The sequence below is a fragment of the Terriglobus saanensis SP1PR4 genome (assembly GCF_000179915.2).
In the GTDB taxonomy this organism is placed as follows: Bacteria; Acidobacteriota; Terriglobia; order Terriglobales; family Acidobacteriaceae; genus Terriglobus; species Terriglobus saanensis.
Map to the genome: position 1 here is coordinate 5,048,355 of NC_014963.1, position 46,872 is coordinate 5,095,226.

Sequence of the window (46,872 nt, forward strand, 5' to 3'; positions counted from 1 at the left end):
TGTGGATGAAGTCTGGCTGAAAGCTGCTCGTTCATCCGGTGGTGGAGGTGGGTTGCGGAGGGTAAAAGCAGATCTCTCCACTTCGGTCGAGATGACGGGAATGTTGTGGGATGACAAAAAAGTGGCTGCGGGATGACAAAGTCTCTCTGAGACGGCAAACAGGATGGTTAGACTTTGCCGGGGCGGAAGCGGATCGCGTAGAAGGCGCCGAAGATCGTCATGCCGATGCCCCACCACAGGGTGACGTGGAGCTCCGGAAGGACGACGTTGGGTGGATGCGAGAGTTGGTAGATACCCACCGGGATGAGGACGAGGCCGTAGACGAGGCAGAGCGCGCCGACGAAGAACCAGATGCTGAGCTGCATCTTCCGGGGAGCGTCGGGTGGCGCTGCGGCGGAGGTCGCGGTGTGGCTGTGGAGGTGTTCTGTTGGTCCGGACATGGCTACGTTTCCTTTTTGGCCTACCAGAAGAGCAGGTTGAGGATGAAGAAGAGGGTGGCGACGATGATGGCCCAGAAGATGGGTTTCTGCCAGAGCTGCGTGGCTCCGTCATCCGGAATGACCGTTGAGCCGTAGACGAGGCCGGTGAGTTCGGCTTCGCTCTTTGCCTTGGTCATATAGCTGACAACGACCGTGACGAGAACGCAGACGAGCCAGCTCCAGAGAGCGCGGTAGAGGTTCTCCGCCATGGGCTTCGCGTCGGGCGAGAGGGCGATGTAGCGGAGGGCGCTGGCGTCCTGCTGCACCCAGATCCACATGGCAACGGAAGAGATGGTTCCGGCAAGCAGACCCCAGAAGCCGCCCTCCTTGGTCGCGCGCTTCCAGAGCATGCCGAGGATGACAGTGCCGAAGAGCGGAGCGATGAAGAAGGAGAAGAGCGCCTGCACGTAATCCATGATGGAGGCGGCGCGCATCACCAGGTAGGCGGTGGCGATGGAGAGCAGCATGCCCACGACGGTGGAGGCGCGGCCCATGAAGACGTAATGCTTATCGCTGGCGGCTTTCTTGATGTATGCGCCGTAGAGATCGTAGGTCCAGACAGTGGAGAAGGCGCTGATGTTGCCCGCCATGCCGCTCATGAAACCGGCGACGAGGGCGGTGATGCCGAGACCCAGAAGACCCGGACCGCAGTAGCGGACGAGCATCAGAGGAAGGACTTCGTTGTAGCTGTGCTGCCCGGTAGCGGCGGCGACGGACTCAGGAACGAGCTTCATCAGGGTGCCGTCGGTGTTACGCAGGACGGCGAGCGCCAGCAGGCCGGGGACGATGACGATGAAGGGAACCGCCATCTTGAAGGCCGCGCCGATGATGGGAGCCATGCGCGCCGCGCGAAGGTTATTGGCCGAAAGGACGCGCTGGACTACAAGGAAATCAGTAGTCCAGTAGCCGAAGCTGATGACGAAGCCGAGGCCGAAGACGATCCCGGTCCAGTGGACGCCCATCGGATTGGAGGTAAAGGAACCGAGGTTCGACCAGAGATGCGTGTACGTCGTCGTGCCGAGGTTGTGGGCGATCTGGGCCTTCAGGTTCGTCCATCCACCGGCTTCGATCAGGCCGACGATGGGGATGAGCGCCGCTCCCGCCCAGATGAGGACAAACTGCAGCACCTCATTAATGATGGCGGAGCGCAGACCGCCGAGCATGACATAGAGACCAACGGTGAAGGCTCCCACCCAGATGGAGAAGTTGATGTCCCAGCCGAGAACGACCTTCATCACCAGCGCCATGGAGTACATATTGACGCCGGACATGAGGACGGTCATGAAAGCAAAGGAGATGGCCGAGACGGCGCGCGCGCCTTCGCCGAAGCGCAGCTGCAGGTAGCCGGGGACGGAGTGCGTTTTGGAGATGTAATAGAAGGGCATCATGACGATGCCAAGGAAGAGCATCGCCGGGATGGCACCGATCCAATACCAGTGCGTGGCCAGGATGCCGTACTGGTACGCCGCTCCCGCCCAGCCCATGAGCTCGAGCGAGCCGAGGTTGGCGGAGACGAAGCTGAGGCCCGCGATCCAGGCCGTCATCTCGCGGCCCGCGAGGAAGAACTCTTCGCTGGTGTTGGCGGAGTCCTTCACGTAGAAGCCGATGAAGAGAACGATGGCGAAGTAGAGACAAAGAATGGTGATGTCGACGGCGGAGAGCGTCGTCAGTTGCCGACTTGAGAAGAGAAGGAGTGCGGGCATTTGACCTCGTGATCTTCGCTAGCGTGCCTGTTGCCGGAAGGATACTAGAGTCGATGTACTTCGCGCGATGTCTATGGGGGACAGGGACGGTCGTGTCTGGTGAAACTGTCTGTCAGGTTTGCTGAATTTAGGGCTCGCTCTTTGAGCGAGGGATGCGCTTCCGCTGGCCCGGCACGTCGCATAGAGCGCGATGTGTGGGGGCACGCGGATTTGTACCGCTTTGAAGGACAGCAGATCCCTTTGCTGCGCTACGGGATGACAAAAGGGTGTGGGCACAGGGCTTTTCGAGGTGAACCGAGCCTTTCCGTGAATCTTTGTTAAATCCAAAGGGTATGTCGTTGGGGATTGCTAAGACCGTTCGTTAACCAGATAGAAGTGCAATCGCAGAAAAGTTGTCGAGCTCCCTGGGTATTGTTTTCTTCATTTCCTAGGTCCACCGGCCTTGTTCGTGGCGGTTTCAGCGCGGCTGAGCAAACGCTTTTTCGCTTTAGGCTCCTCGCGGAGGGGCTTCTTCCTACCTTCTTCCTAACCGAGCAATCGAGGGAAACATCATGAAGAATCTTCTGAAAGCAAGTTTTGTCATTGGCCTAGCGCTGGTAGCGCTCATCGCCGCCGTAAACGTACAGGCACAGTCGGTACAGATCAACGGAATCGGGTCTTCCGCTCTCTTTTTTGATCTTGGACTTGCCGCGTCGACGCTCAACGGTATTGCGGGTGGCATGTGCGTGTGGAGCAGCACGGGCATCACAAGTGGGGCCATTGCGAATGCGATAGATACCAGCATGATCACTCCACTGAGTGATTCGGGTCCAGCGTGGGTCACCTGGACGCCCTCGTTTGGGCAATCAGCGAATGCCCAAACCTGCAACGGACCAAATGTAACCTCTACCACCAAGGTCTGGGCGTATCTACAGACGGATTCCGTCGTGGGCAATCGTTGTTTATTCCATGCTCACACTACATTTGGTTCTCAATGCACGGTTTTTTATCCAACCAACGATCCACTTCCCGAGAATTTCGTTTTGACCTCTCCGGGTGCTGAATTCCCGCTTCCACCGCAAATCGCCAACGCGCTCAACAATACTCTTGTGAACATGGCAGGAACAGACATACGGCCTGAAGATGCTGTTTTTGCCACAGCCAGAGCGCTTACGCCTTGCGCGACGTCCGTGACGACGGGCTCTCAATATCTGGGGCTCGGCTACAACAATGGCGATAACATTCTGAGCTTCTTTAATAACTTCGGCGCACACCTTCTAAACTTCACCCTGCCCGTCTCTTATTTCGTGACGCCAATCGGAGCTACGCCGATAGTGGTTGTTGTGAACGGAGATAGTACCGGGTTCAACAATCCCTCCAGTCTTGTTACCAATCTCAGCAGCGCGACCCTGGCCATGTTTCTGGACGGAATATTCTCTTTCACCGGTCAGGCGCTTGCGACGCCCACGGCGTCGGGAGCACCGGTGACGGTCGTCATCCCTGAGCCGCTCTCCGGCACCTCGAACACCATGGAATTCAATGTACCGAATACCACGGCGAATCAGACCTCTCAGGATGTCGGTCTGAACCAGCCGATGGGCCAGCGCGACTGCAACCCGGTGGGTCCTGGATTGAACCCGATGAACCTCATGACGGCCAGCGGCGGCCATCGACGACGGGCGATCGGTACCGAGCAAGAGCTCAGTGAGGTGGTCGATACCGCGAACAATGGGAATAATTCGCTGAGCTATGGCTTCTGGAGCGTAGCGAACTTCAGGTTTTTCAGTAATGCACTCGCAGCCAATGCCAGATACCTGACGATCGACGGGATCGATCCATTGATTACCCGCTCCGCTGCATATACCGGTGTTATTCCTACGACAGGCAGCGCGACCCTGGCCAATGTCAGCTTGAACAGCGTTGCTAATGGAACCTATCCCATTTGGTCGATCCTCAGGCTCGTCACTGTTGACTCCACCTCGACCGTTGCCGCTGCAACCTTGGCCAATGCGACGAAGGCGCTTGTCAGCTTCGGGACCACAACAGCCCGTCCTGACTTTGTCGTTGCGGAGAACATGCAGGTTGTTCGATCTCACTTCATTCCACCTGCAGGAGTCGGTCTCCCCGCCTCTGCTGCGGATGGTCACGTCGGCCTTCCCACCAGCCCCTGTACGAGCCCGGAAGCAGGTGGCGATGTAGGTGGACAGGTGCTCACGCTTCGCGCCGATGCAGCGTTTTGCCTCGTCACGGGAGTTACTACGGGGCAAACCGGCCGCCGCCGGTAGGTTGTCCGCAGTTCTGTAACCCCTCGTTCTGCGTAGTCAGGGAGACTCAGCCGCAGCGGTGGGTCTGCCTTTCGTTTGTCCGTCGGGTCGCTCTTCGAGCGATGAATACGTTTTGCGCATGTCCGCAGATCCCTTCGCTGCGCTACGGGATGACAAAAAGGGAGAGTGGCTTCCTGATGGATCTAGTTGTGCGCCCATCATCTACGGCAAAGCGAAGGTGACGAGCGTGCCGCCGAGGGGGTGGGTGGGGTCTTTGCCTCCGCCCGTGGCGATGACGACGTACTGTTTGCCGTTGATGGCGTAGGTGGCGGGAGTGGCCAAGCCGCCGAAGGGGAGTTCGGTATGCCAGAGGAGTTCGCCGGTGCGGGTGTCGTAGGCGTGCATCTGGCGGTCGAAGATGGTGGACGCGATGAAGAGCAGGCCGCTGGCGGTGAGGACGGGGCCGCCGTAGTTTTCCGTGCCGGTGGTCGGGATGCCTTTGGCGGAGAGTTCCGGGTAAGCGCCGAAGGGAATCCTCCAGAGGTATTTGCCGGTGTTCATGTCGATGGCGTTGAGGGTGCCCCACGGTGGAGCGGAAGCGGGGTAGCCGTCCTGATCCACAAAGCGTTTGTAGCCGAGGAAGCGGAAGGGCGTGGGCACGTTTCCGGTGGAGGCTAGTTCTCTTTCGGTGGTTTTTTCTGCCGCTGCGCCAGAGACGATGTCTTCCTTGCCCGCGCGGAGGAAATCGGTGAGGGACTGGAGGGCTTCACCCTGGACGTTGGGAAAGCCGGGCATGCGGCCTTTGCCGTTCTGGACGGTGTCTGTGATTTGCGCCGGGGTTAGGCGGTCCGTGATGCCGACGAGCGAAGGGAAGGCGGGTGGTGAGCCTTTGCGGTCTGCGGCGTGGCACATGGCGCACTGGCTGTTGTAGATGGCGGCTCCGGCGCTGCTCTGCGGCTTGTTGGCGGTCAGACCGGTGATGTAGGGAATGTCGTTGGCGTTGACGTAGAGGATGCCGGAGCGGGGATCGACGGCGGCTCCTCCCCACTCCGCGCCGCCGTCCATGCCGGGCGTGACGGCGGTGATGCGGTCGACGGAGAGCGGGACGAACTGGCCTTCGCTGCGCATGGCTTTGAACTGTTCCAGAGCGTTGGCGTGGGCTTCAGGGGAGCGGGTGGTGAGAGTGTCTGCGGTGAGGGTCTGGCGCGCCAGTGGTTCGGGCAGCAAAGAATGCGGCTGAGTGGGCGAGGACTTTTCTCCGGGAACGGTGGAGGGCAGAACTTTCATTTCCTCGATGGGGAAGAGCGGTGTGCCGGTGACGCGGTCGAAGAGATAGACGTATCCCTGCTTGGTGGTCTGGGCAACGGCGTCGACGGGTTTGCCATTGTGCTGGACGGTGAGGAGGACGGGCGGCGCGGGGAAGTCGCGGTCCCAGATGTCGTGGTGGATGCCCTGGAAGTGCCAGAGGCGTTTGCCGGTGGCGGCGTCGAGGGCGAGGAGAGTATTGGCGAAGAGGTTGTTTCCGATGCGGTCGCCGCCGTAGAAGTCGTCGACGGCGGAGCCGGTGGGGATGTAGACGATGCCTCGTGGCTGGTCGACGACCATGCCCGCCCAGGCGTTGGCGGCACCGGCGTGCTCCCAGGCACCGGCGGCCCATGTGTCGTAGCCGAACTCGCCGGGGTGCGGGATGGTGTGGAAGGTCCAGCGGAGTTTGCCGGTGTGGACATCGTAGGCGCGGATGTCTCCGCGCGGCGCGGGGTGGGTTTCGGGGGCGCGGAAGCCGAGGATGATGAGGTCTTTGTAGACGACGCCGGGGCTGGTGAGGGCGACGGTGGCTTTGGCGGGGTCCGTGTCGAGGTCTTCGCGGAGGTCGATGCGGCCCTGCTTGCCGAAGGTCTCGACGGGCTTTCCTGTTTTGGCATCGAGTTCGTAGAGGTAGCTCATGATGCCTGCGAGGATCTTGCCTTCTGGGAGATACGCGAGGCCGCGGATGGGTTGGCGGCTCTTGGTTTCAGGATCGAAGCGCCATTGTTGTTTGCCCGTGGCCCCGTCGAGCGCGACGATGCTGCCGGTGGGTGTGGCGATGAAGAGGGTGCGACCGACGATGAGGGGTGACGATTCCCAGATGCCCTGGTCGCCGGTGTCGAAGGTCCAGGCTTGCTTGAGGGTTTTTACGTTGGTGCGGTTGATTTGGGTGAGCGGGGAGTAGTGGTCTCCGGTGGTGCGGCCGTTGTAGATGGGCCAGTCCTGGTTTTGCTGGGCGAAGAGGGTGGTGGTGAAGAGAGTGAGAAGAGCCAAAACTCCGGGTGCCCCGTAAATCGCGCTTTTTGCGATGTGCGGGTGGGATGCTTGTTTTGTTTTGGAACTTTCTTGTGGTGAAGATTCAGAAACGGTTCGCGCTTTGCGCGAATACCCATACACGCGCGATGAAGCTGCGCGTGTATGGGGCACCCGGTTCTGTGGTTCTCCCGAGAGTGATTCTCTAGACATTGGTGATGGCGCGCTGGGCTTCTTCGCGGGCGGTGCGAAGGCTGGTGAGGGCGTCGCTGGTGGGGTAGAACTCCATGGCGATGAAGCCGTTGTATTTCAGCTCGGCGATTCTGCGGTAGGCGGCCTCGTAGCGGACTTCGCCTGTGCTGGGTTCGTGGCGGCCGGGCACGCTGGCGATGTGGAAGAGGGCGATCTGGTCTATGTTCTTTTCGATCTTTTCGATGAGGTTTCCGCCCTGCCGCTGCTCATGGTAGAGGTCGTAGAGGACGCGCAGGTGGGGGTTGTTGATCGCGCGGGAGATCTCCGCGGCCTCGGTCACCGAGGTGAGATAGCTGGTCGGGTTTTCGAGGAGATCGATAGGTTCGATGACGACCTGTTTGTCGGCCTTCGCGGCGAGGTCGGTGACGGGCTTGAGGATCTCGATGCAGGCTTCGTGGCTGGAGGCTGCTGTGCGCTTGCCTGAGGTGAGGATGATCTGCGGGCAGTTGAGGCGCTTGGCGGCTTCGAGCGCTACGGCGAGGTCGGCGAGTAGTTGGTCCTTGGTGGCGGGGTCGGCGAAGCCGCGTACGCCAGCCATGGAGTCGATGGTGAGACTGAGCGCCCTGGTGCGACTGGTGATGCGGGCGTAGTCGGCGGGGCTCCACTTCTGCCACTCGCCGACGAGCTCTACGCCCTGGTATCCAGCCTGTGCGACGAGTTCGATGGACTTCTCCGTGGGGGAGATTTTGTTGAGCGTCCAGAGCATGACGGAGAAGCGGATGGCGGCCTGTTGCGCCTGCGCCGTAGCGAATTTTGGCAGAGCGGCGGTGGCAGCGAGAGCGGCCAGAGTACGTGTGAAGTCTCTTCGGTGCATGGTTCCTGCTTTCGGTCGATGCGACAGTCGATGCGGACAACGGTAGCGTGTGACGCCGAGGAGGGTCAAGGAGGTTTTGGCTTGTCCGCGCGTTGACGTGGTGCGCTATGGTGGCGCGATGGTATCGTTCGAGCGAAGCGCTATTTTCAGTTTGCACGTAAACAACACGTAAACAAGGGGTGAGACCGGATGAAGTCTGCACAGGGTAAGGCGATGTACCTTCTGGTGAAGAGCGCGATCACCGGCTCCCTGGGCGGGTTGCTCTTCGGTTTTGATACGGCGGTCATCGCGGGTGTAATCTCCGCGCTGCAGATCCAGTTCCATCTGACGGACTGGCAGAAGGGCCTGACGGTTGCCATTGCGTTGTATGGCACGGTGATCGGCGCGATCTTCAGCGGCATGCTGGGGCAGAAGCTGGGCAGCCGCAGCGCGCTGCGCATTATGGGTGTGCTCTACGTGGTTTCCGCCGTCGGTTGCGCGTTTGCTGGTGGCTGGTGGATGTTCCTGGCCTTCCGGTTCCTGGGCGGGTTGGGTATTGGCGGGTCGTCGGTGCTGGGGCCTGTCTACATAGCAGAGCTTTCGCCTGCGAAGTGGCGCGGACGCATGGTGGGCATGTTTCAGTTCAACATCGTCCTGGGTATTCTGCTGGCGTATCTTTCGAATGCGATTGTGGCGCACTTTATGTTGGGTGCGATCGAGTGGCGTGTGCAGATCGGCGTTGGCATTGCACCGGCGGCGCTGTTCCTGATCATGCTGCTGAGCGTGCCGCAGAGCTCGCGTTGGCTGGTGACGCAAAACCGGCTGGATGAAGCGCATCTTGTGCTGCAGAGGATGGGGTCGCCGGATTCGCAGGCCGAGGTAGATGCGATTGTGGAGTCGCTTCGCGCTGAGGGCGGAGCGAGCCGGCAGTCTCTCTTTCAGAAGCGCTACCTGTTCCTGATCTTTCTTGCAGTCTCGATCGGGCTGTTCAATCAGCTCAGCGGTATCAACGCCATTCTGTATTACGTGAATGACATCTTCGCGAGCGCGGGCTTCAACCACATCTCGTCGAACTTCCAGGCGGTGGCGATCGGGTTTGGCAACCTGCTGGGAACATTCCTCGGCATCTCGATCATCGATAAGGTGGGGCGGAAGACTCTGCTGCTGGCGGGTGCTGTGGGTACGGCGCTTTGCCTGACGGGCGTGGGGTACGTCTTCCATACCAACTCGCACCAGAAGCTGCTGCTGCCGCTGCTGGTGGGCTACATCATCTTTTTTGCGGCGTCGCAGGGCGCGGTGATCTGGGTGTATCTGTCGGAGTTGTTTCCGACCAACGTGCGTTCGAAGGGGCAGAGCCTGGGTTCGAGCTCGCACTGGATTGCGAATGCGATTATCGCGAATGTGTTTCCCGTGATGGCGGCGTATTCGAAGTCGATCCCGTTCTTCTTCTTTGCGGGTATGGTGGTGCTGCAGTTTTTTGTGGTGTTGTTTGTGTATCCGGAGACGAAAGGAAGGTCGCTGGAGACGATGGGGCAGCATTTGGGGTTGCACGGGTAAACGGCAGATCCCTTCGCTTCGCTGCGGGATGACAAAGAATTGGGTGCCCCATACATGCGCAGTTTCATCGCGCGTGTGTGAGTATTCGCGCTAGGCGCGAACCGCTCTTTCATCATTGTTCAGCTGAAATGTCGACGCAATCGACATCCCTCCCGCACATCGCAAAAGCGCGATGTACGGGGCACCCAGAGTTTCGGTTTCCTCTTTGGGGTTTCCTGATAGATCTGGTTTGTGCGCTCCGCGCGACCCCATCCTTTCGCGATACAGCCGCGAAAGAATGGGGCACAGTACGGAACAGCAGATCCCTTTGCTTCGCTACGGGATGACAAACACGTAAATATGTCTACATGCGGAACTGGCGGGCCAGGCTCAGGAAGGACTGGTGGATCTTGCGTTCGTGCTTGGCGGACCAGGCGACCACGAGATCGACCGAGGCTGCGGCGTCCTGCACGGGAACGAAGACGAGTTCGCTGGATCCCAGAAGCTGTGAGCCTTTTGGGAGCAGGGCGATGCCTTCGCCTGACTCCACCAGCGCAATGACTCCAGAGGAGACGGAGGCCGTAGCGATGATGTTGGGGGAGAAGCCGGCTTCGTCACAGAGGGCGATGATTTTGTCGAAGACTGCCGGGGAGTTCTTGCGGTCGTTGATGACGAAGCGCTCTGCCCGCAACTCCTGGACGGAGATGCTCGCTCGTTCGGCGAGCGGATGCCCTTTGGGAAGGACGAGAGAAAGGCGTTCCGTGTAGAAGATCTCCGAGCGCAGCTCTGCCTTGAGAGTACCCGGCAAGGCGCGTGTGAAGGCAATATCGATGGAGCCAGCGACCAGAGCGTCGTGCTGTGCGACGGGGGTCATCTCGACGAGAGAGACGGCGATGTCTTTGTATTTCTGCCGGAAGGCGTGGATGAGCTTGGGGAAAGAGGACCCAATGCCTCCAACGAAAAATCCGATGCTCAGGGAGCCTTCTTCCCCCCGGAAGGATCGGCGCGCTGCTGTCACGGCGCCATCGGCGAGTTGAAGCACCTCTTTGACCCGGGTCAGGAAAACCTCTCCATGGGGTGTGAGCCGGATATTCCGATTGCTGCGATCGATAAGAGGAACAGCTATTTCCGCCTCCAGATCGCGCACCTGCTCGCTCACGGCGGACTGCGAAACGTTCAGCAGGCGCGCGGCTTTTCCGAACCCACCGCTTTCTGCGACCGCCTTGAAGTAATGCAAATGCCTTAATTCCATAGATCGAGTATACGAGCGGAGTCCATCGGAAAAACAGATGATATGGCTCGGAACAAACTGCGATCCTCACTTGCCGGAGCAGGCTCTAATGATGTGAGCGGTTTTTCCGATGTGTTTTTCTCGGTTGCCGTGAGTTTCTGGAGGGCAAGCAAGAAATGTGGATTGTTAAGATCGCGCTGAATCGTCCCTATACTTTTATCGTTCTGGCGGTCCTGATTCTGCTTATCAGTCCAGTGGTCATCCTTCGCACGCCGACGGACATCTTCCCTAATATCAATATTCCGGTGATCGCTGTTGCCTGGCAGTACACGGGGCTGAACCCGGAGGAGATGGAAGGCCGTCTCACGACGCCGTATGAAAAGGCGATCTCCACGCTGGTGGACAACGTAGCGCATAGCGAATCGACGAGCTATAACGGCGTTTCGGTCGTCAAGATCTTCCTGCAGCCCGGCGCCAGCCTGGAGACGGCCAATGCACAGGTGGTCGGAGCTTCGCAGTACCTGTTGCGTCAGTTGCCTCCGGGAGTGCAGCCGCCAGAGATCATCAACTTCAGCGCGTCCAGCGTACCGATTTTGCAGCTTGGTATTTCCGGTAAAGGCTTCAACGAGCAGCAGCTTGCCGACTTCAGCACCAATACGATTCGTCCCGCGCTGGTAACGGTTCCCGGCGCTGTGCTGCCGCTTCCTTATGGCGGACGCACGCCGCAGATCTCGGTCAGCATGGACCAGGCGAAGATGCAGTCCAAGGGCGTTGCGCCGGGCGACCTGTTGAACGCCATGGCCGCGCAGAGCGTTGTGACGCCGGGCGGTACAGCGAAGATCGGTTCAAATGAGTACGACATCCGCAGCAACGCAGCACCTCGCACGCTGGATGAGCTGAGCGCGATGCCGGTGAAGCAGGTCAACGGCGCGACGATTTACCTGAGTGACGTGGCGACGGTGAGCAACGGTTCGGCCTTCCAAACCAACGTGGTTCGGCAGGATGGACGGCGCGGCGTTTTGATCTCGGTGCTCAAGAGCGGTAACTCTTCCACGCTAGATGTTGTGGGCGGCATTCGCGGCGTGCTTCCGCGCGTTGCGCAGTTGGTGCCGCCTGAACTGAAGATCACACCGTTGAGCGATCAGAGTGTCTTTGTGCGGTCTGCCGTCTCAGGTGTTGTGCGCGAGGCGATCATCGCGGCGGGGCTTACCGGCTTGATGATTCTGCTCTTCCTGGGCAGCTGGCGCTCGACGCTGATTATTGCGGTCTCAATTCCGCTTTCGATCCTGACTTCGATTCTTGTTCTGAGTGCTTTCGGCGAGACGATCAATACGATGACGCTGGGCGGTCTGGCGCTGGCCGTCGGTATTCTTGTGGATGATGCGACGGTGACGCTGGAAAATATCGAGCGTTTCCTGGAAGAGGGTTACGAACTGCGCGAGGCCATCCTGGATGGCGCGGCGCAGATTGCCGTTCCCGCGCTGGTGTCGACGCTCTGCATCTGCATCGTGTTTCTTCCCATGTTCTTCCTGTCAGGTGTGGCGAAGTATCTCTTCGCACCGCTGGCAGAGGCCGTCATGTTCGCGATGATCGCCTCGTATATCTTTTCGCGCACATTGGTTCCGACGCTGGCGATGTATCTCCTGCGCCACAAGAACAATGAGCCTTCACGCAATCCGCTGGTGCGCTTTCAGCGCGGCTTCGAGCGTACCTTCGAGCGCGTCCGGTCGGCGTACCAGCTTCTGCTCACCCGTCTGGTTCTGCGTCGCAAGCTCTTCATTCCGGTGTTCCTTCTGGTCTGCCTGAGCGCAGGCCTGATCATTCCGTTTCTCGGTCAGGACTTCTTTCCGAACTCGGATTCGGGCGAGTTCATTCTGCATGTCCGCAGCAAGACGGGAACACGCATTGAAGAGACGGCGCGGCTTGCGGACCAGGTGGAGCAGTCTCTGCGCCGCAAGATTCCGGCCGGGGAGTTAGACAACATCCTCGATAACATCGGTCTGCCTAACAGCCCGTACAACACGATGCATATGACGAACGGAAGCATTGGGCCGGGCGATGGAGATATCCTCGTCTCGCTCAAGGAAGATCATCGTCCCACGGCGGAGTATGTGCGTCAGCTGCGCGCGGAGCTGCCACGCGAGTTCCCCGGAACGACCTTCTACTTCCTCCCTGCGGACATCACGACGCAGATCCTGAACTTCGGTCTGCCCGCGCCGATCGACGTACAGATCCAGAGCGCCGATAGCGATGCGAGCGAAGCCATTGCGGCGCAGTTGCTGACGAAGCTGAAGCAGGTGCCCGGCCTTGCGGATCTTCGCATCCAGCAGCAATCGGATTATCCGACGCTGGACGTCAACCTCGATCGCACCAAGGCGGCACAGGGTGGCTTCACCACGCGCGACGTCACGCAGAGCATGCTGAACACGCTGAGTGGTTCACAGCAGATTTCGCCCATGTTCTTCCTCAACTACAAGAATGGCGTGAACTATCCGCTGGTGGCGCAGACGCCGCAATACAGCATCACGTCCGTGCAGGATCTGCAAAATATTCCGATCAACTCCACGACGCCGGTGCAGCGGACGACGCCGGAACTTCTGGGCGATCTCGCTTCGATCAAGCGTGGACACGAGATGTCAGTCGTTTCGCATTACAACATTCGGCGCGTCGTCGACATCTACGGCAGCGTGCAGGATCGCGATCTGGGTGCGGTTGCCAAGGATGTTCAGAAGATCGTGGATGCGCAGAAGAATGTGCCGCGCGGTATGTTCCTCTCGATCCACGGACAGGCGGAGACGATGCGCAGTTCGTACACGGCTCTGTTGGTTGGGCTGGTCTTTGCGGTCCTTCTCGTTTACCTGCTGATCGTGGTGAACTTCCAGTCCTGGCTGGATCCGTTCATCATCATCACGGCGCTTCCGGCGGCTCTGGGAGGCATCATTCTCTTCCTCTTCCTGACGCACACGACGCTGAGCGTACCGGCGCTGATGGGAGCCATCATGTGCATGGGCGTTGCGACGGCGAACAGCATCCTTGTGGTCTCGTTTGCGAAGATCAAGTATGAGGAGCATGGCGATGCGATTCTGGCCGCGATTGAAGCCGGTGCGACACGCTTCCGCCCGGTGGTGATGACGGCGCTGGCGATGGTGATCGGCATGATTCCGATGGCGCTCGGTATGGGCGATGGCGGCGAGCAAAATGCACCGCTGGGCCGCGCAGTGATCGGCGGCCTGTTGTGCGCCACGCTGGCTACGCTGGCGTTTGTGCCTGCTGTCTTCGCGCTTCTTCATGGGCGCCGCAAGGGTGTTGCAGGACCGGCGCATCCGGCGAACGAGGTGGCGCATGCATAAGGATTCAGTAACAGGTGAAACAGTACAGGGAACCAAATCGGAGGACATGATGGACGAGCACCACGACCCGCACGATACGAACGAGACCTTCCATGACGAGGCCACTCGCGCACACGATGCGCCCGTACGCATCGACACCGAAGCACGGCTGGGCCGTGGACCTTTTCTCATCGTGGGCCTTGTGCTTGTGCTGGTGGTGGTCTTCGTCCTCGTGGGCATTCATAGCCGCGCTTCGGCGGAGAACAAGCTGCAGCACGATACCGTGGCGGCGTCGGTGGATCCTGTGTTCGTTACCTCACCGAGTGGAGGCGCCAAGGCGCAGGAGATCAAACTCCCTGCGAACACGCAGGCGTTCATCGATACGCCGATCTACTCGCGTACGAACGGTTACCTGCTGAAGTGGTACGCGGACATCGGCACGAGCGTTCGCAAGGGACAGCTTCTGGCGGTGATCCAGACGCCGGAGGTCGACCAGCAGGTTGCACAGGCGAAGGCGGACGTGGCAACGGCGGAATCGAATGTGCAGATCGCGGAGATCACGGCGAACCGCTGGAAGACGCTTCTGGCGAAGAACGCCGTTTCGAAGCAGGAGACAGACCAGGCGTTGAGCGATTTTACCGCCCGCCAGTCGGCGCTGAACAGTGCGAAGGCAAACCTCAGTCGTCTTGAGCAGCTGCAGGGCTTCGAGCGAATCTATGCACCGTTCGATGGTGTGGTGACGGCGCGCAACGTCGATATCGGATCGCTTGTGCAGGCGGGTGACAGCAACACGCCGCACAGCGAGCTCTTTCATATGTCCGCTGTGGGCACGCTGCGTCTCTTTGTTCCGGTGCCGGAAGTCTATGCAGGCGCTGTGCACAATGGAGCAAAGGTCGCTGTGACGTCGGACGCCTTCCCGAACGACAAGTTCGAGGGCACGATCGTGCGCAACTCCAATACGATCGACTCCTCTTCACGTACGTTGAACGTCGAAGTGGATCTTCCCAACTCCACGCACAAAATGCTTCCGGGACAATATGCCTTCGTGCACATTCCGATTCCGTCGGGCACAAGCTCGATGACACTTCCGTCCAACGCGCTGCTCTTCCGTGCAGAGGGGCTTCAGGTTGGTGTGGTGCAGGGAGACCGCGTACACCTTACTCCGGTCACGATCGGTCATGACTATGGAGCGACCGTCGAAATTACGGCGGGACTTCGGCCTACGGACAAGGTGGTTCTGAATCCTTCCGACTCTCTCGCCGAAGGCGCACACGTTCACGTTGAGCAAGGAAAAGACCAGTGAAAACTCCAAGCTATATTCTTGCCGCATCCGCAGTCTCGCTGCTGCTTCTGGCAGGCTGCAAGGTTGGACCGAATTACAAGACGCCGAACGCGATCCTTGCGCCTGCGTTCAAGGAAGCTCCACCGACGACCTTTGCTGAAGGTTGGAAGACCGGACAGCCTTCGGACACAGCGCTCAAGGGCGACTGGTGGACGCTCTTCAATGACGCGCAGTTGAATGCGCTGGAGCCGCAGGTCGATACCGCGAACCAGGACCTCAAATCCGCAGAGGCGAACTTCCGTGCAGCACGTGCGCAGATCGGCTACTCGCGTTCGTTTGAAGCGCCGACGATTTCGACTGCACCTTCTACAAGTGCGGTGCGCTACTCTGCGAATCAGCCTTACTTCAATCCCACGCTTGCGAACAACGGAACGGGGAACCTGTCTGTTCCGGTCGATCTGAACTACGAGATCGATCTGTGGGGACGCGTACGCCGCGGCGTAACGCAGGCACGCGCCAATGCGCAGCGCGCCGATGCGGACCTGGAGAATGCACGTCTGAGTCTGCATGCCGAGCTTGCGATGGATTACTTCAATCTTCGCGGCGCGGATGCGCAGAAGCAGCTACTCGACAACACGATCAAGGTCTACCAGGACGCTTTGAAGCTGACGCAGGACCGCTACGACGGCGGCGTTGCGCCGATGTCCGATGTGGCGCAGGCGCGTACGCAGCTGGACCAGGCGATGGTGCAGCGGACGGATGTCGATATCGAGCGTGCGCAGAATGAGCATGCCATTGCGGTGCTGATCGGACAGGCCCCTGCCGCGCTGACGATCCCTCCGACGGCTCTGGATATGGCTGGACAGACGCTGCCCGCAATTCCGGGCATTTTGCCGGCAACGCTTCTCGAGCGTCGCCCGGATATCGCTTCGCAGGAGCGCAACATGGCTGCGGCAAACGAGCAGATCGGCATCGCGCAGGCGGCGTACTATCCGACACTTTCGCTCAGTGCGGCTGCGGGATTCACGGGAACCTCCGCGTTGAACTGGTTTACGTGGCCCAGCCGCTTCTGGGCTGTGGGACCGCAGCTTTCGCAGACGATCTTCGATGCGGGACGTCGGCGTTCGGTGAAGGCGCTGAGCGTTGCGCAGTATGACGAGACCGTTGCGAACTATCGGCAGACGACGCTTACCGCGTTTCAACAGGTGGAAGATGACCTGGCTGTGTTGCGCGTGCTGGAGAACGAAGCGCGGCAGCAGCGCGCGACGACGGTTTCAGCGGAGCAGTCGCAGTCGCTCTTCGAGACACGGTATGAGGGCGGTGTGGATACGTATCTGCAGGTGGTGACGTGGCAGACGGCGGCGTTGAACAATCAGCGGAATGAGATCGATATTCTGCAACGCCGTTTGAATGCGAGTGTGCTTTTGATCAAGGCGCTTGGCGGTGGGTGGGACCGTAAGAGCTTGCCTACTTTGTAGTGGAGGGTGGGATTGATCGAGAGGCAGGCCTCTTTGGTCTGCCTCTTTTTTTGGGGAAAAGCGGATCCCTCCGCTTCGCTGCGGGATGACAAAGGTAGGTTTAGTTAAAGGGTCTGTGCCCCATTCTTCGCGCGCAGCGCATAAACGGATTTCGACGGAGAGGTTTAAGGATGCGCTTCGCGCATAATCCATGTCCCAGAAGTGGGACATGGCACCCCGCATTTGGTTTTCCTTATAGATTAGGTTTGTGCGCTCTGCGCGACCCCACCCTTTCGCAAAGAGCGCGAAAGAATGGGGCACGGAGTGTTTAACTTGTGGAACGGGTGTCGAGGCCGAGGTCCAGGGAGCGGACGCTGTGGGTGAGTGCGCCAACGGAGATGATGTCTACGCCGGTGTGGGCGATGGCGCCGATGGTTTCGAGGCGTACGGTTCCGCTGGCTTCGACCAGGGCGCGGCCCGCGATCTGCCTTACACCCTCGCGCATCTGTTCGAGCGTGAAGTTGTCGAGCATGATCGTGTCCACACCTGCGGCGAGGACGGCTTCAATCTGGTCGGGGCGGTCGACTTCCACTTCAAAGTGTGCGGTGTGCGGGAGGGAAGCCCGTGCTGCGCGCAGGGCTTCCGTGAGATCGCGCCGGCCGTCGTCGGTCAGTACGGCGAGATGATTGTCCTTCGCCATCACGGCATCGGAGAGCGAGAAACGATGGTTGTGGCCGCCGCCGCAGCGGACGGCGTAGCGTTCGAAGAGTCGCAGGCCGGGTGTTGTCTTGCGGGTATCGACAACGCGGGCGTGGGTACCGGCGATCTCCGCCACGTAACGGGAGGTCATGGTGGAGATGCCGGAGAGGCGCTGTACGAAGTTCAGGGCCACTCGTTCTGCCTGCAATACGCCGTGTGCCGGGCCGGTAGCCGTGGCGAGCACGTCTCCGATGGCGAAGGCTTCCCCGTCTTCGACCAGGAGGTCGGTCTTCGTGGTGGGGTCTGTAAGGGTCATGGCGGCGGCGAAGATCTCTCCACCGCAGAAGACGCCTGCTTCGCGCGCGACGAGGTCGGCAGTCATGCGGGCCGATGCGGGAATCAGCGTCTGCGAAGTGAGGTCGCCCCAGGGAGCGTCTTCCAGAAGGGCCATTTTGACGACGCGTTCGATGCTCTCGCGATCGAGGCCTACTAGCATGGGATCGTCACCGGAGAGTGCAGGACGAGTTGTCGCTTGAAGTCTGGCGAAGGAACGGGGAAGTCGTTGCGGTAGTGCGCGCCACGCGATTCCTGCCGGGCAAGAGCGGCCGTGGTGATGACGCGCGCGAGTGTTAGAAGATTGCCCGTTTCGCGATCTTCCACGCTGGTGCCTGTGCTCTTCCATCGCTTCAGTTGATTCAAAGCTTCGCGGAGGCCTTCGCTGTCGCGGTAGATTCCCACCTTGTCCCACATCAACTGCTGTAGGTCGCGGCGTTTTACAGGAGTTGCAGAGGCCGCATCGTCAATCGAGACATGCATTGGGTGAGAGGTGTCGCTCCATACCGGCCAGTTGTTGGCGAGCGTGGTGTTCACTCCGGAGAGGAGAAGACGCGCTGCGCGTGCAGCGAAGACGAGGCTTTCGAGCAGAGAGTTCGACGCGAGACGGTTCGCTCCGTGCACGCCGGTGCAGGCGACTTCGCCGATCGCAAAGAGACCACGCACAGAGGTGCGGCCCCAGACGTCGGTGCGCACGCCACCCATCCAGTAGTGCGCTGCGGGGGTGACGGGGACGGGCTGTTTCGACCAGTCGATGCCGAGGCGGCGGCAGGCGGCGTCGATGTTGGGAAAGCGCTCTGCGAGAAACTCCGCGCCCATGGCCGTTGCGTCCAGAAGCACGGGTTTGCCGTCCTGCTTCTTCATCTGCTCGGCGATGGCGCGGGCCACAACGTCGCGTGGAGCGAGGTCGGCATTGGGATGGACGTCCTGCATGAAGCGTTCGCCGGTGGCGGTGAGGAGGACTGCGCCATCGCCGCGCACGGCTTCGGAGAGAAGGAAGTTGCCGGGGACGGCCATCGCCGTTGGATGGAACTGGTAGAACTCGACGTCGGCGACCTCTGCTCCGGCGCGCAGAGCGATGGCGACACCGTCGCCCGTGGCTACAGCCGGGTTGGTCGTGTAAGGGTAGAGTTGTCCCGCGCCGCCGCTGGCCAGGATCACAGCTTCAGCATCGAGGCGAAGAGACTTGCCGTCCTTGTCCAGAACATCCAGACCGATGACGCGATCCCCGTGCAGGGCGAGGTCGCAGGCGAAGGTGTGTTCCATCACGGTGACGTTGGCTGCGTGGAGTGCGGTGGCCAGCGCTTTTTCGATGGCGAGGCCGGTGGCGTCGCCGCCCGCGTGCAGAATGCGTGCATGCGAGTGTGCCGCTTCGAGACCGCGTGCAAGTTCGCCGTCCTTCTGGTCGAAGGCGACGCCGAGAGCGATGAGATCGCGCACGCGCGGCGGGCCTTCGTTGCAGAGGGCTTCGACGGCGTTGCGCTGGCTGAGGCCTGCACCGGCCTGCATGGTGTCTTCGACATGGGCTGCGGCGCTGTCGTCGTCCCACATGGCCGCGGCGATGCCGCCCTGGGCGAAGCGTGTATTGCTGTCGGCGATGTGCGCCTTGGTGACGAGCGTAACTGCGTAGGCCTTGCTCAATTCGATGGCTGCGATCAGGCCTGCGATGCCGCTTCCGACGATGACGATTTTCTTCATGCAGCGCTCGTGGTCGAAGGCTTGGCGATCAACATTCTTTCCAGGGCGATGCGGGCGAAGTCGGCAGTCTCTTTCGGCACCTCGATGCGGTTTAGGACTTCGCCGCGTTCGAGACCTTCAAGAACCCAGGCGATGTAGCTGGGGTGAATGCGATACATCGTGGAGCAGGGGCAGATGACGGGGTCGAGGCAGAAGATGGTGTGCTCGGGATGATCGTTGGCGAGGCGCTGCACCAGGTTGATCTCCGTGCCAATGGCGAAGATGGAGCCAGCGGGCGCGGCTTCGATGGTCTTGCGAATGTAGTCGGTGGAACCGGACTCGTCCGCGGCGTCGACGACTTCCATCGTGCACTCGGGATGGACGATGACGCGGACCTCGGGATAACGCGCGCGGGCGAAGGCGATCTGCTCCACGCTGAAGCGCTTATGCACGGAGCAGTAACCGTGCCAGAGGAGGACGCGGGCTTGCTGCAGCGTCTCTGTGGTGTTGCCGCCGAAGGGAAGCTTGGGGTCCCACATCGGCATCTGCTCGAGCGGAATGCCCATGGCTTTGCCGGTGTTACGGCCGAGATGTTGGTCGGGGAAGAAGAGGACGCGCTGTCCGCGAGCGTAGGCCCAGCCCATGACGACGTTCGCGTTGGACGAGGTGCAGACGATGCCGCCGTGCTCGCCGCAGAAGGCCTTCAGAGCGGCGGAGGAGTTCATGTAGGTCACGGGGATCACGGGAACGCGGCCATCCGCATCGGGCTCGGTTCCGTAGATCTCTTCGAGCTGCTCCCAACAATCCAATACGGAGTCGAGATCAGCCATGTCGGCCATGGAACAACCGGCTGCGAGGTTGGGGAGAATGACTTTCTGGTTCGGGCCGGAGAGGATGTCGGCGGTCTCGGCCATGAAGTGCACACCGCAGAAGACGATGGCTTCCGCGTTGGGGCGTGTCTTCACGCCCTGCGCGAGCTGGAAGGAGTCTCCGACGAAATCGGCGTACTTGATGACCTCGTCGCGCTGGTAGAAGTGTCCGAGGACGACGACACGGTCGCCGAGGGAGGCCTTGGCGGCGCGGATGCGCAGGTCGAGTTCTTCCTTTGAGGCCTGGCGATACTCCTGCGGAATCAGGCCCTGCCGTGGGGAGATAGCGGGGAGCTTATCGCCGACCGAGGCTCCGGGGCCATAGCTGGGGGCCTGTGCGTCGATGACCCATGGATCGTCTGCCAGTGCCGGATCGCAGACACTGCCAACATTTGCGTGAGCACCATCACCTGACTGTTTGACGATGCGAATCAGTTGGATCGTCCCGTTTACCGATGCCACTTACGTCACCTCTGCCACTTCAGTGCGGCGCAAAGCTGCTACGCCAAGAACCTATAGGATAACGCCTGCCGAAGCAGGCGCTTGTGGCATTGGATGAGAGGAAGGCGGCTGCCGTCGCATAAGTAAATCGTTTGCACCAGGTATGAGGCGAACGCCTTACTTCGATACGTTGTTGAGTGCGAGGTTGAGTTCCAGCGTGTTCACGCGGGGTTCGCCCAGAAGACCGAACTGCCGGGGCGCGATGTGGCTCTGGACGAGGTCTCGTAGCGTGCTCTCAGACAGATGCCGTTCTTTGGCAACGCGCTGTACCTGAAAGAGAGCGGCGGCGGGGGAGATGTCGGGATCGAGGCCAGAGGCGGACGTGGTGACGAGGTCGACTGGAACCGAGGTGGTAACTCCCTCCGTTGCCACACTTGCCTGTACGCGGTCGACGAGGGATTTGTTGGTCGGTCCCAGATTGGAACCGGAGGAGGCCGAGGCGTCGTAGCCGGTTCCTGCGGCGGAGGGACGGCTATGGAAATAGCCGGGGCCGGTGAAGGGCTGGCCTATGAGGTGGGATCCGATAATCTCGCCGTTCTGCGTGATGAGCTGGCCTTCGGCCTTCTGGCGGAAGAAGACGTGCGCGATGCCGGTGATGAGCAGCGGATAGACCAAGCCGAGCAGGACAGCGGTGACGACGGTATAGAGGCTTGCGGTGAGCAGATGTTTTTTCATGGAGACTCCTTATGCCAGGTGAAGCGCGACGATGGCCATGTCGATGAGCTTGATGCCGAGGAAGGGAACGATGACGCCACCGAGACCGTAGACGAGCAGATTGCGGCGCAGCATGGCTTCGGCGGACATCGGCCGGTAGGCCACGCCGCGCAGGGCGAGCGGGATCAGGCCGACGATCACCAGGGCGTTGAAGATAACAGCCGAGAGGATGGCCGATTCGCCGTTGTGCAGGTGCATGATGTTGAGCGCGTTAAGCACGGGGAAGACACCTGCAAACATGGCCGGGATGATGGCGAAGTACTTGGCCACGTCGTTTGAGATGGAGAAGGTGGTGAGAGCGCCGCGCGTCATGAGGAGCTGTTTGCCGATGGCGACGATCTCGATGAGCTTGGTCGGGTTGCTGTCGAGATCGACCATGTTGCCTGCTTCCTTGGCGGCCTGCGTGCCGGAGTTCATGGCGACGCCTACGTCTGCCTGTGCGAGCGCGGGCGCGTCGTTGGTGCCGTCGCCGGTCATGGCGACGAGCTTGCCTTCGGCCTGTTCGCGCTTGATGAGGTCCATCTTGTCTTTGGGTTTGGCTTCGGCGAGGAAGTCATCCACGCCTGCTTCGCGCGCGATGGCCGCGGCGGTGAGGGGGTTGTCGCCGGTGATCATGACGGTGCGGATGCCCATGGCGCGCAGTTGCTCGAAGCGCTCCTTCATGCCGCCTTTGACGACATCTTTCAGATGGATGACGCCGAGGGCGCGGCCGTTCTCCGCGACGACCAGAGGCGTGCCTCCGCTGCGGGCTACCTCTTCCACGGAGCTACGAACCTGCGCTGGCAGCTCCGATCCGTGTTCGACGAGATAGCGCGCGATGGCGTCGACCGCGCCTTTGCGGATGCTGCGTCCATCGACTTCGATGCCGCTCATGCGTGTGGTGGCGGAGAAGGGAACGAACTCGGCTTTCATCTGGCCGAGCTCGCGGGCGCGAAGGTTGTACTTCTCCTTGGCGAGAACGACGATGGAGCGGCCTTCGGGCGTCTCGTCGGGAAGCGAAGAGAGTTGGGCCGCGTCGGCGAGCTGGTCGGCGCTGACGCCGGGCGCGGGAAGGAACTCCGCGGCCTGGCGGTTGCCGATGGTGATGGTTCCGGTCTTGTCGAGGAGCAGGGTGTTGACGTCACCAGCAGCCTCCACCGCGCGGCCTGAAGTTGCGAGCACGTTGTGCTGCACGAGACGGTCCATGCCCGCGATGCCGATGGCGGAGAGCAGACCGCCGATGGTGGTGGGGATGAGGCAGACGAGCAGCGAGATGAGCACGAAGACTGTCTGCGGCGCTCCGGAGTACATGGCGAAGGGCTGTAGCGTGACGACGGCGAGAAGAAAGATGATCGTCAGACCGGAGAGCAGGATGTTCAGAGCGATCTCGTTCGGTGTCTTCTGCCGCTCCGCGCCTTCGACGAGCGCGATCATGCGGTCGATGAAGGTCTCTCCGGGGTTCGAGGTAATGCGAACGGTGATGACATCGGAGAGGACGCGCGTGCCGCCGGTGACGGCGGAGCGGTCGCCGCCCGCTTCGCGGATGACGGGTGCGGATTCGCCGGTGATGGCGGATTCGTCTACGGAGGCGACGCCTTCGATAACCTCGCCGTCGCCGGGAATCATCTGGCCTGCGACGACGCGGACCTTGTCTTCCTTGCGCAGATGAGAGCTGGGGACCTCTTCGATCTCGCCTGCTTTATTGACGCGGTGCGCGGTGGTCTCGCTTTTGGCGAGACGCAGAGCATCCGCCTGCGCTTTGCCACGGCCTTCGGCCATGGCTTCGGCGAAGTTGGCGAAGAGCACGGTGAACCAGAGCCACAGCGTGATCTGGAGATCGAAGCGGAAGTGGCCGTGGTGGGTGAAGAGATCGGAGACAAGGAGGCAGGTGGTAAGTACGCTGCCAACTTCCACCACGAACATGACGGGGTTCTTCATCATGACGCGCGGGTTCAGTTTGCGGAGCGCATCTACGCTGGCACGGCGAACGATTTTGGAATCGAAGAGAGAGCGACGTTTGGACATGATCTTTCCTTTGGCTAGAACGTGTGGCCGGCGCGCAGCAGCAGGTGTTCCAGCACAGGGCCAAGGCTGAGTGCGGGGAAGAAAGTGAGTGCACCGACGATCACGATGACGCCTGTGAGCAGCAGCGTGAAGAGCGGCGTGGTGACGGGGAACGTTCCGGCGGAGGCAGGCGTTATCTTCTTGCCCGCCAGGTTGCCAGCGATGGCAAGCATGGGCACGATCATCATGAAGCGTCCGAAGAACATGGCCACGGCGAGCGAGTAGTTCCACCAGTGCGTGTTCGCGTTGAGACCGGCGAAGGCGGAACCATTGTTGCCCGTGGCCGAGGTGTAGGCGTAGAGAATCTCGGAGAGGCCGTGCGGACCGCGATTCGCAAGACTGCCCAGGCCGAGGTTCGGCATGCGCACGGCGACTGCCGCGAAGCCGAGGATCAGCAGGGGAAAGATGAGGAGATAGAGCATCGCCATCTGGATGTCGTAAGCTTCGATCTTTTTGCCGAGATACTCCGGTGTGCGACCGACCATCAGGCCCGCGATGAAGACGGCCATAATGACGAAGACGAGCATGCCGTAGAGGCCCGCGCCCACGCCGCCGAAGACGACTTCGCCAAGGAGGATGTTGACCATCGGCACCATGCCGCCGAGCGGCGTGAAGCTGTCGTGCATGCCGTTCACGGCGCCGCAGCTTGCGTCCGTGGTGACGGCGGCGAAGAGGGCGGAGTTGGCTATGCCGAAGCGGACTTCCTTGCCTTCCATGTTGCCGCCCGATTGCGTGAGCGACGCGTGTTGATCGACGCCGTGCAGCAGAGGGTTCGCCTGCGACTCCGCCCAGTAGCAGGTGGCGGTTCCTGCGAACCAGAGCACCACCATCGCGGCGAGGATGGCCCAGCCGTGCTTCGGTGAGCCAACCATCTGGCCGAGCATGACGGTGAGGCCCGCGGGAATCAGGAAGATCGAGAGCATCTGCAGGAAGTTGGTGAGCGGCGTTGGGTTCTCGAAGGGATGCGCGCTGTTTGCGTTGAAGAAGCCGCCGCCGTTGGTGCCGAGCATCTTGATGGCTTCCTGCGAAGCGACTGGTCCCTGGGCAATGGTCTGCGTGGTGATGGTGGTGGTCTTGCCGTCTGTGCCGACGGAGTGTTGCGGTTCGACGAGCTTTGCGGTGTCGTAGGCGCGGAAGTTCTGCACGACTCCCTGCGAGACGAGCGCGAGCGCGAAGACGATGGAGATGGGCAGAAGCACCCACAACGTGCCGCGCGTGAGATCGACCCAGAAGTTGCCGAGCGTCTTGGCTTCGCGACGCGCGATGCCGCGCACGAAGGCGACGGCGAGCGCAAGACCGACTGCGGCGGACCAGAAGTTATGCGTCGCGAGACCGACCATCTGCGTGAGATAGCTCATGGTGGATTCAGGCACATAGGACTGCCAGTTGGTGTTGGTCGTGAAGGAGATGGCGGTGTTCAGCGCCAGCGCGGGTTCTACGCCGGTTAGATGCTGCGGATTAAGCGGCAGAAGGTGCTGCAGGCGTTCGATAGCATACGTGAGCACGAGTGTCGCCGTGCTGAACGCCAGCATGGCGACGGCGTATTCCGTCCAGCGCATCTCTTCTTCCGGCTTCACGCCGGTCAGGCGATAGAGCAGGCGTTCGCAGGGCGCGAGGAGGGGATCGAGAAACGTTCTGCGACGTTCGAAGACGCGCGTGAGATAGCTGCCCATTGGCTTTGCCAGTAGAAGGACCGCCGCGATGAATAGAACAATTTGAAGCCAACCGTTGAGTGACATTTAGAACTTCTCCGGATGAAGCATGGCGTAGACGAGATAGGCCAGAAGAGCGGCCGCGATAGAGAGAAGAAGCGCAGATTCAAACACGTTTGGTTCCTTTCAGGCGATCGCATCCATCGACGTAAAGAACTGCTGTGGCGAAGGCCAGCAGCAGGAAGAGAATGGGCAAGGCATCGGTCATCTCAAACTCCTTTTGGCTCTCCGCACGGTGCGCCGTACGGAGAGCCGAAGCAATGCGTTAGAACTTCACGAGAATCGCGGCGGTGGCACGGTTCTCGCTGTTGCGCAGATCGGGCGACCATCCAGAGACGACGGAGCCTGGTGTACCGGTGTTGCCTCCGGGAGGCGTTACGCCACCGGGGCCACTGAAGTAGGGCACATTGGCGGCGCGGTGGTTGAACTCAAGACGCCAGGTGATGTACTGGCTTGGCATCCAGTCCGCCGTCACAGAGGCATCCCATGCCTTGAAGGGATCGCCGGGGTTCTGCGTGAAGTAAGGCGTACCCGAAGCAGCGGTGGCCCCGTTGATTGGCGGCAGAAGCACGAGGTAGCGGCCGGGGTTGTTGATCTTTCCGCCGCCCAGCGTGAGGGCGTAGCGGTCATGGTCGAACCAGAGGCGGTTATAGGCCATGAAGCCGACGAAGCTCTGCTTGGGTCCGTTCTTGCCGTTGCCGAAGCAGCTGACGCCGCTGCCGCTTTCGCAGCCAAGGTCGCCTGTGAGACTCATCGCGGCTTTGCTGACGAAAGAGTACGGACGGTCGAGGTACTTGTACTGAATGCTGTCGTCTGTGTGGTAGCGCGTGCGCTTTCCCTGTCCCAGCGTGTCGCGGCCTACGGCGTACTGGTTGGCCACAAACGACCAGCTTCCGTTGGGGCGATAGAGGATCTGTCCACCGATGCCGGGGCGGCTGTTGAAGCGGCCATACGACTGCCAGCCGTTCACGAACCAGGGCTCGATCTTCAGCTTCTTCGTGGGGAAGAACTGCACGCGCACGCCGTTGAAGAACCAGGGTGTGTTCGAGGAAACATACGAAGGCTGATACGACCAGTTATCGAACTGGTAGTACGAGAAGAGGCCGATGTAGGACATGAAGATACCGGCGTCCACATTGATGCCGTGCATCTTGTTGAAGTGATATCCGCCGTAGGCTTCGGAGAGATAGCGGTAGGCGTCCGCAAGGTTCCACTGGCCGCGTGCGGGGCTGGCATCGTTGCGCGGCGTGGTCTGCGAGTAGAGACCGAACTGGGTCATCAGGCGTGCGCGCACGTTGTCGTAGTGGAAGTCGCCGCCCACGCCGAACTGCGTGACCTGCACTTCATTCGCGCGAAAGACCTCGCTGGATCCGCTGATGGTGTCGTCCTGCGGATGACGGAAGTCGTAGGTGTAGTTGATGTCCGCGCGGACCTCCGGTGTGAAGAAGGCGGAGTCGAAGGCGGGCTTGATGGTGCGTGGGCTTCCGGTGAGCCAGGTGAAGTCCGCAAAGGTGAAGGGATCGTTGGAGGCCACAGGGATTGCCGCTGCTGAGGTTGCAGTGACTGCGGTGGCGGCTACGGCTGCGGGAGGAGGCACGCTCCCGTGTGTTTCTACGGATGTGCTGGTGGAGGCTGCCGTTGGAGCTACGGTTGTCGGCGCTACCGCCGTCGGCGCGGCGGAGGCTGCTGCCTGGCGCGCTTCAATGGCGCGGAGCTGTTCCGAGAGCTGCTGAATCTGCTGACGGATGGCTTCGATTTCAGTAACGCTGGGAGCCGTGGGCTGCTGCGCCGTTGCACAGATTGGAAGAAGCGTGGAGGCGAGAAGAAGAGTAAGAAGCGGTTTGGTGCGTGAGACGTTCATGTAATGACCCGTAGATCAGTACATCGCCCGCCTCTGTAGGAAGTCCGTAAAGAAGATGTTAAGAAGTTGTAAGTTCGTCTGTGCCCGATGGTTGAAAGCGATAACCCACCCAGGGCTCACTTACGATGTAACGGGCTGCGTCCGTGCGCTCGATCTTCTTGCGCAGTTGCGCAATCAGCACGCGCAGATATTCGGGTTGGTCTTCTCCGGCGGGTCCCCAGACGCCGCGCAGAAGGACCTTATGCGTGAGCACGCGCAACGGATTGCGGGAAAAGAGGAGCAGAAGGTCGAACTCCTTCGGTGTGAGATGCAGGGATTCTCCGGCGACGACGACGGTATGCGCGTCCACATCGATGACAAAGTCGCCGACCTCGATGTGAACTTCTCCGGGCTCGGCGGCCTCGATTCGCCGCAGCTGGACGCGGATCCGAGCGAGCAGCTCCGGCATGCTGAAGGGCTTGGTGAGATAGTCGTCCGCGCCTTCGTCGAGCGCTGTGATCTTCATGGTGTCGGTATCGCGCACGCTTAGGACGATGATGGGCGTCGTCGCCATACGACGGACGGCCTGTGTGAGTTCAAGGCCATTCATCTCCGGCATGGCGAGATCCGTGACGATGAGGTCGGGCTGATCCGCCTTGAAACGCTCGAACCCTTCCAGACCATCCGAGGCAATCGAGACGTCATAGCCACTGCTTTGCAGCGAGGTGCGGAGCATGCGCGTGATCTGCCGCTCGTCATCCACCACCAAAATTCGTTTTGCCATTACTTGCGCGCCCCCGCCTGTGTGTCCTGCGTGATGATGTGAAGGTCCACGTGCGGAGCCTCGGACATGAACTTCTGAATGGCGAGATAGTAAAGGTATTTCTTCAACCCATGCAGTGCCGACCGCCCAAAGATCGCCTGCGTAATGCGATGTTCGGTGACGTACGCCGCCGTAGCGGAGGCGACGCTCTTTCCGGTAAGGTGCACGATGTTCGCACCGAGGTTCATGGCAAATTGTAGATGCGCATCCAGGGTTTTTCGGCGCTCGGGTTCGTTGTCGCGCTCGTTGGTGAGATGCAGAACGTAGAGTTCGCCATTCAAGCCTTCGGCCAGGCGCGCACCGCGCGCAATTAGATCGCGTGCCTCGGGGTTCGCGCTGATGCACACCGCTACGCGCTCGATCACGGACCACTGCGCGCCGAGCCGCTTGCGCTTTACGTAATCGTTCAGTGTGCGGTCGACGGCGCGGGTCACACGCTGCAGCGCCATCTCGCGGAGGGCGATCAGATTGCCTCGGCGAAAGAAGTTGGAGAGGGCGCGCTCCACGCGCTCCATCGGATAGATATCGCCGCGCCGCATGCGTGTGGCCAGGGCTTCGGGCGTGACGTCGTTGATGATGATCTCGTCGGCACGGTCGAGCACCCAGTCCGGCACGGTCTCGCGCACAGTGATGCCCGTGAGCGCCTGCACGCGCGGCGTGAGGCTCTCCACGTGCTGGATGTTCACGGTGCTGAGGACATCGATGTTATTTTCCAGCAAAAGCAGGACGTCTTCGTAGCGCTTGGCGAAACGGCTCCCCACCACGTTGGTATGGGCGAGCTCGTCTACCAGCACGACGTGCGGAGCGCGGGCCAGGATGGCATCCACATCCATCTCGTCGAAGAGAGTGCCTTTGTAGTCGATTTCGCGGCGGGGTACCTGCTCCAGTTTGACGGCCTGCTCCGCGGTGCCGCTGCGACCGTGGGTTTCCACGATGCCTACAACGACGTCTTCGCCGCGGCTACGGCGGCGATTGCCCTCGCTCAGCATGCTGAAGGTCTTGCCTACACCGGGCGCATAGCCGAGGAAGATTTTGAACCGGCCGCGCTTCTTTTCCGTCTCCGTGGCAAGCAACCAGTCTTCCGCGGATTTTCTCTTTTCGTCCGACACCGTAAGATACTCCCATGAACTCGCAGCGTGCCGTTGCGATCACTCGCTGGACGATCACATCTCTGGCTCTGGCCGGAATTGTACTCGTCTATAGCCGGTGGCTCCACGTCAATCCGACCACAGTTGCGCTCACCCTGGTGCTTTTGATCCTGGTGCTGGCCGCAAAATTTAGCCTGCGCTACGCCGTGGGCGCTTCGATTGTTGCCGCCGGATGCTTTAACTTTTTCTTTCTTCCGCCGGTCGACACCTTCACCATCTCCGATCCGCAAAACTGGCTCGCCCTGCTGACCTTCCTGGCGACTGGCGTGATCGGAAGCCGCCTGTCGCAGCGCGCACGCGATGAAGCGGAAGACGCGCGGGCGCGCCAGCGGGAGATAGAAATTCTTTTCACGCTCAGCCGCGAGCTTCTGCAGGCAGAGAACGTCGCAGCGCTGGTGAATACGCTGCCTTCCGTGATTGCAGGGGTGTCTTCGGCGGAGTCTGTCGCCCTTTTTCTTCTGCAGGGGGACAGGCTCTATCAGTCGGGCCAGCGTGCGACTTCTACCATCGACGCCGTGCATCTGCGCCAGATCGCCCTGACCCTCAACGGTCCGGAGACAGTGCCTGGAGACGAGATTCGCATTCCTCTGCGCAGCGGTGTTCGTCCGCGCGGCCTGTTGATGCTGCGTGGGGTCACGCTCTCCGAAGGCAGCTTCCAGGCGATGGGAGGCCTCGTCTCCATCGCGCTCGACCGCGTGGAAGCACTGGAAAACGTTGCCAAGAGCGAGGCAGCCAAGGAGAGCGAACGGCTGCGCACGCTGTTGCTGGATTCCATCACGCACGAGTTGCGAACGCCGCTCACTTCGATCAAGGGCGCCGCAACGACGCTTCTCTCGAACGACAACATCAGCGAAGCCGACCGTCTTGAACTGCTGACGATTGTGGATGAGGAGAGCGACCGCCTGAACCGGCTTGTCTCGCAGGCGGTGGAGATGGCGCAGCTCGAGGCGAACGAGGTGCATATGACCTTCGCCCCCATGAGCATGGAGGAGGCCATCGGCCGCGCCCGTGAGGCGTGCGCCCATGTGGAGCAGATGCATCCCCTTCAGGTTTCGCTGCCGCCTCTGCCCCCGGTCATGGCGGACATCGAAGTCGTCATCAAAGTGCTCTGCAACCTGCTCGAAAACGCCGCCAAGTACTCAGCGGAGGGCTCGCCGATCTTTGTCTCTGCGGTGCATGAAGGGGATGAAGTCTTGACCAGCGTCGCAGATCGCGGCATCGGCATCCCCAGCGACGAGCAACCGCTGATCTTCGATCGCCTCTACCGCGCCCGCTCCCAGGGCGGAACTATTCCCGGAACGGGGATGGGGCTGGCAATCAGCCGCGCCATCGTGGAAGCGCACGGTGGAAAGATCACCGTCACCAGCCAGCCGGGGCATGGCTCCGTCTTTACTTTTTCACTGCCTGTGGTGGAGATTTAGAGCGCAAGACGCTTCCTCTGTGTTTGCGTCGTCAGGGCGAAACTCTCGGAAGTCCACGAAGCCGGCAAAGGGCTATCTGGAGAGTGAGGACGTTTAGGATCATCGTCACTCTAGAAAGGATAAATGTGGGTTGTCGACCAGACAGCCAAGCAAGTATTTAGCCAACAGTAAGCCTTCCGGCTCACGGAATGCTGACCGGAGGGAACATAAAGACCATTTGTTTCCATGGCGCTCGGGTGCGATAAGCTTGTGTAATGCACGGGCCGCCTTTAGCTAGAAATTCTGGAAATATCGTCGATGCTTCGCAAAATCCGCTTCCAGATGGGGAAGCGTCAGCTCCGGGGAGTGTTCTCCTCGATGTCCTGCTGATTGTCACCCAAAAAAAGGGGAGATTTGTTGCGATTATTGCCGCTTTTACTCTCTTAGGAATTCTCTTTGCTTTTTTGGCGAAGCCAACCTATACGGCGACGGCCTTGATTATGCCGCCCCAAGCTCCTCAATCATCACTTTCATCCCTAATGGGGCAACTAGGCTCGCTGTCTGCGCTAGGGGGAGGCGCAGGTGGTCTTCTTAAAAATCCGGCAGATCTGTATATAGGCATACTTCAGAGCAACACCATAGCAGATCGGGCAATCGAGGCTTTCCATTTGCAAGCGCGGTGGCACACCGCGAGCATGTATGAGACACGCAAGCGCCTAGATGGTCACATTCAATTTGAGGCAGCAAAGAACGGTTTAATCCAGATAACAGCCAAGGATGACAATCCCAAAAATGCGAGTGAGCTGGCAAATTTTTTCGTCGACGCCCTTTACCAAATTAACTCGACGTTAGCCATTTCGGAAGCTTCGCAGAGGCGTCTTTTCTTCGAGCAACAGCTAAACAGCGAGAAGAACACCTTGGAAGCGTCTGAAGAGGAATTAAAGGAAACTCAGCAAAAAACCGGACTCATTTCCGTGAGTGGACAGGCGGAAATGGCGGTCCGAACGATTGCTCAAGCTCAAGCCCAAATCGCCAGCAAAGAGATTGAGTTGCAGCGGATACGTGCTTATGACGCGGAGGAGAACCCAGAGGTCATCCGCCTTAAAGAAGAGATTGCGGCACAGCGTCGCCAATTAACCGTGTTGGAGAATAACCAACAACGCATGGCCCCCGGCGACACGCAAATTGCGGCGAATCAGGTTCCTGTCGGAAGTCTTGAATACACACGAAAATTGCGAGAGGTGAAATACCACAATACTCTGTTTGAGGTACTTTCGCGCCAATACGAAGCGGCGCGCATCGATGAAGCCAAATCTGCACCAATAATCCAGGTAGTGGACAGAGCGCTTCCACCGGATCACAAATCGGGTCCACCTCGCCTGCTAATCATGATTGGTTTTACCGTATGCGGACTTCTTATAGCTTGCGGCTGGGCTTTTGTAACTTCTTATATTGAACAAGCGCTACGAGCACCTGTGATGGCTTCGAAGTTGAACTGTCTAAAAGCTCAGCTCAACTGGAATAGAACCTAGATTCGACAGTTGCATAAAGAGGAAATACGCGTGCAGCATGCGGAAAAATTATGGCGTGTTCGCAACCCGAGGGATATCCCTTTCTATTGCAGTCCTCTTCATATGTTCTTCGTCGAATGGGCACTCATGCTCGCGACTTTACTGCTTAGAATTTCCTACGCCTCTTTTCCTTACCCTTCTGCTGGCTTCGTTCTTTTTGCTTTAGCCACGGTCTCATTCCTGGCAGGTTTCTGGACGCTTTTCTTCGCATATAAGGCGAGGGGTTATAGTCCAAAGGGTAATCACGTATATCGCGTCAATGTGGTGCGATTGCGGCGATTCCATTTTGCAGCTCTAACTTTGATTTTATTTGTCATGTTGATGAACCTGAAGCTGTATGGATTGCCACCCATCTTCGGATTTATAGGCGTTGATACACTGGACTATCAGGAATACGGTTCACTGCGTCAACCCTTATTTACCGCAATCTTGGTTCTTTTCGTTTCGGCACCGCTAGAGACTTCTGCCTGGAGGCGTTGGGCTTTATACCTCTTCAGCCCGGCATGCTTTATGATTTACTCTTCACGAGGTTACTTGCTTGTCATGTTGTTTCAGGCTCTTGCAGTTTTTTCACTCCGTACGCAACTGAACAAGAAGAAAATCTATGCCATTGCCGCAGTCACATTTGCCGTTGCGCTTCTAGCTTCAAACTTCATTGGCAATGCTCGCAATAGTCTAGGAGTGGATGCTCTCTTAGGATATTTGCAGATCAAGCCGGCCTATTATGATTGGCCAGCCGCTTACTTGTGGCTGATCTCCTATATATCATCACCGATTTCCAACATGTGCTGGATCGTACATGTGTATCCTTACCAGCATCCTTCATGGAGTTTTCTTTATTCTGCCTTACCAGGCTTTTGGGCTCCGCAGCCAATTGAGCAAGCGGGCATGCTTGGTAGCGAAAAAATCATAGACGGAGTACATACTTATATGTCGAAATACTTCATTGACTTCTGGTATTTCGGCATAGTGGGAATCAATTACGTATGGGGTCTAATCTCTGCGTTTCTTAATGCAGGTGACAGGATTACCAGAAATTTCTTAGCCTCAAGCGTAATCCTCGGATGCATGGCTTTTATGTTCTTTTCGGACTTCCTTACGATCCTTATTATTATGCTGGAATTCGGTCTGCTGGTCTTGATGCAGCGTTATGTAACGTTACCGGTCACAGATAATCAGGGTTCGCAAGGTTAGAAATGCAATTAGAGCGCGTTTCATAAAACCGTCCCAGCGTGATCGGAGACATGCCAGCTAAACAAAGGGCTCGTAAGTGAGAATAAGGTGCTCGTGGCGATGGCAAGCCTTCGGAATCGGCCCGAGCCAGGCGTTGGTAAGTTTGATGATCCTGCCTGCCCCCAGAATCTCTGCCAGTTGGATTTGGAGTTCTCTCGTACTCTGACCGAGGAGCTTAGGGTGAAGAAGAGCCGGTTGAGAATGGGCGCTTCAAGGCGAGTATGGACTCGCATCCAAGCCCCTCGCACTTGTGAATCACGAAAAATTCAGTTTTGACTTCATTCCCCGCCACTTTCCAAGAAGACGAGCAAGAAGCGTAGCCCCAAGGCCATGGTTTTTTCGAATGACGGAAAAGAATTCATCCATCGCCGCCTGATTTTTCTGGCTGGAGACGCCGTCCGTCGCATGAAAAGCAACCGCCGTCGCTCCGATCACCGCTCTTGCTCCTGAGAGCGCCAAGCGCTGATTGGCATCGAAGTCGGCGAAGATTTTTAGGCGAGGGTCGTAAGAAGGGAATTGCATTCTTCGATAGAAGGTCCCCTGATGGTGCAACGTATTTTGGAAGCGCAGCGCCATTCCATAGGAGGGACGAAAAGTTCGCCTGGCTCCGAGAGCGACCGGAAACGAGAGAAGATCCACGCTCGTATCGCGGGCTTTTTCTAAATCTTTGCGCGGTATTTCCAGCAGCATGTCACCCACATTCAGGTGCAGAAGAAAAGTACCAGTCGCTCGCGCCACTGCCTTGTTCATGGCGTCGTAAATTCCCGCGTCGGGTTCGCTGAGCCAATAATCGATCTTCTCTTGGTGAGAACGAAGATAATCTACGGTGCCATCGCTTGAGCCCCCATCAATCACGATTAGTTCGAGATCTTCCGCCTTTCGCGTGAAAATGCTCTCAAGCAGTTCGGGCAGATTCTGCCGCGCATTGAAGACAACGACAAGGATGGAGACCAAAGGCGTGCAGGGAGTTTCGTCTTCTTTCCGCTGCCTGCCGCCTTCATATCGCATGGACACAATTCAAGGTTATAACACCGCGAAGAATGGCGGTTGCCCCCAGCGCCTCTTACAGATCGAACATATTCACTTTGCGCTCTCTTCTTCCAGCCGGAGCAGCTCTTCTTCGAACATCGCACGAACGACTTCTTTCATCGTGTGCTCCGCGCGCCAACCCAGAAGCGAATAGGCCTTCGCGGGATTCATTCGGCTGTGGAGAATCTCCGAGGGCCGGAGAAGACTGCTGTCTACCGTGACATGCTCCTGCCAGTCCTTGTCGATGAGTTCGTATGCGATCCGGATGAACTCTTTAAGTGTGGCGGAGACGCCGGTTGCGATGATGAAGTCTTCCGGAGTGTCCTGCTGCAGAATGCGCCAGATGGCATCAACATAATCCGGTGCCCATCCCCAATCGCGCTCGATATCCACGTTTCCCAGGGACAGTATCGCGCCATTTCCCCGCGCCATCTCTGCCACCGCGCGGATGATCTTCCGGGTGACGAATCGCTTGGGACGCAAAGGAGAATCATGATTGGAGAGCACACCGGTGCAGGCGAACATGCCATACGCCTCGCGGTAGTTGCTGAACATCCAGTGGGCGGCCGCCTTGGCTACGGCGTAGGGGCTGCGCGGATTGAAGGGCGAGTCCTCGTCTACGTGTTCAAGCCCGGTTTCCCCAAAACACTCGGTCGATCCTGCGTTGTAGATCCGAATGGGAAGTGAGGTGAGGCGGACTGCTTCCAGAAGATTGAGACCTCCCAGAGCAATGCTTTCGAAGGTCTCATGTGGCTGTGCAAACGAAAGGCCAACCGAGCTCTGCGCGGCCAGGTTATATAGTTCGTCTGGCTTGACGCGGCCAAACAGACTAATGATGCCTCCGATATCGCGGAGATTGAGTGAGACGAGATGGACCTGATCCTTGATGCCAAGGAAGCGAAGATTGTCAAAAGAGACCATCTCCGCGTCTCGGGAAGTGCCCCAAACCTCGTACCCTTTCTCGAGGAGCAGTTTGGCAAGATAAGCGCCATCCTGCCCGGATATGCCACAGATCAGGGCGCGTCTTTTCACTCTAGGGATCCTATCCTTGGGCCGTATTTCTGTACATCACCATAAACTGCTGAGCGGCCGCATCCGCCGAATACCGCTCAAGAACACTATAGCCGGAAGCAATCATCTCCGCCCGCAGTGAGGAGGAACTGATGAGACGCTGTACAGCCTCCATCAGCTCCGCTGGAGAGTCCGGATCGAACAAAAGTGCAGCTCCTCCGGTAACCTCTGGCAGCACTGTGGCGGAGGAACAGATGACCGGCAGGCCAACGCGGAACGCTTCGAGCACGGGTAGCCCGAGTCCTTCGAACCTGGTCGGAAAAAGCATGGCAGTGGCTCCGCGAAGAATTGTCTGGATCTGATGATCCGAGACAAAGCCCAAGAAGTGAACATACTGTTCTACGTTCAAACTTCTGGCCAGTCTTTTTAACTCCTCATCAAAGGCCATCGGCTTTCCAGTAAACACTATATCGATGGCCTTCCCCGTCTGTTCCTGCATCAGGCATAAGCCACGGAGGATCACTTCGTGGTTCTTATGGGGCCAGGCAACCGCAGGGTAGACCAGGTAATTCTGAGGGAGAGCCAGTTCGCGCCGGTTCTGATCCATCTCTGCCTCGGAAGGGGGATGGTAAGCCTCAAAGGCTGTACCCCAGCGGATGATCTTGATCTTGTCTGGACGTAGACCATACTGTTCAATCAAATCCTGTTTGCCCCACTTTGTCTGGATGCAGACGAAACGTGCCTGATTGCAAAAGGCGGGGTAGGAAGACTCGCGTAGGATCAGGTCTTCCTTTTTGAAAAACCCCGGTAGATGCCGGTGCTGGAGATCCCAGGGCTGGTAAATGCTGGGTATCTTGGTTAGATAAGCGATTTGGCTTGGAAAGTGGACGACATCGCACCCGAGACGCTCGATAAGTCCGTCAGACTTTGCAACGAGTGCGTTACCCTGACGACTGGTCAGCCAGAGTTTTCGGAGTAAGGGGATGTTTGCCAACCATGCTCGTACAGCGCTACGCAGGCTGGGCGAGGGAGCAGGAATGCCGACGATCGAAGAAGCTCCGCTCACATGAGGCTTCAGCCAGTCGACGATGTGCTCTGGAACGATAAAGAGATATTCCTGTTCGTCCTGTTGGAGCCGACTTAGCCCATGAGCCAGAGCTAGTACAGCCGTTCCAACGCCCTGCCGTGGATCGTCTACTCTGAAATCAATTGCTACTTTTAGTTTCTTGGCGGCCACTGATAGTGCTCCTCTTTGATCTGAACGAAGAGCGTAAGGTTTGCTGATGTATCTGCTCGCTCATCAATTTCGATAGTTACAGGACTTCCATAAGGAAGCTTCCAACCGGTCTTTTACTCCTGTGAAAAGTTACTTATTGAAAATTTTGTTTCCACCGTTTGACACGATTTCGCTTACGACTCAATAGCCGGAATCGGATCTCCTTGAGCGAAAGTGAGCGAAAGTCCGCGTTTCTCCGCTCCAGCAAGTCTTTACAGACGCGTCCTAGCAGGCGGAGCATCCGTTCTACCCTACCCAGAAAGTGCATGTGCAAGTCCCAGAACGCGCGCTCATCGGCAAGCAACTGACGATAGCGATCAGTCGTCATGCGCTCTTGCCGGTTCATAATCGCAAGCTCGTGCTGCACGCGAAGGTCTCCTGCCACAGCGATCCTGATGCCTGCCTCGCCAAGTCGATGGAAGAGACTGCTGTCGCTATTATTCAGTGGAAAGCGCTCGTCATATCCCCCGATTTTCTCCAGAGCCGAAATTCGCACCAAGGCTGCTGAATTGATCGCCGAGGTATAGGGCTGCGCAATGCCTGAAAAATTTCCGGGCAGAAGGCAGGGAAGAAAACCTCCGCGAAAACGAAATGGAGAAATGGGTCTACCATGATCGATAACATGGGGAACGATCGCTCCCACTTGTCCCCCACCCGATGTGGCTGGATAACGTCCCATATGCTGCAAAAGGAGGTCGAAAGTGTTGACGGGCAGATCCGTATCCTGATCCAACGTAAGCAGCCACTCATAACCTTCTTCCTTCGCCGTGGCTGCCGCGCCATTGTAAGCAGCAGCTAATCCAGGATTATTTGTCGCCGCAACATACCGAATGCCCTCGGGCAGCGTGCCAGGATCCTGGCCTCCCGGGGTATTGTCGTGGATCAAAATGGAGAAACGGAGAGACGTCTTCGCTGGATCGTTTGTCGCGCGGAAAAGCGTCTGCAGTGTGAGCGAATCCGCAGGTACTGTTTTGTAGAGCACCACAACGGCGAAGATGCGTTCTCTCACTCCTTCTTCGTCAATAGGCTTCGTGCCTTCTCCGTGGCCCGGTGAATGTGGAGGCTGAACCCCGTAAATATCTCCTGTCGCGCACATTTTAAAAGCCCCTCCTACTACAGGATAGACTGGACTCATACCGATCTTGCCATCGTACTTCCGTGGTTCTGATGCAGGTCCTCTTATATAGATGAAGATTCTTATTGATGCTACCGGAGTTCAAAAGGAAAAAGCCGGTGTTGGCGTATATGCCAAAAACCTGCTGGATCATCTCACCTGTAATGCGGGAGATCTCGAATTCTTCATCCTTGCGCAGGATGATGACCGGGAACTGGACTTTGGCGGACGCCCGCAGATAACGATGCTCTGGGTTCCGGCTCGCTTCTTTCGTGTTCTGGCCCTTCGCTTTCTTCTCGAACAGATCTATCTTCCATTTCTTTTGCTCAAACTGAAAATTCAGGTCGTCCATTCCCTCCATTACGCTTTTCCTCTGATTACGTTTGGAACGCGGCGTGTAGTCACCTTCCATGACATGACTTTTTTCACCATGCCAGAAGTCCACGAAAGGATCAAAATTATTTACTTTCGTACCTTCATGCGGGCGTCGATCCGTATGGTGGATCAGATGATTTTTGTATCGCGATCAGCATTGGAAGACTGTACTGTTCTCCTCGGGTTACCACACGGCCACGCCTCTGTCATTCCTCATGGAAAGGGAGAGGAGTTCCGATCTGACTATCCTGCTTCACGCCTCCGAGCGGTACGGGAAAAGTACGGCTTGAAAGAGCGATTCGTACTCTATATTGGCACGATCGAACCTAGAAAAAATCTTTCTCGACTTGTCGAAGCGTTTGCCGGGATTGCGCGTCTCGACTCGGAGATTCAGTTGGTCATCGCTGGGAAAATGGGATGGAAGGCTGAAGGCCTCTTCGCCCGGATCGAGCAGTTGGAGCTGGCCTCCGGCATCGTCTTCACGGGCTTCATCGCAGAAGAGGATAAAGCTCCCCTTCTTGCTGCGTGCACGGTGTTTGTTTATCCTTCACTCTATGAAGGCTTTGGACTTCCCGCCCTTGAAGCGCTGGCGTGCGGCGCACCTACAATTACCAGCAACACCTCTTCACTTCCCGAAGTAGTTGGTAAAGCCGCGCTTTTAGTGGACCCAACCAGCATAGAAGATCTACAGGCTGCCTTGGAGCGAGTTCTGTCCAGCGCAGATTTGCAAGGAGAGCTTCGCCAAGCGGGACCAGAACGAGCCTCTCATTTCACCTGGGAAAAAACGGCATCTCTTACTGCCCAGGTCTATCGTTCCCGCAAATCGCAATAGGCTAAGTCGCAGCTTCTGTGGCCTCAGGAACGGACGAAGCCGACTACCTTCAGGGTTCTTTCATCTCTGAGGACAGGCTGTTCTTTGCAGGGATCAGTTTTTCTGCGCTGCAAGCACTGCATGCCAGTATCGTTCCGCCGCACTCTGTTGAGTGCGCAGGCGAGGATATTGTTCCTTCGCAAGGGCTGCCCGGTCCTTGGCCTCTTCATAGTTAAGGAAGAGATCTTCCACAGCATCCGCGATGCTTTTGGGATCGTAAGGATCGAAGAAGGTGCAGAGATCGGTTCGCAGGTTGAAGAGCTCTCGGCACTGGGGAATGGAGGAGAGGGTTAGCGGAATACCTGCGAGCGCTGCCTCGGCGGCTGGGCCAGGGCCGCCACCTTCAAAGAGCGTGGGACAGACCGCGAGATGAGCATTGCGCATGACGGCGGCTAAAGCTGCGTCATCAATGACTCCTGTAAAACGCACCAGCGACTCCAGGTTCTCCGTCTGGATTAAATCCTCGACTTCGTTCCAATGTGGTGCTCGCGTACCTGTGCACACAAGTTGCAGGGTATGGCCTCGATCTGCAAGCAGACGCCAGGCTTTTGTTAGGCGTGGATGATTCTTGTGGACGAAGGTGCTGCTGCTTGCCCAAAGCGCGTAAGGCTTACGAATATCAAGTTTCTCAAGGCGAGCAGCGTCCGCTTCTGGTGAGGCGCGAAAGGAAACCTCATCAAAAAAAGCTGGAAGCAGGACGACAGTAATGCGGTCTCGCTCAATTCCTAACTTATCGACCACATCGTCGGCCGTGAACTCATTATGAACAATAATCTGTTTTGCCGCCTTGCCCAACAGGGCAAATCGCGATTTCAGGGTCTCTACGTCCCGCGGCTTCCACTCCTGTGGAAAGTGCAATGCGTGCAAATCGTGAATCACCAAAACAAAAGGGCGTTCAGCGATTGCGGCATAGTAATCATCGAGTCGTCCTTCGTCATGTATGACAACATGTGGGACGATGGCAATGATGTCGCTGGAACGATTGCGCCAGAGCGAGGCCCAGGCGGCAGCGTGAGGCCACGGATCCTGTGTCCGTGACTGCCGCCTTATCCGTTCAAAAACACGTCGAAGCAAAGGAAGTTTCTCTAAGAGCCATAACTTCGCTTTACGTGAAGAACTTCCCTGACCCCGCAGGGGGGAGACATAAGGATGGCCTTCGAGGACCTGTGACTCCGCAGCATATGTCCGCATAATGCGGTCGAGATCTTCGGTGTAATGGGCCAGGCCACCGCCGTTGATCGCTTCGCAAGCAATCGCTGCACGGACAGAGCGCGAAGATGATTGGTTCGACAAGATGATCCTTATCCTTTCTCAACGATTGGAGTGCTGAGGTGGTGAAGCGCCCGTCGAGCGATCAAGGTCTCCGGAATCAGAACGATCAGAATCTCTGCGACCACGGTACTTAGAATGGCACCGATGATGCCAACATGCTCGACCAGTACGATCGAGAGAGCTAGGTTGAAGCCTGCCATTAGGAGTGAAATGACCGCTTGCTCCTTCAATTTCCCGATGCCATTAAGGAAAAAGGAGAGTGGTTGTAAATACGAGCTTAGAACGCAGCGTACTCCAAAGGTCACCAGAAGCAAGCGCGATACATGCAAACCCGGGCCGACCCAAAGCGCGAAAATGTAGTTACTAAAAACCACTAACAGCCCAGTCAACAAGAGAGTTCCGCCCCCAGTCCAAATCACGGTCCGACGGAACGTCTTTCGGATCCAGTCGTGATCTCCGCGGCTGAGCGCATCGGCGTAAGCAGGCCACATGGGACCAGTAATGATACCGATCAGGAATGGGAGCACATTAAAGAGGCGCGAAGGAACAGCATAGCTGCCCACGTGTGTCGCACCGAGGAGGTGAGCGATAACTAAATTATCCGATTGATAGCCAATCGCTGCTGCCAACTGCAAGCAAAAAAACATCAGACCAGTACGAAGCAAAAGGATCGCAATGGGGCGAGAAAAGAAAAGAAGGCTTGGGAAAAGCCACCTTTGATCCCAAAGAAAAGTCTTCGCGGCATTCAGGAGGCTGATGAATACAGGGACACCAAAGATTGCCACAACGAGTAGAGGCAGGCTGGCATGAAGATGGATTGCGACCAGAATGGCCCCAAGAGAAACCAGGCTGCCCACGGCGTTCCAGATATTTGTAATCAAACCACTTTGCTGCCCACTTTGCAGGCTTGCCACGGTCGCTAAGGGCAGACTGACAGCAAAGCAGAGAATGGTTGCGAAAGAGACTGGACCAGCCTCAGCGATCGCAAGTGGGGAGTGTACGTTGAAGATCTGTGGCCACGGAACGTAGTGATAAATGCCTACGATCAACGTAACTATGAGAAGCGCGACGAACAGGAGCATCCAAAACGCACTCGCAACCGCATTGCGTATCGCCTGACGATCCTCGCGTCCGTTTGCCTCCGCAACCAGATTGATTAGGCCGTTGCTCATACCCAAATCTGCGAAGCTGAACATGGCGATCATGGAACTGAGTGTCATCCAAATGCCAAAGCGCTCCATACCTAGATAATTGAGAGTAAGCGGCACCGTAATAAACGAGACAGAGAGGGAAATGACTTTTGCGATCATTGCTGCGCCACTGGTGAGAGCGGCACGCTTGTAACGGCGACGGGAGCGCTCTACCGCGGAGGACATCTCGCCATCTTTCAAAAAGAGGGAGGAGAGAAGATTTCGCAAGATCATCTGAACGGCGAGGTTCTTCGTCTTCGGAACGTCGGCATGTTTAGATTTTACGATAGTGCGATGGTCAGAGAGGGTCTTGCTATCTTCCAGAAATCTGTGCTGGCCCCATTGGTCCATTGTGCTTGTGGGCCCGTAATGCCTTCGGCGGGGGTGCGCCTTACTTTCCGATGCAGAATGTCGAAAAAATCACCCCGAGGATCTCATCGGCCGTGGTGCTGCCCGTGAGTTCGTCGAGGCCGCGCAGGGCTTCGTAGATGTCGAGCAGCAGCATCTCGTGCGGGATGGAGGCATGGATAGCTTCGATGGCGCGATGGAGGGCCTCCACGGCGCGGGCGACGGCGTCGCGTTGGCGTAAGTTCGTCAGCAGGCCGCTTGCGCTCGCATTCTGTGAGCCGCGTAGTTGCTGCAGGAGAGCCTCGCGCAGGCGGTCGAGGCCTTCGCCTGTGTTGGCGCTGGTGGGGATTAGGGCGAAGTCAGATGCGAGCAGTGGGGCCAGGTCGATCTTGTTTGCTACGACGAGATGAGGACGGCCTTCGAGGCTGGCGATCGTCTCACGTTCTTCTTCGCTGATGCCGTGTTGAAGATCGACGATGAAGAGAACGAGATCGGCTTCGGCGAGCGCTTCGCGGGAGCGGGCGATGCCGAGTTGCTCCACGAAGTCTTCAGATTCGCGCAGACCTGCGGTGTCCATCAGTTCTACAGGGATGCCGCCAATCGAAACGCGCTCCGTGACGACGTCGCGGGTCGTGCCTGCAATGGGAGTCACGATGGCGCGTTCGCGTTCCGCGAGCGCGTTGAAGAGGGAGCTCTTGCCCGCGTTCGGTCTGCCGATGACGGCGATGCGGACGCCTTCGCGCAGGATGCGACCGTAGGCGAAGGTGGCGAGCAGGTCTTCGAGCGGGGAAAGTACAGCTTGCAGGCGCGCTTCAATCTGGGCCGATGGCGCGACGTCGATGTCGTCTTCCGCGAAGTCGATTCCCGCTTCCAGCAGAGCGATCAGGGCAACAAGATCTTCCTTGCAGGGGCGGATGCGTTTCGCGAGCGATCCGCCGACCTGCTCTGCGGCGACGCGCGCCTGTTCGATGGTCTGTGCATCGATGAGATCACGCACGGCTTCGGCCTGTGTGAGGTCGATGCGGCCGCGAAAGAAGGCGCGTTCGGTGAACTCTCCCGCGTGTGCAGGGCGAGCGCCCAGGGTGCAGGCGCGGCGAACGATCCACTCCAGCACGACGGGCGAGCCATGCGCTGCGATCTCGATCACGTCTTCGCCGGTGTAAGAGTTCGGTGCGGCAAAGAAGGTGACGACGGCGTCGTCGATCCGTTGACCGGTCTCGTCGTTCAGGTGGGCGAAGCGTGCGCGTCGAGGTTCGAGCGCGGTCTCAAGAGCGAGAAGTTTTTCCGTAATGCCGCGAGCTTCCGGCCCACTGAGGCGAACGATGCCGATGCCGCCGCGACCGGGTGGCGTAGAGACCGCGACAATCGTGTCCTGTGTTGTTGTCTCTGCCATCGGCTAGTCCCTAGCGGCGGCGGAAGGCCTGGGCCGTCGCGCGCGCTCGATCCGTGTTCTTCCAATCCAGAGGATAGAGAACTACCATGCGGCGTGCTCCTTCTCCATTGGATTCGGTGCGCATGTCCTCGTACTCCTTGAGTGCGAGATGCAACATGCGGCGTTCGCGGGAACTCATCGGATTAAAGCTGTAGGGCTGACCGGTTGCGCGCACAGACTCCACGCCCGCCTTCGCCATTTCCTTCAGCGCCCGCGCGCGGTTGGCCTTGAAGCCCTCTGCGTCGAAGCTGATCCGGTCATGGTCCAGCGGATCGAGCCGCAAGATCTGCGAGGCCACCTGCTCCAGCGCGCGAAGCACTTCACCCTCGCGTTCGATCAGGAGAGGCGCATCCGGCCCCTCCAACTCAACGTAGATGTCCCGTCGTTCCAGGCCCTCGGGGTCGGCAGCGCCTCCCCCGGCGGTGATGCGATAGCGCAGACGCAGACCACCTTTGGCCGACAGCGCGTTGACGAAGTCAGCGATCTTCCGCGCTGATGCTTTCAGGTCGTTCATCCCCGGAACCTCACTTGCATTGGGAAGAACGGCAGAAGAGGGATTCTTCTACCGTTTTCCCTGAATCGTCTGCGTCTTGCGGCGCGCGCGCTTCGCGGCAATCTGACGCATCTCGCGGCCCAGCGGCGACTGGTTCATGACGTACTGCTGCACGATCATGATCAGGTTGCCAATGCACCAGTAGAGTGCCAGACCGGAGGAGTAGTTCCACGTCATGTAGCCGGAGAAGGCAGGCATCATGAACGCCATCATCTTCTGCTGCTGCGGATCTACGCCGGGGCTGGGCATGTAGAACTGCACCAGGAACTGCGAGACCACCATGACGATGGGAAGGATATGGTACGGATCGGCCGCCGTGAGGTCGTGCAACCAGAACCAGTGTGCCTGGCGAAGCTCAACGACCTTTTGCAGCATGCTGAACATGGCGATCAACAGCGGAAGCTGGATCAGCGTGGGGATACAGCCGCCAAACATGTTTACGCCATTGTCTTTCTGCAACTGCATGATCTCGGCATTCATGTCGGCCCGCTTCGGGTCGGTGACCTTGTACTTGGCGTAGCGGGCCTTGATCGCATCCATCTGCGGCTGCAGACGTTGCATCTTCAGCGCGGACTTCATAGAGAGAATGCGCAGCGGCAGCAGCACCAGGTTGATCAGGATGGTGAAGACGACGATCGCCCATCCCCAGTTGCTGGCCACGTGCTCCTGCACAAAGTGCAGAGCGAAGAAGAGCGGCTTACCCACGATGCCGAAGAAACCGAAGTCGACGATGGGTGCGAGCGTCTCTCCGCCGGTGGTGCTGACGGTGTGCAGAATCGTGTAGGACTTGGGGCCCGCGTAGATGCGGGCCTGCGTGTGTCCGCTCACATCGCCCAGAGCGGTTCCGATGATCGGGACCGTGGCAATCTTTCCGGTGGGCGTCGTGGAGGTGATCGCAGTGCTGCGCTTCAGCTTCTCGACATCGATAGTCTGGTGCAGAGAGACAGCCGTTGCGGTCTGCGGATTATCAGGAATAAAGACGGCGCCGAAGAACTGGTCTACTACGCCGACGTAATCCAGCGGTCCATCCAGCGTCTTTCCACCGGAGACCTTCGCGAAGTTGACGTGGTCCGTCTTTCCTTCGCTGGAAGACTCAAGCTGCGATCCGTTGTAGTCCAGCACCTGGTCCTGATCGCCAAAGCCACCCGGCCATGCAATCAAAGCGCGCACGGGCGAACCGTCGCGGCTGGCGACCACATCGGCGTGCAGAAGATAGCTCTCGTCGAAGCGGAAGGTCTTGGTTACGTCCAGGCCGTTGGCGCTGTAGGTGAAGCTGAGCGTCTGCGGAGCGGTGAGCTTGCCGGTCACGCTGGGAACGTAGAGCGCCTGGCGCAGTTGCGCGGTCAGGCCGCTGTCATACGTGTAGAGGGAGAGCGGAGCGCCGAACTCGCGTGCGGCTCCGGCATGGACGAGATCCAGGGGAACGCCCTTGTTGTCCTTGTAGCGCTTCAGGATCCAGCTCTTTACTTCAGCGCCTCGGTTCGTGAACTCGATGCGATAGAGCTCGTTCTCGATAGTGGTCGTCTGCTCAGCAGCGGCCGTGACCACGGGTGCGGCCTGCGTTGCGCCGACCGTTGCAGTTTGGGCCGTGGTCTGCGGAGCGGCGCCTGGGGCAGCGGGCGCGACGGCAGAGGGCTGCTGTGCCGTCTGGGTCTGTGCGGAGGGCGCCTGTAGTGGCTGCGTATGCTTCGAGCGATAGAACTGCAGTCCGCCGAGTACACCGGCGATCAAAAGCATGGGGACAAGCATGGACTTCATGTCGCTGCCGCCGCCCTGCTGGTTGGGGTTCTTAATCTCTGCCAAAGACTTTCCTGTCTTTCTTCCGCGCGTCGTCGCGCGGAGTTCTACAAAATCTCATTGCGATGCGGGGAGGGGTACTCTTGCGCTCTCGGAGTCTGCATCGCGACGGCTCAAAGCGAATGCGGGCTCATCTCGAATGGTAAATGGCTAGCGCGGTCTCTGCGCGTAAGGGTTTTGTCATGGGACGGGATCAAACCCTCCTTTTGCAAAGGGATGGCAGCGCGCGAGGCGGCGAACGCCCATCCATCCTCCCCGCAGAACGCCATAACGCGAGACGGCGACCTCGGTGTACTCCGAACAGGTGGGACGGTACTTGCACCCTCCCAGGCCAAAACTGTGCAGCACGGGCGAAAGCACGTTGCGATACGTTGCAAACGACGCCCGCGCAAGGAGATTCACTGGGGTTTGCCTGCGGCTTTGGCGATCGCGCGGAAGATCACAGCCACGTCGCGCTCCAGAGCGCTCCACTCCAGGTCGACGAAACCGCGCTTCGGATGCAGGGCGACGTCCAGATTCAACCCGCCCAGAAGCACCAGATGCTGCTGTACGGCGGAGCGAAGGCGGCGCTTGATCCGGTTGCGCGTAACGGCGTCGCCCATGACGCGGCCCACAGTAAGTCCAACCCGAGGTCCAACATGGACGCGGTGGCGAGGATTCTCCGAAGGCTGCCGCACTGCGTAGAAGTAGCTGATGTATTTACCGAACTGCTTCCGGCCCACCGCGTACATACGCTGGTAGTCGCCGTGGCTGCGGAGGCGGCGCTCACGCCAGGGCTTGGCGGGATCGTCGGTTTTCGGGCGCGCAAAAACGAAGGCAGAATCCACAGGGGATGTGCCTTCGTTGTCTAGAAAATTACGCATCTGGCCTGCAAGTCGAAGCGGCTGAAGTCTCAGCCGGAAGAACTAGTCGCGGAAACCGGCGCTGACAGCGATTTTGTGACGGCCCTTGGCGCGACGGCGGTTCAGAACAGCCTGACCGGCCTTGGTCTTCATGCGGGTCAAAAATCCGTGGGTCTTGGCACGGCGACGTCGGTTGGGTTGGAAGGTTCTCTTCGGCATAATGCTCTCTCGTTCAAATCTTGATTGTGGATCGCCGCCGAATTACTCCGAGGCACAGTGCTTGATTCTACCCGAAATTCCACAGATCTCAAAGCCCATTACCATCGTGCGATAACCTTCACAAGCTTTGGTGCAACTCTGAGTTCAGAGAAAAATATTGCCATCGCAAGCACAGAAACTGCCCTTTTCGACGTGCTACTATCGACCTCGTTCTTGAATAGAAAGCATTGCACGTCCTTCAGTTCGCCTGTCGTCCCTGATTCAATTTTCGCTCTGACGTTTCTTCGGCCCATCCCTTACGGGATCAGCCGGCAAAAGCGCATCCAGCCCAACGGAAGTCCTGCATTCCCTCTGCTATCCACAGCCGAGCCGGGATTTCCAGTTGCCTGAACCGAAGA

Annotated in this window: 36 protein-coding genes and 1 pseudogene; 9 read left to right on the forward strand and 28 right to left on the reverse strand. The window is 58.6% G+C overall.

What is annotated here, in order from left to right:
- Positions 1-167 precede the first annotated feature (167 nt).
- Both ACIPR4_RS21140 and ACIPR4_RS21145 read right to left on the reverse strand, forming a co-directional pair.
- The gene (locus ACIPR4_RS21140; protein ID WP_013570716.1) at positions 168-440 is read right to left on the reverse strand and encodes a hypothetical protein; all 273 of its coding nucleotides are present in this window, start codon (positions 438-440) and stop codon (positions 168-170) included.
- 20 nt (positions 441-460) lie between these two features.
- The gene (locus ACIPR4_RS21145; protein WP_013570717.1) at positions 461-2,182 is read right to left on the reverse strand and encodes a sodium:solute symporter family protein; all 1,722 of its coding nucleotides are present in this window, start codon (positions 2,180-2,182) and stop codon (positions 461-463) included.
- 551 nt (positions 2,183-2,733) lie between these two features.
- On the opposite strand from ACIPR4_RS21145, the gene ACIPR4_RS21150 reads away from it, so the two are divergent.
- Positions 2,734-4,446, forward strand: coding sequence for a hypothetical protein (locus tag ACIPR4_RS21150; RefSeq protein WP_013570718.1), 1,713 nt, complete (start codon positions 2,734-2,736; stop codon positions 4,444-4,446).
- A gap of 201 nt (positions 4,447-4,647) precedes the next feature.
- Here the strand turns inward: ACIPR4_RS21150 and ACIPR4_RS21155 are convergent, their stop codons facing one another.
- Together ACIPR4_RS21155 and ACIPR4_RS21160 are read right to left on the reverse strand one after the other, a co-directional pair.
- Positions 4,648-6,723 carry an outer membrane protein assembly factor BamB family protein gene (locus tag ACIPR4_RS21155; RefSeq protein ID WP_245536405.1) on the reverse strand — a complete coding sequence of 692 codons (2,076 nt, stop codon included), beginning with the start codon at positions 6,721-6,723 and terminating at the stop codon, positions 4,648-4,650.
- Between the two features lie 184 nt (positions 6,724-6,907).
- Complete coding sequence (locus tag ACIPR4_RS21160) at positions 6,908-7,768, reverse strand: TIM barrel protein (protein WP_013570720.1); 861 nt, start codon at positions 7,766-7,768, stop codon at positions 6,908-6,910.
- Between the two features lie 189 nt (positions 7,769-7,957).
- Between ACIPR4_RS21160 and ACIPR4_RS21165 the strand changes: the two genes are divergently transcribed.
- Positions 7,958-9,304 (forward strand): sugar porter family MFS transporter, encoded by a 1,347-nt coding sequence (locus tag ACIPR4_RS21165; RefSeq protein WP_013570721.1) that lies wholly within the window; start codon positions 7,958-7,960, stop codon positions 9,302-9,304.
- Between the two features lie 343 nt (positions 9,305-9,647).
- On the opposite strand, the gene ACIPR4_RS21170 is transcribed toward ACIPR4_RS21165, so the two are convergent.
- On the reverse strand, positions 9,648-10,520 hold the full coding sequence (locus ACIPR4_RS21170; RefSeq protein WP_049781074.1) for a LysR family transcriptional regulator: 873 nt from the start codon (positions 10,518-10,520) through the stop codon (positions 9,648-9,650).
- Positions 10,521-10,690: 170 nt separating this feature from the next.
- On the opposite strand from ACIPR4_RS21170, the gene ACIPR4_RS21175 reads away from it, so the two are divergent.
- Genes ACIPR4_RS21175 through ACIPR4_RS21185 form a run of 3 tightly spaced genes read left to right on the forward strand, consistent with a single transcriptional unit; the run spans position 10,691 to position 16,603 of the window.
- Entirely contained in the window at positions 10,691-13,864 is a 3,174-nt protein-coding gene (locus tag ACIPR4_RS21175; RefSeq protein ID WP_013570723.1) for an efflux RND transporter permease subunit, read from the forward strand.
- Positions 13,857-15,146: an efflux RND transporter periplasmic adaptor subunit gene (locus tag ACIPR4_RS21180; RefSeq protein WP_013570724.1), complete on the forward strand. Its 1,290-nt coding sequence runs from the start codon at positions 13,857-13,859 to the stop codon at positions 15,144-15,146. The genes ACIPR4_RS21175 and ACIPR4_RS21180 overlap by 8 nt, the downstream gene beginning before the upstream one ends.
- On the forward strand, positions 15,143-16,603 hold the full coding sequence (locus ACIPR4_RS21185; RefSeq protein ID WP_013570725.1) for an efflux transporter outer membrane subunit: 1,461 nt from the start codon (positions 15,143-15,145) through the stop codon (positions 16,601-16,603). Before ACIPR4_RS21180 ends, ACIPR4_RS21185 begins: the two co-directional genes overlap by 4 nt.
- Positions 16,604-16,910: 307 nt before the next feature.
- On the opposite strand, the gene nadC is transcribed toward ACIPR4_RS21185, so the two are convergent.
- From nadC to ACIPR4_RS21230, 10 genes are all read right to left on the reverse strand, one after another.
- On the reverse strand, positions 16,911-17,777 hold the full coding sequence (gene nadC / locus ACIPR4_RS21190; protein WP_013570726.1) for a carboxylating nicotinate-nucleotide diphosphorylase: 867 nt from the start codon (positions 17,775-17,777) through the stop codon (positions 16,911-16,913).
- Positions 17,771-19,312: an L-aspartate oxidase gene (gene nadB, locus ACIPR4_RS21195; protein WP_013570727.1), complete on the reverse strand. Its 1,542-nt coding sequence runs from the start codon at positions 19,310-19,312 to the stop codon at positions 17,771-17,773. Before nadB ends, nadC begins: the two co-directional genes overlap by 7 nt.
- Entirely contained in the window at positions 19,309-20,622 is a 1,314-nt protein-coding gene (gene nadA, locus ACIPR4_RS21200) for a quinolinate synthase NadA (RefSeq protein ID WP_013570728.1), read from the reverse strand. The genes nadB and nadA overlap by 4 nt, the downstream gene beginning before the upstream one ends.
- Before the next feature lie 156 nt (positions 20,623-20,778).
- Positions 20,779-21,336, reverse strand: coding sequence for a potassium-transporting ATPase subunit KdpC (gene kdpC, locus ACIPR4_RS21205; protein ID WP_013570729.1), 558 nt, complete (start codon positions 21,334-21,336; stop codon positions 20,779-20,781).
- Between the two features lie 9 nt (positions 21,337-21,345).
- Positions 21,346-23,379, reverse strand: a complete 2,034-nt coding sequence (kdpB, locus tag ACIPR4_RS21210; protein WP_013570730.1) for a potassium-transporting ATPase subunit KdpB — start codon at positions 23,377-23,379, stop codon at positions 21,346-21,348.
- Between the two features lie 14 nt (positions 23,380-23,393).
- The gene (gene kdpA, locus ACIPR4_RS21215; RefSeq protein WP_013570731.1) at positions 23,394-25,157 is read right to left on the reverse strand and encodes a potassium-transporting ATPase subunit KdpA; all 1,764 of its coding nucleotides are present in this window, start codon (positions 25,155-25,157) and stop codon (positions 23,394-23,396) included.
- Entirely contained in the window at positions 25,158-25,244 is an 87-nt protein-coding gene (gene kdpF / locus ACIPR4_RS23605; protein WP_083811978.1) for a K(+)-transporting ATPase subunit F, read from the reverse strand. It lies immediately after the preceding gene.
- A 151-nt stretch (positions 25,245-25,395) separates the two neighbouring features.
- Positions 25,396-26,991, reverse strand: coding sequence for an outer membrane beta-barrel protein (locus ACIPR4_RS21220; protein WP_013570733.1), 1,596 nt, complete (start codon positions 26,989-26,991; stop codon positions 25,396-25,398).
- A gap of 58 nt (positions 26,992-27,049) precedes the next feature.
- Entirely contained in the window at positions 27,050-27,754 is a 705-nt protein-coding gene (locus tag ACIPR4_RS21225; protein WP_013570734.1) for a response regulator transcription factor, read from the reverse strand.
- Positions 27,754-28,902, reverse strand: coding sequence for a histidine kinase (locus tag ACIPR4_RS21230; protein ID WP_013570735.1), 1,149 nt, complete (start codon positions 28,900-28,902; stop codon positions 27,754-27,756). Before ACIPR4_RS21230 ends, ACIPR4_RS21225 begins: the two co-directional genes overlap by 1 nt.
- 14 nt (positions 28,903-28,916) lie before the next feature.
- Here ACIPR4_RS21230 and ACIPR4_RS21235 point away from each other — a divergent pair, with 14 nt between their 5' ends.
- The 3 genes from ACIPR4_RS21235 (at position 28,917) to ACIPR4_RS21245 (ending at position 33,106) form a co-directional block, all read left to right on the forward strand.
- A complete protein-coding gene (locus tag ACIPR4_RS21235; protein ID WP_013570736.1) occupies positions 28,917-30,362 on the forward strand; it encodes a sensor histidine kinase in 1,446 nt (481 codons plus the stop codon).
- A 254-nt stretch (positions 30,363-30,616) separates the two neighbouring features.
- Entirely contained in the window at positions 30,617-31,873 is a 1,257-nt protein-coding gene (locus ACIPR4_RS21240; protein WP_013570737.1) for a GumC family protein, read from the forward strand.
- A gap of 30 nt (positions 31,874-31,903) precedes the next feature.
- Positions 31,904-33,106 carry an O-antigen polymerase gene (locus tag ACIPR4_RS21245; protein WP_013570738.1) on the forward strand — a complete coding sequence of 401 codons (1,203 nt, stop codon included), beginning with the start codon at positions 31,904-31,906 and terminating at the stop codon, positions 33,104-33,106.
- Positions 33,107-33,400: 294 nt separating this feature from the next.
- Here ACIPR4_RS21245 and ACIPR4_RS23260 read toward each other — a convergent pair whose 3' ends face one another.
- From ACIPR4_RS23260 to ACIPR4_RS21265, 5 genes and pseudogenes are all read right to left on the reverse strand, one after another.
- Positions 33,401-33,835, reverse strand: a complete 435-nt coding sequence (locus ACIPR4_RS23260) for a glycosyltransferase family protein (protein WP_245536406.1) — start codon at positions 33,833-33,835, stop codon at positions 33,401-33,403.
- 27 nt (positions 33,836-33,862) lie between these two features.
- Positions 33,863-34,153 (reverse strand): annotated as a pseudogene (locus ACIPR4_RS23610) (glycosyltransferase); the annotation flags it as partial.
- Between the two features lie 72 nt (positions 34,154-34,225).
- The gene (locus tag ACIPR4_RS21255) at positions 34,226-35,206 is read right to left on the reverse strand and encodes a GDP-mannose 4,6-dehydratase (protein WP_013570741.1); all 981 of its coding nucleotides are present in this window, start codon (positions 35,204-35,206) and stop codon (positions 34,226-34,228) included.
- A 10-nt stretch (positions 35,207-35,216) separates the two neighbouring features.
- Positions 35,217-36,422, reverse strand: a complete 1,206-nt coding sequence (locus ACIPR4_RS21260; protein ID WP_013570742.1) for a glycosyltransferase family 4 protein — start codon at positions 36,420-36,422, stop codon at positions 35,217-35,219.
- A 133-nt stretch (positions 36,423-36,555) separates the two neighbouring features.
- Positions 36,556-37,470: a glycosyltransferase gene (locus ACIPR4_RS21265; RefSeq protein WP_187290220.1), complete on the reverse strand. Its 915-nt coding sequence runs from the start codon at positions 37,468-37,470 to the stop codon at positions 36,556-36,558.
- Between the two features lie 178 nt (positions 37,471-37,648).
- On the opposite strand from ACIPR4_RS21265, the gene ACIPR4_RS21270 reads away from it, so the two are divergent.
- A complete protein-coding gene (locus ACIPR4_RS21270) occupies positions 37,649-38,782 on the forward strand; it encodes a glycosyltransferase family 4 protein (RefSeq protein ID WP_013570744.1) in 1,134 nt (377 codons plus the stop codon).
- A gap of 93 nt (positions 38,783-38,875) precedes the next feature.
- On the opposite strand, the gene ACIPR4_RS21275 is transcribed toward ACIPR4_RS21270, so the two are convergent.
- From ACIPR4_RS21275 to rpmH, 8 genes are all read right to left on the reverse strand, one after another.
- Entirely contained in the window at positions 38,876-40,114 is a 1,239-nt protein-coding gene (locus ACIPR4_RS21275; RefSeq protein ID WP_013570745.1) for a glycosyltransferase, read from the reverse strand.
- A gap of 8 nt (positions 40,115-40,122) precedes the next feature.
- Positions 40,123-41,403 (reverse strand): oligosaccharide flippase family protein, encoded by a 1,281-nt coding sequence (locus tag ACIPR4_RS21280; RefSeq protein WP_187290221.1) that lies wholly within the window; start codon positions 41,401-41,403, stop codon positions 40,123-40,125.
- A 271-nt stretch (positions 41,404-41,674) separates the two neighbouring features.
- Complete coding sequence (gene mnmE / locus ACIPR4_RS21285) at positions 41,675-43,024, reverse strand: tRNA uridine-5-carboxymethylaminomethyl(34) synthesis GTPase MnmE (RefSeq protein ID WP_013570747.1); 1,350 nt, start codon at positions 43,022-43,024, stop codon at positions 41,675-41,677.
- A gap of 10 nt (positions 43,025-43,034) precedes the next feature.
- Complete coding sequence (locus ACIPR4_RS21290) at positions 43,035-43,577, reverse strand: Jag family protein (protein WP_013570748.1); 543 nt, start codon at positions 43,575-43,577, stop codon at positions 43,035-43,037.
- 48 nt (positions 43,578-43,625) lie between these two features.
- Positions 43,626-45,419 (reverse strand): membrane protein insertase YidC, encoded by a 1,794-nt coding sequence (gene yidC, locus ACIPR4_RS21295; RefSeq protein WP_013570749.1) that lies wholly within the window; start codon positions 45,417-45,419, stop codon positions 43,626-43,628.
- A gap of 174 nt (positions 45,420-45,593) precedes the next feature.
- Positions 45,594-45,815 carry a membrane protein insertion efficiency factor YidD gene (gene yidD, locus ACIPR4_RS21300; RefSeq protein WP_013570750.1) on the reverse strand — a complete coding sequence of 74 codons (222 nt, stop codon included), beginning with the start codon at positions 45,813-45,815 and terminating at the stop codon, positions 45,594-45,596.
- Positions 45,812-46,276 (reverse strand): ribonuclease P protein component, encoded by a 465-nt coding sequence (gene rnpA, locus ACIPR4_RS21305; RefSeq protein WP_013570751.1) that lies wholly within the window; start codon positions 46,274-46,276, stop codon positions 45,812-45,814. Before rnpA ends, yidD begins: the two co-directional genes overlap by 4 nt.
- A 42-nt stretch (positions 46,277-46,318) precedes the next feature.
- Complete coding sequence (gene rpmH / locus ACIPR4_RS21310; RefSeq protein WP_013570752.1) at positions 46,319-46,474, reverse strand: 50S ribosomal protein L34; 156 nt, start codon at positions 46,472-46,474, stop codon at positions 46,319-46,321.
- Positions 46,475-46,872: the final 398 nt, after the last annotated feature.

Excerpts from the sequence above, each read along its gene's own strand:
- rnpA (WP_013570751.1), bottom strand. The coding sequence starts at position 46,276 with ATGCGTAATTTTCTAGACAACGAAGGCACATCCCCTGTGGATTCTGCC.
- ACIPR4_RS21180 (WP_013570724.1), top strand. The coding sequence starts at position 13,857 with ATGCATAAGGATTCAGTAACAGGTGAAACAGTACAGGGAACCAAATCG.
- ACIPR4_RS21175 (WP_013570723.1), top strand. The coding sequence starts at position 10,691 with ATGTGGATTGTTAAGATCGCGCTGAATCGTCCCTATACTTTTATCGTT.
- ACIPR4_RS23260 (WP_245536406.1), bottom strand. The coding sequence starts at position 33,835 with ATGCTGCTGGAAATACCGCGCAAAGATTTAGAAAAAGCCCGCGATACG.
- ACIPR4_RS21240 (WP_013570737.1), top strand. The coding sequence starts at position 30,617 with ATGCACGGGCCGCCTTTAGCTAGAAATTCTGGAAATATCGTCGATGCT.
- rpmH (WP_013570752.1), bottom strand. The coding sequence starts at position 46,474 with ATGCCGAAGAGAACCTTCCAACCCAACCGACGTCGCCGTGCCAAGACC.
- nadC (WP_013570726.1), bottom strand. The coding sequence starts at position 17,777 with ATGCTAGTAGGCCTCGATCGCGAGAGCATCGAACGCGTCGTCAAAATG.
- ACIPR4_RS21220 (WP_013570733.1), bottom strand. The coding sequence starts at position 26,991 with ATGAACGTCTCACGCACCAAACCGCTTCTTACTCTTCTTCTCGCCTCC.
- ACIPR4_RS21235 (WP_013570736.1), top strand. The coding sequence starts at position 28,917 with ATGAACTCGCAGCGTGCCGTTGCGATCACTCGCTGGACGATCACATCT.
- ACIPR4_RS21280 (WP_187290221.1), bottom strand. The coding sequence starts at position 41,403 with ATGATCGCAAAAGTCATTTCCCTCTCTGTCTCGTTTATTACGGTGCCG.
- kdpA (WP_013570731.1), bottom strand. The coding sequence starts at position 25,157 with ATGTCACTCAACGGTTGGCTTCAAATTGTTCTATTCATCGCGGCGGTC.
- ACIPR4_RS21140 (WP_013570716.1), bottom strand. The coding sequence starts at position 440 with ATGTCCGGACCAACAGAACACCTCCACAGCCACACCGCGACCTCCGCC.
- kdpC (WP_013570729.1), bottom strand. The coding sequence starts at position 21,336 with ATGAAAAAACATCTGCTCACCGCAAGCCTCTATACCGTCGTCACCGCT.
- ACIPR4_RS21150 (WP_013570718.1), top strand. The coding sequence starts at position 2,734 with ATGAAGAATCTTCTGAAAGCAAGTTTTGTCATTGGCCTAGCGCTGGTA.
- ACIPR4_RS21160 (WP_013570720.1), bottom strand. The coding sequence starts at position 7,768 with ATGCACCGAAGAGACTTCACACGTACTCTGGCCGCTCTCGCTGCCACC.
- ACIPR4_RS21145 (WP_013570717.1), bottom strand. The coding sequence starts at position 2,182 with ATGCCCGCACTCCTTCTCTTCTCAAGTCGGCAACTGACGACGCTCTCC.
- ACIPR4_RS21270 (WP_013570744.1), top strand. The coding sequence starts at position 37,649 with ATGAAGATTCTTATTGATGCTACCGGAGTTCAAAAGGAAAAAGCCGGT.
- ACIPR4_RS21165 (WP_013570721.1), top strand. The coding sequence starts at position 7,958 with ATGAAGTCTGCACAGGGTAAGGCGATGTACCTTCTGGTGAAGAGCGCG.
- mnmE (WP_013570747.1), bottom strand. The coding sequence starts at position 43,024 with ATGGCAGAGACAACAACACAGGACACGATTGTCGCGGTCTCTACGCCA.
- kdpB (WP_013570730.1), bottom strand. The coding sequence starts at position 23,379 with ATGTCCAAACGTCGCTCTCTCTTCGATTCCAAAATCGTTCGCCGTGCC.
- ACIPR4_RS21225 (WP_013570734.1), bottom strand. The coding sequence starts at position 27,754 with ATGGCAAAACGAATTTTGGTGGTGGATGACGAGCGGCAGATCACGCGC.
- nadB (WP_013570727.1), bottom strand. The coding sequence starts at position 19,312 with ATGAAGAAAATCGTCATCGTCGGAAGCGGCATCGCAGGCCTGATCGCA.
- ACIPR4_RS21290 (WP_013570748.1), bottom strand. The coding sequence starts at position 43,577 with ATGAACGACCTGAAAGCATCAGCGCGGAAGATCGCTGACTTCGTCAAC.